This is a genomic window from Thioalkalivibrio sp. ALJ1 (genome assembly GCF_000745395.1).
In the GTDB taxonomy this organism is placed as follows: Bacteria; Pseudomonadota; Gammaproteobacteria; order Ectothiorhodospirales; family Ectothiorhodospiraceae; genus Thioalkalivibrio.
In genome coordinates this window covers 1,074,803-1,131,892 of sequence record NZ_KN050684.1, presented here as the reverse complement: position 1 = coordinate 1,131,892, position 57,090 = coordinate 1,074,803, and the positions used below count along the sequence as shown (strand labels likewise).

Here is a 57,090-nt window from a genome sequence, read left to right as displayed (position 1 = left end):
TCGATCAGACGCTGGATATGACTGGTCACGATCGCCTCGGGCGAGATCAGCATATCCACCGGCATCGCGTCCTGGGCGAACAGCTCCGGGGTCTCGTGGTAATCGCGAGCCCGCACGCGGGCGATCTTGGTCTCGATATTGAACAGCGTGGAGGCCACCTGGCAGGCCACCATGTTGGTCTCGTCGGAGTTGGTCACCGCGATCAGCATCGAAGCATCCTGCGCACCCGCCGCCCGCAGCACCCCCGGATGGGCCGCGAAGCCATGGACCGTCTTGATATCGAAACGGTCCTCCAGCTCGGCCAGCATCTCGGCCCGGTAATCGACCATGGTGATATCGATCCCATCGGCACTCAACGCCTCGGCCAGCGACTGACCGACCTGCCCGGCCCCGAGAATGATGATGTGCTTCATGCGTCTCCCGTCCCGGAGCGGATTCAGCTATCGGATTTCACGCGCTTGGGATCGATCCCCAGCGCCTTGAACTTGCGGTACAGGTGGGTGCGCTCCAGCCCCACCCGTTCCGCCAGGCGCGTCATGTTGCCTTCGGAACGCTCCAGCTGCTGCTGCAGGTACTCGCGTTCGAACTGCTCGCGGGCCTCGCGCAGCGGCAGATCGGGGATTGCAACCACCCCCTCTCCGGCCTCCTCCGCGCGCTGTGGCTGGCCGGACAGGGTGCGTTCCACCTCGTCACGGGTAATCTCGTCACCCGAGCCCAGGATCATCAGGCGCTGAACCAGGTTGCGCAGTTCGCGCACGTTGCCCGGCCAGTGATACTGCTGCAACCGCTCCAGCGCCGGGCGCTGGAAGGCGCGCACCGGCAGCCCCTCCTGCTGGTGCAGGTGACGCATGTGGCACTCCAGCAGCTCCGGGATGTCCTCGGGATGTTCGCGCAACGGCGGGACCGCCAGCGGGAGGACGTTCAGGCGATAGTACAAGTCCTCGCGGAAATGCCCTTGTTCCACCGCCTCGGCCAGGTCGTACTGGCTGGCCGCGATCACGCGCACATTCACACTGATCGGCTGATTCCCGCCGATACGGGTAATACGCTGGGTGTCCAGGGCATGCAGCAGACGACCCTGGGTTTGCAGATCCATCTCGGCGACTTCGTCCAGGAATAGCACGCCCCCGGCCGCCTGTTCCAGCAGGCCGTAGCGCACATGCTCGCCCTGCTCGCTGCCAAACAGCTCGGCGATCGCCTCGTCGCCTGACATGGACCCGACCGAGACCACGATGAACGGACTGTCGCGGCGCGCACTGCGCGCGTGCAGCAAGCGCGCGAAGGTCTGCTTGCCCACCCCCGGCTCCCCAGTGATCAGCACCCAGGTGTCGTGCTGCGCCATGCGCTGGACCTGGTCGCGCAGATTCACCATGGCCGCACTGTCCCCGACCGGATCGTGGACCGTTCCTGCATGGCGCTTGAGACCCACGTTCTCGCGCTGCAGGCGCGCGGCCTCCAGGGCGTTGTTCAGGGTAATCAGCAGCTTGTCGATGGACAGCGGCTTCTCGATGAAATCGTAGGCCCCCAGGCGCGTGGCATCGACCGCAGTCTCAACGTTGCCATGACCGGAGATCATCACCACTGGGCAGGGCAGGCCTTCGTCGTCGCTCCACTCCTTCAAGAGCGAGATGCCATCACCATCCGGCATCCAGACATCCAGCAGGATCAGGTCTGGACGTCGACTGCGGCGCTGTGCCTTTGCCTCGGCCACGGAACCAGCGAGCGCCACCTGATAGCCCTCGTCCTCCAGCACATCCTGCAGCAGCATGCGGATGTCCGGCTCGTCGTCGACCACGAGTATGTAGGCTTCGCTCATTCGGGCTCCTCATGAACCACCGGACCATGCTCGACCGGGATACGGATGCGGAACACCGCACCTCCTTGCCCGGATTCGGCATTATGGCACTCAATCATGCCGCCATGTTCTTCCACAATCTTCTGCGCCACGGCCAAACCGAGACCGGTTCCACGCGGCTTGTCGGTGGTGTAAGGCTCGAAGATGCGCCCCAGGAACTCCGGCTTGATGCCGGGGCCGGTGTCGGTCACCCGCATCTCGATATGCGGCCCGGCGGGATCGTCGAGGAACACCGTGGCGACATGCACCTCCATGTCCTCGTGACCCTTGCCCGCCTCCAGGGCGTTCTTGATCAGATTGTGCAGCAACTGTCGCAAACGCCCGGCATCGCCGTGGATGCGCGGAAGCGAGGCATCCAGCGCGACATCCACACGCGAGTGACCATCCTGATCCAGGTAGAGCTCGCAGACATCGCGGATCAACTGATTCATATCCACAGAGGCACGCTCCAGCTGCGGCGCCTGGGCATAGTCGCGGAAGGCGTTGACCAGGGTCTTCATCGCCTCCACCTGCTGCACGATGGTGCCGGTGGCCCGGTCCAGCACTTCACGGTCCGCGCCCTCCAGCACCTTGCCCAGACGGCGCGAAAGGCGCTCGGCGGATAACTGGATCGGGGTCAGCGGGTTTTTGATCTCGTGCGCCAGACGTCGCGCGACCTCACCCCAGGCGGCATCACGCTGGGCCTTTAGGAATTCCGTCATGTCGTCGAACACGATCGCGTGCAGGCCGCGGCTGGAACCCGAGGTTGGCAGCCACACCGCACGCGTCATCAACACCTTGCGCCCACTACGAGTGAACACCACCACCTGGCGCGACCACTCCGCTTCCTGGCGCACCAGGGCATCGCTGATCGCCTCGAAGAACTGTGCCACCAGTGGACACTCCTTGCCCAGCTCGGACATCACTCGGGTACGCGCCCCCTGGAGGTCGCACTCCAGGATCTCGCTGGCCGCGGCGTTCGCGGTACGCAGACGCAGGCTGCCATCCAATGCCAGCACGCCGGAGCGCAGGTGCTGCAGCACACTCTCCAGGTAGGCGCGTTCGGCATCCAGCAGGCGACGGTTGCGCTCGGCCTCGTCGCGGGCCTCGTTCAGCGTGCGGGTCATGGTGTTGAAGGACTGCACCAGAAAGCCCAGCTCGTCTGCGCGCTGCACCGCCAATCGGGTGCTGTAATCCCCTTGCGCGACCATGCGCGTGCCCTGCACCAGATCCGAGATCGGACGCACCATACGCCGCGCCACCAGCAGCCCGGCCCACAGGGCAGCCATCAAGGAAATCGCCAGCGCCAACGACAGGGTAAAGACGAAGCCCTGGATCATCGGACCGCGCAGATAGGCGAACTCGCGATAGTCGGCAAAGGCGTCTTGCACCCGCAGCGACAGCGCACTCATGCGCGGATCCACCGGGTAGATCCCCTGCAGGATGCGATTCTCGGAACCCGGACGGCGGCTACTGGTGGTCGCCACCACGCGAATAATCAGCGAGCCATCGGACTGCGGCTCCAACCGCGAATATGGTTGTTCCGGGCGCACCCGCATCAGGATGTCCGAGCCGGGCGGGCTCGGCAGCCGACGGATGGGGCTGTCGGTACTGGAGGCGATGATGCGATTGTTGGATCCGACCAGCGTCAGTTCCTGCGCCCCGACCTGGCGGCGATAGTCGTTCAACGCCAGTGGCACCAGGCCCTCGGAAAGCCCCTCGAGATCGCTCATCAATTCCTGGGTCTCGTTGGCCAGTTGGCGCACCCGCAGGTCCAGCGATGAGCGCGACAGTTCGAGGGCATCCTCCAGGGCCGACTCCACCCGGACGTCGAACCAGGAATCCACACCCTCGTTCAGAAATTTGAAGGAGAAGTAGTAGACGACCGAGACCGGCAGCACCGCCACCAGCATGAACACCGCCACCAGGCGCAGCGTCAGTCGGCTACCTGGGACCCCGCGCCGATACTGGATCGCCATGCGCACGAGCTGGTAGACGATCAGCCCACTCAGCACCAGAAGCACAGCCACGTGGAAGACCAGAAGCCACAGGAACAACTGCTCGAAACGCGCCTGGTTCTGGGCCGCATCCCCCATCACCACCAGCGAGGTCAGCAGCAGCGCGAACAGGAGCCCGATGCCGAGGAGCCCCCATGGGAAGCCTCTCAGTCCAGCGGCCATCGCCACCACTCCTGTCGGGTTGTGAGGTCACCGCGCAGGCCGGCATCCAGTTGCAAAGGAAGCGGCAAGGCCGAATACACGAGCGTCAGATGGGCTGCTAGACCCAACTCCCCGGGGTTGTCCCGAGCGGATTCCGGGACGCCATCGAGGCGCAACCGCCCTAATCTGCGGGCCACCTGGTCCAGCGCATCGCCCAGCGTCGGTTGCAGATCCATGCGTTCGTCGGTCACCGCGGTTACCAGGTAATGCCGATTGAGGGCAAAGTATTGCAGCTTCACCCGTCGGGCCTCGGTTTTCAGGGTATCGCGACCCATACGACCACTACGCTCCAGCCGCGCCTGAGTCTCGAATTCCAGCGTAACCCCATTGGCCAGGGCATCCTCCAGAACGGCCGGCAGGCGCATATCGATACCCAGACGCACCAGCACCGTGGTGTCGTCCAGCCACATGTGATTCGCGGTGCGGATCTCCACCGCCTGCGCCAGACTGGGCATGGCCAGTACCCCGAGCAGGCCAAACAGCACCGCGGCGGGCCACCGTCGAAAGTAAGCGCGTCCCGACATCAGAGGGCCTGCTTCTCCAGCAAGGCATAGTAAAAACCATCCCCACCCTCGAGCCCGAGCGGCAGCGACAGGCCGACCTCGCGAGGCCGCGCACCGGGGATGCCCGCGCCACGGTTCAGCGGCTGCGCGCATGCGTCCGGGGTCGCAGCGACGAACGGGGCTACCACCGCCTCGTTCTCCGCCGACAGCAAGGAACAGGTGGCATAGAGCAGCCGACCACCTGGCCGCAGCAGGCGCCAGGCACCCGCCAGCAGTCGGGCCTGTTCGGCGGCCAGGCGCGGAATATCGTCCGCGCGGCGCAGGGTCTTGATGTCGGGATGGCGCCGAATGACACCAGTCGCCGAACAGGGCACGTCCAGCAGGATGGCGTCGAAGCCCTGACCATCCCACCAGGCGTCGGTCGCCTCCAGATCCGCCGCCACCAGATCGGCATTCAATCCCAGCCGATCGAGGTTCTCACGCACCTGCTCCAGACGGGCAGGGTCGTTATCCAGTGCAGTCAGGTCCAGGTCACCACCTGCATGCTCCAGCAAATGCCCGGTCTTGCCGCCGGGGGCCGCACAGGCATCCAGCACGCGTTCGCCGGGCTGCGGATCCAGCAAGACCCCCGCCCACTGCGCCGAGGCATCCTGCACTGACATTCGCCCTTCGAAGAATCCGGGCAAGCCCCCGACATCGACCGGGTTCTCCAGGGTCAGCGCACTGGCAAGCGCCGGGTGCGGTCGAGCCGGGGCCCCTGCGGCGGCCAGGGCCTCCAGGGCCACTTCGCGGCTGCCACGATGCAGGTTCACACGCAGGGTCATCGGGGCCGGCTGAGTCGAGGCCTCCAGTAGCGCCTCCCACTCCTCGGGCCAGGCCTCGCGGATGGCCTCCAGCAGCCATTCGGGAACGGCATAGCGCAGCCCCGGTTCCGCGGCAATGCGGGTGGCCAATGCATCCTGCTCGCGCAGCGCGCGGCGCAAAACGGCGTTGATCAGCCCCACTGCGCCCGGGCGGTGGATCTCCCGCGCCAGTTCGGCCGTCTCGCGCACCGCGGCATGATCCCGGGTGCCAAAATGCAACACCTCGGCCAGGCCCTGTGCCAGCAGCACCCCGATCACCGCATCCTTACGCCGCAGGGGCCGATCAAGAAAACTCCCAACCAGGCCTTCCAGCTGCGGGTACCAGCGCAGGATCGTGTAGGCCAGGGCCTGCACCCAGGCGGCATCGCGTGCCTCCAGGCCGTCGGTCGCCAATTCGACGGCCTGGGTCAGCGACTGTCCCTGCAAGACCACGCGCTCGACCGCTTCCAGCGCTCGCTGGCGCGGAGAACGCGAATCCACCCGCGAGGGCACCACACGCTTTGGCTTGCCCGCCATCACTGCACCCCCGTCAGGATCTGCCCCGAGAGTTCCGCATTGCGGGCCCAGTCCCCCGCGGATACCGGGCGGCGCCCTGGCAGTTGGACAGTCTGCAGCCGCAATACACCCTCTCCGGTGGCCACATCCACCCCGTCGGGTCCGGCCGAGAGCACCGTTCCCGGGGCGGCATCGGCCGCACCGGCCAGCGGGGTCGCGGCATGCACACGCACGACCTGCCCGTCCCACTCGGTCTGAGCGATGGGCCAGGGATTGAACGCGCGCACCTGACGATCCAGGGCCGTGGCCGGCTGCGACCAGTCGAGCCAGGCCTCCCGCTTTTCCAGTTTGTGCGCGTAGGTGGCCTGCGTACCCTCCTGCGGCCAGGGAGCGGACTCGCCCGTGGCGATCATCGGGAGCTGCTCAACCAGCAGCTCCGCCCCTTCGCGGGCGAGGACGTCGTGCAGGCTTCCGGTGGTAGTCTCGGGCGAAATCGGGACCGAGCGACAGGCGTGTACGGGACCGGTGTCCAACCCTGGGGCCATCTGCATCAGGCACACCCCGGTATCGGAATCGCCCGCGAGAATGGCGCGATGGATTGGCGCCGCACCACGCCAGCGCGGCAGCATTGAGGCATGGATATTCAGGCCTCCCAAGGGCGGGATCGCGAGCACGGCGCGCGGCAGGATTAGCCCATAAGCGGCCACGATCAGGATGTCCGGCCGCCAGGCGGCGAGCTCGGCCTGCGCCTCGGCGGACTTGAGGCCCTCCGGCTGCACGACCGGCAACCCTGCGGCCTCGGCGACCTGCTTGACCGGACTCGGGCGCAACTTGCGCCCACGCCCGGCCGGTCGGTCCGGCTGGGTATACACCGCAACCGGGGCCTGGCCCTTCGCAATCAGGGCCTCCAGCGCCGGGACCGCAAATTCGGGCGTCCCGGCATAAACGATGCGCAGGGACTCGACGTCCGTGTCCGCCACCCCCATCAGACCGCGGGGGCCGCGGCCTTGTCACCGGACCCCGTGCGGGCGCCCTGCTTCTCCAGCTTCTTACGGATACGGTTGCGCTTCAGACTGGACAAGTAATCGACGAACAGCTTGCCGTCCAGGTGATCAATCTCATGCTGGATACACACCGCCAGCAGACCGTCGATCTCCATCTCGAAGGGCTTTCCATCTCGCCCCAACGCACGCACGCGGATCCGGTCGGCGCGCTGCACCTTCTCGTAGAACCCGGGTACCGACAGGCAGCCCTCATCCATCTCCTCCTCGCCGGAGGTGTCCAGGATTTCCGGGTTGATCAAGGCATGCGGCTCGCTCTGATCCTCGGAGACATCTGCCACCAAAACACGCTTCTGCACGTTGATCTGGGTGGCCGCCAGGCCAATGCCTGGCGCCGCGTACATGGTCTCCAACATGTCGTCTACCAGAGTGCGGATTTCGTCATCCACCTCGGCAACGTGCTCCGCCTTCAGGCGCAGCCGGGGATCGGGGAAGTGCAGGATTTCACGCTTGGCCATGAAAAAACCTCAAACTTTGTACTGTACAGACGCCGCGATTCTGCTAACGTTGGACCGCAATATCCGCGGAATTGCGTCATCCGATTGGGGGCCGGGCCACAGGAAGGCTCGGGGAGCGCGCGGACCTGACAGGGGACACCACAATGTACAAGACCAGGGCCACCACGACCTTCGTACTGCCGGGCATTTTGTTCAGTGTAACGCTGTTGCTGAGCGCCTGCGCGGCCACGCCGGATAACGGCGGCGCCGAATCGGACGCTACCGACGCGGGCGAAACCCGCTCTGAGCCGCGCGAATCGCGCAACGCGATGGACGCGCCCGATACCTCGGAAGCGGAACCCGAAATCCGTGAGTCCGCACCCGAACGCTACGTGGTCAAGGAAGGCGACACGCTGTGGGACATCTCCGCGATGTTCCTGCAGGATCCCTGGTACTGGCCGGAAATCTGGATGGTGAATCCAGAGATCGAGAACCCCCACCTGATCTATCCGGGCGACGTCCTCAGCATCTATTACGTGGACGGCCAGCCTCGCATCACAGTCGACGGCGGGCCGCGCGTGCGCCCGACCCAGCGCCTGTCACCAGAGGCGCGCGTCGTGGAACGCGACGAAGACGTCTCACCCATCTCCACCCTGCAGTCGTTTATGTTCCGCCCGCAGGTGCTGGACGAGGAGACCCTCGAGAACGCCCCGTACATCCTCGCCTCGCAGGACGAACGCGTGATCTTTGGCCCGGGTGACCGCGTCTACGTGCGCAATGCCGAGGACACCGAGCGCTACGATCTCTACCACATCGTTCGCCACGACGGCGCCCTGACGGACCCGGATACCGGCGAAGACTTGGGGGTTGCCACCCTGCCGGTAGGCGAGGCCGAGATTGTCGAACCCGGCAACGTGGCCCGCGCCGACATCCGCAAGGGCGAGCGCGAGGCGATCCGTGGCGACCGTCTGGTGCCCTTCGCCGAAGAGCAGGACATGCTGTTCGATATTGGCCGCCCGCCCGCTGGGACCGAGGGCACGATCATCTCGCTGTTCGATGCCATCAGCCAGATCGGACAGCTGCAGGCCGCCATCATCAACCGCGGCGAACGCGACGGCATCGAGAACGGTCAGGTCTTCACGGCCTTCACCGCGGGCCGCGAGGTGCGCGACCCAATCAGCAGCCGCGCCAACGAGGTGGTCACCCTTCCGGAAGAGGAAGTTGGCACGGTGGTGGTGTTCCAGACCTTCGAGAAGGTCTCCTACGTCCTGGTCACCGAGGCCGAACGCACCCTGCGCGAAGGCGACAAGGTTCGCACTCCCTGATCGGACGCCTGGCCCGACTGCATGCGTGACGCTGGCAGGGAAGCCGCGCCACACCAGGATTGGCTACGCCTGATCAACACCCCCGGCCTCGGCCCACGCCGCCTGCTGCGACTGATCGAGGCCTTTGGTTCCCCCGGCCTGGCCCTGGACACCCCCACCGCCGAGTGGCAGCGAGCGGGTGTCGAACTCAAGCTGGATGACGCCGCGCGCCAGACCCGCGATGCGGGGGCCGCGGCCGACCAGGCCTGGCTGGATGCCGACCCCCGACACCACCTCCTGTGTCTGGACGATCCCACCTACCCGCCCCTGCTGGCAGAACTCCCCGACCCACCACCGGTGCTGTACCTCAACGGTGACCCTGGGCTGTTGCGAACACCACAGGTCGGGATTGTCGGTAGCCGCGACGCGACGCCCCAGGGGGAACGCCTGGCCACCGAATTCGCGCGCGAACTCGCCGGCGCCGGGCTGACCATCACCAGTGGCCTCGCGCTCGGCATCGACGGCGCCGCCCATGAAGGCGCCCTGGCCGCCGCGGGCGGACGTACGATCGCCGTCGTCGCCACCGGGCCAGACCGCATCTACCCCGCCCAGCACCGGCGTCTGGCACATCGCATCGCGGATCACGGTCTGGTGGTATCGCTGTGGCCCTGCGGCACCCGCCCCCTGGCGCGGAACTTCCCACAGCGCAACCGAGTGATCAGCGGCCTGTCACTCGCCACGCTCGTAGTGGAGGCCGCGCTCAAGAGCGGATCGCTGATCACCGCGCGCCTGGCCGCCGAACAGGGGCGGCAGGTCTATGCGATCCCCGGCTCGGTACTCAGCCCAACCAGCCGCGGCTGCCACCGACTGATTCGTGACGGCGCCCAGCTGGTGGAGTCGGCCGACGAGATCCTCGACGACCTTGCGGACTGGCTGGGCGTGGCCCCCAATGCACCCGCGACCCAGATCGAACCCGCCCGCGAACCACTGGACCCGGAGCAGGAACGCCTGCTGAACGCGATGGGTTTCGACCCAGTGCCGCTGGAAACCCTGCGCGAACGAACCAAATTGACCATCGAACAGCTTTCATCCATGCTGGTTTTGCTTGAACTCCATGGCCGCGTGGCCGCCCTCGACCACGGACGCTACCAGCGCCTCGACGCAGGATCCCCCGAATCATGAACGAGAACGTGCTGGATGTGCTCATGTATCTCTTTGAGCACACCATCGACGAGGAATCCGACGAGGAGCCAGACCGCTCGGAACTGGAACGCCATCTGGTGGAGGCCGGATTTGCCCGGCGCGAAATCGATCGTGCCCTGGGCTGGCTGGACCGCCTGATGAGCGAGGCCCCGCTGGCCGCGCGCGGGGGCGATGGTGCCGCCCAGCGGATTTACGCCCCCGAAGAGCGCAAGCGTCTGGACACCGAGGCCCACGGCTTCCTGCTGCACCTGGAACAGAACGGACTGCTGACCGCCGGCACCCGCGAACTGGTGTTGGACCGGGTGATGGAACTGGATGCCGAGGAGATCGACCTCGACCAGCTGCGCTGGGTGGTTCTGATGGTACTGTTCAACCAGCCCGACGACGCGATCGCCTATTCCCGCCTGGAAGAGGTCATGCGCGACGACTCGGGCCCCACGGCCGTGGATTATCTGCACTGATTTCTCCGTCTTGCGAAAGGCGCGCGGTAGCCAACGGGCATTTCCTCCTCTAGTCTTTAGCGCCCGTGAACCCGGTTGCACCCGTGCAACCGCCACTGCCCTGACACGGAACCCGCTGCCACGGAGACGGTCCCGAGCGACATGAGCAAGCACCTCGTTATTGTAGAGTCCCCCGCCAAGGGCAAGACCATCGAGAAGTACCTGGGTCCCGATTACCAGGTCCTTGCCTCGTACGGCCATGTACGCGACCTCGTCCCCAAGGAGGGCGCGGTGGACCCGGAAGACGGGTTCCGCATGAAGTACGACATCATCGAGCGCAGCGAGAAGCAAATCGACGCGATCGCCAAGGCGCTGAAGAAGGCCGACGACCTGATCCTCGCGACTGACCCCGACCGCGAAGGGGAGGCGATCTCCTGGCACCTCTACGAGGTCCTGCGCGAGCGCGGCCTGCTGGACGATCGCGGTGTGCACCGTGTCGTGTTCCACGAGATCACCAAGAAGGCGATCCAGCAAGCGATCGAGGAACCGCGCGAGCTCGCCACCCCTCTGATCGACGCCCAGCAAGCGCGCCGCGCCCTGGACTACCTGGTCGGCTTCAACCTCTCGCCACTGCTGTGGCGCAAGATCAAGCGCGGGCTGTCGGCCGGACGTGTGCAAAGCCCGGCGCTGCGCATGATCTGCGAGCGCGAGAACGAGATCGAGGCCTTCGTCCCGCGCGAATACTGGACCCTGGATGCCCTGACCGAACGCCAGGGCCAGGCATTCACCGCGCGCCTGAGTCATCTGGACGGCAACAAGCTGGATCAGTTCGACCTGAACAGCGCCGAACTGGCGCACGACGCGCAGAAGCGCCTGACCGAAGCCGCCAGTGGCGAGTTGAAGGTCGCCAAGGTCGAGAAGAAACAGCGCCGCCGCAACCCGGCCGCACCGTTCACCACCTCGACGCTGCAGCAGGAGGCCTCGCGCAAACTGGGCTTCACCGCCAGCCGCACCATGCGCACCGCGCAGCAGCTCTATGAAGGGATTGATCTCGGCTCCGGCGCGGTCGGCCTGATCACCTACATGCGTACCGACTCGGTCGCCCTGGCCGACGAGGCGATCGGCGAGATCCGCGGCCTGATCGAGGAACGCTATGGCGCGAACAACGTCCCCGACAGCCCGCGCCAGTACAAGACCAAGTCGAAGAACGCCCAGGAGGCCCACGAGGCGATCCGCCCAACCTCCGTGCGCCACGTACCGAACGAGGTCCGCGACCGCATGACGAGCGACCAGGCGCGGCTGTACGACCTGATCTGGAAGCGCACGGTCGCCTGCCAGATGATCCACGCGACCTTCGACACCGTCGCCGCCGACCTGGTCCCGGGCGAGACCCAGCACCGCTTCCGCGCCACCGGCTCCACCCTGGTTGACCCCGGCTTCATCGCCGTCTACCAGGAGGGCCGCGACGACGCGGCCGAGGACGACGAAGACAAGCGTCTGCCCGAGATGGCCGAAGGCGACACCGTGAAGCTGAACGAGGTCACCGCCGACCAGCACTTCACCGAGCCACCGCCGCGCTACACCGAGGCCAGCCTGGTGAAGACGCTGGAGGAATACGGTATCGGCCGCCCCTCCACCTACGCCAGCATCATCTCCACACTGCAGTCACGCGAGTACGTGGAGATGGACGGCAAGCGGTTCATCCCGACCGACACCGGCCGGATCGTGAACAGCTTCCTGACCCAGCACTTCGACCGCTATGTGGATTACGACTTCACCGCGAAGCTGGAAGACGAGTTGGACGCGATCTCGCGCGGCGAAAAGGACTGGGTGCCGGTACTGGAAGACTTCTGGGGCGATTTCCGCGACCGGGTGAAGGAGAAGGAAGAGAACGTCACCCGTGCCGAAGCGGTACAGTCGCGCGAACTGGGCACCGACCCCAAAAGCGGACGCCCGGTCTCGGTGCGTCTCGGCCGCTTCGGCCCGATCGTGCAGATCGGGACCAAGGACGACGAGGAGAAGCCACTGTTCGCCGGGCTTCTGCCCGGACAGAAGATGGATAAGGTCACCCTCGGCGAGGCGCTGGAACTGTTCAAGCTACCGCGCGACCTGGGCGAGACCCCCGAGGGTGAACCGGTGATGGTGAACATCGGGCGCTTCGGCCCGTACGTGAAGTACGGCTCGAAGTATGCCTCCCTGACCCCGGACGATGACGTCTGGACCATCGAGCTGCCGCGTGCCCTGGAGATCGTCGCCGAGAAGAAGCAAAAGGACGCCGAACGCTTCATCATGGGCTTCGAGGCGGAAGGCATTCAGGTCCTGAACGGGCGCTACGGTCCCTACGTGACCGACGGCAACAAGAACGCCAAGATTCCAAAGGAGACCGATCCCAAGTCTCTGACACTGGAACAGTGCCAGGAGCTGATCGCCGCCGCCCCGGAACGCAAGGGCCGCGGACGCAAGGGCGCGGCCAAGTCAACCGCAAAGACCTCGGGCAAGGCAGCGACCAAGACCGCCAGCAAGACAACGGCCAAGTCCAAGTCGACGACGACCAAGAAGGCAGCTCCGAAGAAGAAGGCCTCCAGCACCAAGAAAACGGGCACGAGCACGAAGAAGCCAGCGACCAAGAAGTCCACGGCAAAGAAGTCGAGCGCCGCGAAATCCGGTGACGGAACCGGCAACAGCCGCCTGAGCGCCCAGTCCTCCAGCCACCGTGGATCCGAATAAGGCCCCACTACTGACGCCCGAGATCGAAACCGTCGCGCGCTGCGTGCGTGACGACGGTGTTGTCGCCTATCCCACCGAGGCGGTCTTCGGCCTCGGTTGCCGCCCGGACGCCGCAGCGGCGGTCGACCGCATCCTGAGCCTGAAAGGCCGACCGGTCACCAAGGGGCTGATCGTGGTCAGTGACCGGCTGGACCGCCTCGCATCCTGGCTGGCCCCTTTGCCCGCCGAACGCCAGGCCGAGATCGACGCCAGCTGGCCTGGACCCACCACCTGGCTGCTGCCGGTCACCCCGGATTGCCCGTCCCGGCTGCGCGGCGAGCACGACACGCTCGCTGTGCGCATAACCGCCCATCCGGCCACCCGCGCGCTGTGCGCGGCAGCCGACAGCGCGCTGGTTTCCACCAGCGCGAACCGCGCCGGCGAAGAGCCGTGCCGGACCTGGGATTGCGTTGCCTCACAACTTGGCGCGGGCATCGATGTCATCCTGCAGGCAGAATGTGGCGGGCGCGACACGCCGAGCGCGATCCGCGACGCCCGTTCCGGGGCCTGGCTCCGGGGCGGACCGGACACCGAAACCCACGATTGACTCACCAGGACGCAGCATGAGCCAGGACCCCGTCTCCATCGAGCGCGTAATCGATTACCTGCAGGGCCTGCAGGACCGCATCTGCGAAGGGCTCGAGGGCCTGGATGGCCGCGCGCAGTTCGAGGAAGACGCCTGGGACCGGCCGGCCGGGGGTGGCGGGCGCACTCGGGTACTGCGCGAGGGGCGGGTCTTCGAACAGGCAGGGGTCAACTTCTCCCACGTGATGGGCGACAACCTCCCGGCCTCGGCCACCGCCCACCGTCCGGAGATGGCCGGCCGTTCGTTCCAGGCGACCGGGGTGTCACTGGTGATCCACCCGCACAATCCTTACGTGCCCACCTCACACGCGAACGTGCGCTTCTTCATCGCGGAGAAGCCCGGCGAGGACCCGATCTGGTGGTTCGGCGGCGGCTTCGACCTGACGCCCTACTACGGCTCCGATGAGGACTGCATCCACTGGCATCGCGCGGCCGAGGCTGCCTGCCGCCCGTTCGGCGAACACCTCTACCCGGCCCACAAGAAGTGGTGCGACGAGTACTTCCACCTGAAGCACCGCGACGAGCCGCGCGGGGTCGGCGGACTGTTCTTCGACGATTTCAGCGAGGGCGGCTTCGAGCACGCCTTTGGCTACATGCAAAGCGTGGGCAATGCCTACCTGAAGGCCTACGCCCCCATCGTCGAACGTCGTCGCGATACCGAGTACGGCGAGCGCGAGCGGCAGTTCCAGCTCTACCGGCGCGGCCGCTATGTCGAGTTCAACCTGGTCTACGACCGCGGTACCCTGTTTGGCCTGCAGTCGGGCGGGCGCACCGAGTCGATCCTGATGTCGCTGCCACCGCTGGTGCGCTGGGAGTACAACTACCAGCCAGAACCCGGTACGCCCGAGGGCGCGCTGTACGAGCGCTATTTAAAACCCCGCGACTGGCTGGCCGAGGCCGCCCGCTGAACCCAAAGGACCTGGCATGACCGCACCGATCGCCCCGTATCCCGCCGGCCGGCCGCGCCGGATGCGCCGCGACGCCTTTTCCCGTCGCCTGATGCGCGAACACCACCTGCGCGCCGACGACCTGATCCTGCCGGTGTTCGTCACCGAGGGCGAAGGTGTCCGCGAGGCCGTTCCGTCCATGCCCGGCGTGGAACGCGTATCCATTGACCATCTGCTGGAAGAGGCCGCGGCGGCCGTGCGCCTCGGCATCCCGGCGCTGGCTCTGTTCCCGGTGGTCCCGGCCGAGAAGAAGAGCCTGGATGCGCAGGAGGCCTGGAACCCCGAGGGCCTGGCGCAGCGCGCAGTGCGCGCCCTGAAGGCCACCCACCCGGAACTGGGCGTGATCACCGACGTCGCCCTGGACCCGTTCACCACCCACGGCCAGGACGGCATCATCGACGACGACGGCTACGTGGTGAACGACATGACCGTCGAGGCCCTGGTGAAGCAGGCGCTGTCGCATGCGGCCGCCGGTGCCGACGTGGTCGCCCCCTCCGACATGATGGACGGACGCATCGGCGCGATCCGCAGCGCGCTGGAGGACGGCGGGCACCTGCACACGCGCATCCTCGCCTACTCCGCCAAGTACGCCTCGGCCTTCTACGGGCCGTTCCGTGACGCGGTGGGCTCGGCCAGCAATCTGGGCAAGGGCGGCAAAGTGACCTACCAGATGGACCCGGCCAACGGCGACGAGGCCCTGCACGAGGTCGCGCTCGACCTGGCCGAGGGCGCCGACATGGTGATGGTCAAGCCGGGGATGCCGTATCTGGACGTGGTCCGCCGTATCCGCGACGCGTTCCAGCGCCCGACCTTCGTCTATCACGTCTCCGGCGAGTACGCGATGCTCAAGGCCGCCGCCGAACGCGGCTGGCTGGACGAGCGCGCCTGCGTGCTGGAGGCCCTGACCGGGATGAAGCGCGCCGGGGCCGACGGCATCCTCACCTACTATGCCCGCGTGGTCGCCGAATGGCTGGCGGAGGACGCGGCCCGATGAGCGAACCGCGCCCGGATCGCTACGCGGTGGTGGGCAACCCGATCCACCATTCGCTCTCCCCACGCATTCACACCCTGTTCGCCGAACAAACCGGTCAGTTTCTCGTTTATGACGCCCGCCAAGGCACACCCGGGCAGTTCGCCGAGGAGGTCAATGCCTGGTTCGCGGAAGGCCTGCGCGGCCTGAACGTGACGGTCCCCTTCAAGGAAGAGGCCTTCGCCCTGGCGCGCCAGCTCAGCGACCGTGCGCGCCACGCAGGCGCCGTGAACACGCTGTGGCGCGACAGCGAACTCCAGATCCATGGCGACAACACCGACGGTATCGGCTTCTGCCGCGACCTGGATCGTCTGGGCTTTCAGGTACGCGACCGGCGTGTCCTGATCCTGGGCGCGGGCGGTGCCACCCGCGGTCTGCTGCAACCGCTGCTGGAGGGCACGCCGGAGACCCTGGTGATCGCCAACCGAACGCCGGAACGCGCGGAGGCGCTCGCCGAGGCCTTTCGCGATATTGCCCCGGCGACTCGCCTCTCCGCGTGCGGCCTGAACCGCCTGCCCTCCCACTCGTTCGACCTCGCGATCAACGCGACCGCGACCGGCCTCGGGCAGGACGGGTTGGACCTGCCCGACCACCTGGTTCACCCGGACAGCCTGGCCTACGACCTGGTCTACGGCGCCGGTGCCCAGCGCTTCCTCACCTGGGCCCGCAACGCCGGCTGCACGCACGGCAGCGATGGCCTCGGCATGTTGGTGGAACAAGCCGCCGAAGCCTTCTCCATCTGGCGCGGGGTCCATCCCGAAACCGCCCCGGTGCTGCACGAACTGCGTCACGAAATCGACGGCCAATAGGCCACCACTTCTCCGGGTTCATGGACGGTTCACCCCGCGGACCGCAAGCTGGGATTCATCACGTCCGCTGCCTTGCGGATCACACGAACACGGGAGAACCGCCATGCAACGCATTCTCGCTCTAGCCGCCACCGGCGCCCTGGTGCTGGTAATGGGCTGCACCACCACCGACCCATACACAGGGGAAGAACGCGTCTCGCGCGCCACCATCGGGGCCGGCATCGGCGCGGCCACCGGCGCCGTGCTCGGCAGTGTCACCAGCAGCCGCAACCGCACTCAGCGAGCCATGATCGGGGCTGGCATCGGGGCCCTGGCCGGCGGCGCCATCGGCAATTACATGGACCGCCAGGAAGATGCCCTGCGCGAACAGCTGCGCGGCACCGGCGTCAGCGTCACGCGCGACGGCGACAACATCATCCTCAACATGCCGAGCAACATCACCTTCGATTTCGACCGTGCCGAGGTCAAACCGCAGTTCCAGGACGTGCTGGATTCCGTCGCTCTGGTCCTTGAGGAGTTCGACCAAACCGGCATCGAGGTGGCCGGCCACACCGACAGCACCGGCCGGGTCGAGTACAACATGGACCTCTCCGAACGCCGCGCCGAAAGCGTGGGCCAGGCGCTCATCCGCCGCGGCGTGCAGTCCGTACGCGTGCACACCATCGGCTTTGGACCGCACCAGCCGGTGGCCACCAATGACACCGATGCCGGGCGCGAGCAGAACCGCCGCGTGGAGCTCACACTGTTCCCGCTCACTGCCGACTCATAAGCCGTCGACCGCCCCGGAATCACCCCCGGGGCGGACGCTTGTGCTGGACACCCCCACCCTTCCTGCGGCAAAATCCTAAACATTCGCCGCACCGTCATTTTTCGGTGTAATCGCGTCCATTGTCTACAGGATCGCTACCGATTCCCCCTGCTATGGCCTCCATTCTGCTGCTCAACGGCCCCAACCTGAACCTGCTGGGACAGCGGGAGCCGGAGCGCTACGGCGCCCAGACCCTGGCCGACATTGAGACCGACCTGCGCGACCGTGCCGAACAGGCGGATACCACACTCGACTGCTTTCAGAGCAATCATGAGGGCGATCTCATCGACCGCATTCATGCCGCCCCCGGCGAGGGCGTACAACGCATCCTGATCAATCCCGGTGGCCTGACCCATACCAGCGTCAGTCTGCGCGATGCCCTGCTGGGGGTCGCCATCCCGTTTTACGAGATCCATATCAGCAATATCCACGCCCGCGAGCCGTTCCGCCAGACCTCGCGTCTGAGCGATGTCGCCGCCGGTCTGGTCAGTGGCTTTGGGGTCATTGGCTACCGGCTGGCGCTGGATGCGGCGCTTGCAGCTATCAAGGAATAAGAGGCTTCCATGGACATTCGCAAGGTCAAGAAACTGATCGACCTGCTCGACGAGAGCGGCATCCACGAGATCGAGATTCACGAGGGCGAGGAGTCGGTCCGCATCACCCGCTCGGCCAGCGGCACCGCCGTCGCAGCACCGGCCCCGGCACCCCTGCCCGTCGCGGCACCGGCCAACGCACCGCTCGCGGCCGCCCCGGCCGACGCGGCCAGCGCGCCCCCGGAGATGGATGGTCACCGCGTCACCGCCCCCATGGTCGGCACCTTCTATCGCGCGCCCAGCCCGGGTTCGAAGCCGTTCGTCGAGGTCGGCCAGACCGTCGAGGTCGGCGAGACCCTGTGCATCATCGAGGCCATGAAGATGCTCAATCCGATCGAGGCCGATCAGGCCGGCACCATCCGCGACATCCTGATCGAAAACGGCAACCCGGTGGAATACGGGCAACCGCTGTTCATCATCGGATGAGCCCATTCGCCGGGCCCGGTCCCGGCTCCGCTGGAAACAGGTTCGAGCATGTTTGAGAAAATTCTGATCGCCAACCGCGGCGAGATCGCTCTGCGGGTCCTGCGCACCTGCCGCGAAATGGGCATTGCGACCGTCGCCGCGCACTCCAGTGCCGACCGCGACCTGAAGCACGTCCGACTTGCGGACGAGTCCGTTTGCATCGGTCCCGCGGCGTCCGGCGAGAGCTACCTGAATATTCCCGCGCTGATCGCCGCCGCCGAGGTCACCGATGCCGGCGCGATCCATCCGGGCTACGGTTTTCTGTCGGAGAACGCGGACTTCGCCGAACGGGTCGAGTCCTCGGGCTTTGCCTTCATCGGCCCGCGGGCCGACACCATCCGCCTGATGGGCGACAAGGTCTCCGCCAAGCAGTCGATGCTGGAGGCCAACGTGCCCTGCGTCCCCGGCTCCGGCGGCGCCCTGGGCGAAGACGCAGACACCAACCTTGCGTTGGCGCGCGAGATCGGCTACCCGGTCATCATCAAGGCCGCCGCCGGCGGTGGTGGCCGCGGCATGCGCGTGGTGCATACCGAAGGGGCCTTGCTGAGTGCGATCTCGCTGACCCGCAACGAGGCCCAGCAGGGCTTCGGCAACGACACCCTGTACATGGAAAAATACCTGGAGCAACCACGCCACGTGGAGTTCCAGATTCTCGCCGACAGCCACGGCAACGCGGTTTGCCTGGGTGAGCGCGACTGTTCCATGCAGCGCCGCCATCAGAAGGTGATCGAGGAGGCCCCTGCCCCCGGCATTACCGATGAGCAACGCCAGGCCATGGCGCAGCGCCTGATCCGCGCCTGTCAGGAGATCGGTTACCGCGGCGCGGGCACCTTCGAGTTCCTGTACGAGAACGGGGCCTTCTACTTCATCGAGATGAACACCCGCCTGCAAGTCGAGCACACGGTCACCGAGCAGGTCACCGGGATCGACCTGGTGCGCGAGCAGATCCGCATTGCCGCCGGGGAGCCACTGGGCTACACCCAGGACGATGTGTGCATCACCGGCCATGCGATCGAGTGCCGCATCAATGCCGAAGACCCAACCACCTTCATGCCCAGCCCCGGCACCATCCAGCAGTACCACGCGCCGGGCGGTCCGGGTATCCGCATGGATACTCACATCTACAACGGTTACGTCGTGCCGCCGTATTATGACTCGATGATCGGCAAGCTCATCGCCCACGGCAATAGCCGAGCGGTCGCCCTCGCGCGCATGCGAGGGGCCCTGGGCGAGATCGTCGTGGACGGCATCCAGACCAACGTCGCGCTGCACCATGACCTGATGATTGACGCGAATTTCCAGCGTGGCGAGACCGACATCCACTATCTCGAGAAGAAACTGAAGGCACAGGCCTGACGGCCCGCGTCATCCGGAGCCCCCATGAGCCTTGCCGAACTCGAATGCCAGATCACCCCGGAACAGGCCGAGCCACTTGAAGACACCCTGTTCGAACTGGGCGCGGTCAGCGTTGAGCTATTCGATGGGGCCGATGAGCCGCTGTTCGAGCCCCCGATAGGCACCCATCCGCTGTGGTCCACCGTGCGCCTGAAGGCGGTATTCCCGGACACGACCCAGGCCGATCTTGCGGCCGCGGCACTGGAACGCCAGGCACAGGCACCAGAGGGGATCCTGGTCCAGGCGATCGAGGATCAAGACTGGGTGCGAGCAGGCCTTGACGGCCTGGGCGCGATCCATTGCGGCCACTCGCTGTGGATTGTGCCTTCCTGGGAAGACGAGCCCGCCATTGAGGAAGGCACGTTCGTCCGCCTGGACCCTGGGCTGGCCTTCGGCACAGGCAACCACCCGACCACCGCGATGTGCCTCGCCGCTCTGGCCCAACAGCCACCGCGCGATCTGGACATCCTGGATTACGGCTGCGGCTCCGGCATCCTTGCCATCGCGGCCCTCAAACTCGGCGCACGCCAGGCCGTGGGTATCGACATCGACGCACAGGCCGTGCAGGCGACCCGCAGCAACGCCGATGCGAATGCCGTACCCCCGGCCCAGCTGGAAATTGGATTGCTCGACCATCCGGTACCGACGGCGGGCTTTGACCTAGTACTGGCCAACATCCTCGCCAAACCCCTGATCGACCTCGCGCCGGAGCTGGCCCGTGCGGCCAAACCGGGCGCACGTATCCTGCTCGCCGGCCTGCTGGAGCGCCAGGCAGATGAGGTGATGGCCGCCTACTCCGATGCCTTCGACATCGGCGTCGAAGACTGCCGCGAAGGCTGGGCACTGCTGGGCGGCCGGCGGCGCTAGCTATGTACATGAGGCGCAGGCAAGAGCATGGGGCATTACGCGTACGCTTGACCCACCTCGCCTGACAGCCGAATCGGACGATGCTGGCCCGCTGCCCTGAATGCCGCGTCACCCACGCCCTGGCCAGCGGCGACAAGGTCCGCCTGCACAAGGTCCGCTGCTCTAACTGTGGTGCCGAGTTCGCCCTGTTCCCGGCGCTCGAAATCGGCGGCGCAGGAGAACGTGTGCTCGGTGAAGGGGTCGTCTCTGCCGATCGACCCCCACCACCCCAAATCGAGTCCATCCCGAAGGTGGCATGGAAGCTCGACATTGAGGCCCCACCGGGGCTTCTCAACCTGCACGCCGCCAGAGGTAGACGGGCGTGGCCGGGTCTCGCCCTGGCCTTGGGGCTGCTCGCTTTATTCGGGCTACAGGTATTAATCATCCCCCCGATCGCGCCCGGTCAACAGGCCGAACTGGACCAGGCGCGCACCATGCTGTGCGGCGTGATCCAATGTCCCGACTGGCACCCACCACGAGTGCCAGGGCAGGTCCGCGTCTCGACGCCTGATTTCTTGATCACCACCGACGGAACTCTGCACCTACGATTCGAGCTCGAAAGCCCAATACGCCAAGCCTGGCCGGTCCTGGATATCCGGCTGACAGACCGGCTGGGCACTTCGCAGGGCAGGCTGCGCCTGAACCCGGCCGACTACACCGACCCACAGCGCCCCATGACCGCCCACCAATCCTATACCGTACGGGCGATCCTGTTGCCTCTGAGCGACCGCGTCGCAGGTATCGAGATCCGCCCTCGCTAAGCCCACCCAGGGGTCTCGACCCTCAATGACCGGTATCTCTGGCCCTTGCCATTGAGCGAGAAGTCGCGCCCCTGAGCTGCTAGACTTGCATGCCCCTTCCGTTGTCTGCGACCCACATGAAGATCGGAAGCCACCACTTTGCGGACCCCGTCGTGTTCCTGGCTCCGATGGCCGGGATTACGGATCGTCCGTTCCGATTACTCGCACGGCGTCTGGGCGCCAGTGCCGCGGTGTCCGAGATGGTCACGTCCGACACCCGGCTGTGGAACAGCGACAAGAGCCGGCACCGCCTCGACCATCGCCAGGAGCCCCGGCCGCGCATCGTGCAGCTGCTGGGGAACGAGCCCGGCCCGCTGGCCGCTGCGGCCCGCGAGAACGTGTGCCGCGGGGCCGACGTGATCGACCTCAACCTCGGCTGCCCGGCCAAGAAGGTCTGCAGCAAGGCGGCCGGATCGGCATTGCTGGGCGAACCGGAACGGGTGCGCGAGTTGTTGCAGGCACTCACTGAGGCCGTCACGGTGCCGGTCACCTTGAAGATGCGCCTGGGCCTGGACCGCGAACGGATGAACGGCGAAGCCATCGCCGCCATCGCCGAGGACAGCGGCATCTCGATGCTGACCGTACATGGCCGTACCCGAGCCGATGCCTACCGCGGACAGGCCGACTACTTCGCGATCGAGCGGATTGTGCGGACGGTCTCCATCCCGGTTCTCGCCAACGGCGATATCACCTCACTCCAGCGGGCACGGCAGGTAATCGAGATGACCGGTGCGGCCGGCGTAATGATCGGTCGTGCGGCCCAGGGACAGCCTTGGCTGCCCGGCCAGATCCGTGCAGCACTGGCCGGCGAACCAATCCCACCGGCACCGGATGTGGCAACGCGTCTGGGCCTGATTCAGGACCACATTACCGAATTGCATACCCAATACGGCGAACCGCAAGGCGTACGTATCGCGCGCAAGCATCTAGGCTGGTATCTTCAGGGTCTTGGTCTCGACGAGGCCTGGACACGGGCGGCCCGGGCTGACCTTCTTGCCGCCCGCACCGCCAGCGAACAGTTACGGCGCCTGCGCGCCCACCTGACGGGAATCGCAAGCGAGGCTGCATGAGCACGAACATGCCACTCGAACAAGAAACGGATGTCCGGGATGCCGCACTGGCGGGCACTCTGTCCTACGACTGCGTGCTGGCGGAATCCGTGCGCCACGCGCTGGACCAATACTTCGAGACCCTGGACGGCCAAAGCAGCCACGACCTCTACGCGCTTGTAATGAACGAAGTGGAACGCCCCCTGCTCGCCAGCGTGCTGGAACGCTGCGGGGGCAACCAGAGCCGCGCGGCCGCCCTGCTGGGGCTGAACCGCGCCACCCTGCGCAAAAAACTCCGCACCCACGGCCTCGTAAACCTCAACGGCAACGGTGCTGCGACCTGACGTTCAGTTCTGGCGACAGGAAGATCGGAAAGTCAGAAGGATTACGCAAGGTCCTGAGCCGGATGCCATATCCGGCGATTTGGATAACCAGCAGGTTTCTGCTGCAGGACCTGTACGGCGACCGCTCCGAGATGCATGGCATTACTCGCCATCCTGCGACCGCCCACGCGCCCACGCCATCCCCCTTTCAGTCTTCCCGCCTTCCTGTAAACCGCCCTTCCTTTTCCGTGTCCTCCGTGCACTCGGTGGTGCAAGAATGAACGGTTAGCCCTGCCAGGCGAGACGGTTCAGGACGGTCTGGTGCAGTTCCGGGGTGGCGGCCGCGAGGACGTTGCCCGTGTTGAGGTCCAGCTCACCGCCGGAGAGGTTGGTGAACACGCCGCCAGCCTCGCGCACGATCACTGCCAGTGCGGCGATATCCAGGATGTTCACATCGGACTCGACGATCAGGTCGATGCTACCGCGCGCCAGCAGGTGGTAATGGTAGAAGTCGCCGTACCCGCGGGTGCGGTTCACCTCGGCCGTGATTCCGCCAAGCGCCTTCCAGCCCTCGGCATTCTGCGCCAGGGACTTGAGGTTGCCGGTGGACAGCGAGGCACGGCCCAGGTCGGTGGTCTTCTCGACCGCGATCGGATCGCCATTGAGGAAGGCGCCCTGGCCCTTCTCGGCCCAGGCGCGCTCGCCAAACTGGATGCCATTGGACAGCCCCAGGATCAGTTCGCCCTTGTACATCAGCGCGATCTGCGTGGAGAAGAACGGATAGCGCCGCACGAAGCTCTTGGTGCCGTCGATCGGGTCAATCAGCCAGACGTAGTCGGAATCCATATCCGACTGCCCGGTCTCCTCGCCGTAAAATCCGTGGTCCGGAAAGTGCTCACGGATCACCTGGCGGATCGCCTGTTCGCTCTCCACGTCGGCCCGAGTCACCGGGGTGTCGTCGGGTTTGGTTTCGACGTCGACACCCGCCTCGTAGTAGTGGCGGATCACCTTCTCGGCGGCATCGGCGGCGGCCTGGGCGGCCTCCATGAACGCGCTTCGCGACATGCTCGTGTCCCCTCGGCAAAAGCCGCTATCGTACCATGAGGCAAAATCGGGGCTGATCCTACGGCGACCCTGCCACCTTCGCGGGTTGGTTGTCGCAGCCCGGGCATGCCCCGATAATGCCGCGATTATTTCGAGGAGCATGACATGTCCAAGAAGCTGCCCGACGTCAGCAACATCGAACGCCTGGAACTGTTTGGCGAGGACTACAACCCCACCGCCAGCATCGAGAACGTGGATGGCCAGAGTCTGTCGCTGCAGATTTACTACCAGCTCGCGCTGGACTATGGCGGCATCGGTCCGAAGGCGGCGAACTCCGGCCTTCTGATGTATGGAAGCCATGCCGACGATGCCCGCGCCAACCCTGGCAAACACCCGAACATCGATCGCCTGATCGACGTACTGAACAACGACTACTACCTGTCGGTGAAGGCTGTCCCCAAGCGCGACAGCAAGGCCGGCTAAGCGCGTGCTACACCCGGTTGGCGTGAATCAGGCGCCAGCCGCGCGCGGGATGTCGATGTAAACGGGTACGGCTCGCGTAGTCGCATTCGAACTGGAACAGCCGATCGTCCGGCACGCCCATCACCCATCCCACCAGGGCGCGGATCACCCCGGCGTGCGCCACCACCAGCACCCGTTCGGCGGCCAGGCTCGCCACCGCGCCCTCGAAGCCTGCTTCTACCCGGCGCCGGAAGGCCTCCAATGGCTCGGCCCCGGAAGGGCGAGCATGGACGGGATCGGCGTAGAAGGCGCGATACTCCTCGGGCCGATCACGCTGCAACTCCACCCGTGTGCGTCCCTCCCAATCGCCGAAGCCCACCTCGCGCAGGTCTGACTCCAAGGTGATGGGCAACGCCTGGCTGCCCGCAAGATGCTCGGCAAACGCGCGGCAGCGCTGCATCGGAGAACTGACCACGTACTGCCACTCCTCCTCGCCCCAAACCGCCCGCTCCATCTGGCTCCAGCCGCGCGCACTGAGCGGGTCGTCACAGCCATGTCCTCGATAGCGCTGGCCACCCTCGGGCTCGCCATGGCGCAGCAAATCCACAATCATGCCGTCACCTCTCCAATCTCGCGCTGCAGCCGGGCCCAGTCGAAGCGGGGCCCCGGGTCGGTCTTGCGCCCGGGCGCGATGTCGCTGTGTCCAGTCAGGGCGTCGGGTCCGATGTCCTTGTAGTGCACCCGGAGCCAGCGCACCAGGCGCGCCAGCTCGGTGTACTGCACTGGAGCAAACGGCTCCTCGTCGGTTCCCTCCAGCTCGATCCCAATGGAAAAGTCATTGCAGCGCTGGCGCCCCTCCCATTGCGATACGCCCGCGTGCCAGGCCCGCTGGGAGAACGGAACGAACTGAGTGAGGCGACCCTCGCGATCAATCAGAACATGCGCCGACACCTGCAATCCCGCGATCTCGGCGAAGTAGGGATGAGCCGCCGGGTCCAGGCGATTCTGGAACAGCTCCGCGATATGCGGTCCACCAAACTCGCCCGGCGGCAGGCTGATGGCGTGCACCACGATCAACTCCGGCCCCTGCGCCGGTGGCCGCGCGTCCTGATTCGGACTCTCCACCCGGCGCGCCGGCGGGTACCAGTCGCGGGACAAATCCAACATGGGCTCTGATCGGCTCAAGGCGCGTCCTCCGGCGGGCGGGACAGCACATCCGCCAGCGTTTCCCGCAACAACAGCAGGCGCGGCGGGGCCTCCAAGCGCCCGTGGTAGGCACCCGAGTGGAACACGAACAGCGCCGGGAGATGGAAAACCTCGAACTCCCGCACCAGAGCGGTATCGGTTTCGGCATCCACCACGAACAACGCAGGCGAGTCCGATTCTGTCCGCCACTGCGCCAGGACACGCCCCATCACCTTGCACGAGCCACAACCCTGACGCGTAAACAGGATGACCGCCGGACCGGACACATCCATCAAGCACTGATGAAAATCGAACTGGGTCAGGCGCGGAAGGGGTTCGGGACCCTCGGCGGATGTTCCAGTGCGCGGTACGTTGGTCAATGGATTACCCTCACCGCTGCTGTCTTTATGAATGCGGGATCGTGGGTTAGTTTACGCGCCCTGCCTCGAAGGAATCGACCGCCCCGGTGTCCGAACTCAACCCCCAACAACAGGCCGCCGTGACCACCACGGATCACCCCCTGCTGGTCCTGGCCGGCGCGGGTTCCGGCAAGACGCGCGTGATTACGGAAAAGATCGCGCACCTGATCGAAAAGCGTGGCCTGGCCGCGCGCCAGATCGTGGCCATCACCTTCACCAACAAGGCTGCGCGCGAGATGCGCGAGCGGGTGCAGGGGCGACTGTCGCGCGAGCAGTCGCGCGGCCTCAATGTCTCCACCTTTCACACCTTTGGCCTCCAGTTTCTGCGTCGCGAGCTACAGGCCGCCGGGTTGCGCGCGGGCTTCTCCATCCTGGACCCCGGCGATTGCCGGCAGCTGCTGCGCGAGATCACCTATCGTGACGACACCGGTTCCGAGGTCGACGCGCTGATCGGCCACATCAGCCGCTGGAAAAATGACCTGATGCCCCCCGCGGAGGCGCTGCACGAGGCCAGCCAGATGTCCGACGCGGCCGAGGCCATCGCCGCGGCCAACCTGTATCCGCGCTATGAGGACGCCCTGCGCGCCTACAACGCGGTGGACTTCGACGACCTGATCAAGCGCCCGGTGGACTGCCTGCGCGACGACCCGGAACTGCGCAATCGCTGGCAGGACCGCATCCGCCACCTGCTGGTAGACGAATACCAGGACACCAACTCCGCCCAATACCAGCTGGTGAGGCTGCTGATCGGCGTCAGCGATGGCCTCACGGTGGTCGGCGACGACGACCAGTCGATCTACGCCTGGCGCGGTGCGCGCCCGGAAAACCTCGTTCGGCTGCAGGAAGACTTCCCCCGTCTGGAAGTCATCAAGCTGGAGCAGAACTACCGGTCCACCAACCGCATCCTGCACACCGCCAACGCCCTGATCGGCAACAACCCGCACGTGTTCGAGAAGCGCCTGTGGAGTGCACTGGGCGAGGGCGAGAAGATCGAGGTCATCGGCTGCTCCGACGCCGACACCGAGGCGGCGCGGGTAGTCTCCGAACTGATGCGACGGCGCTTCCGCCTGAATGCCGGGTGGGGCGACTTCGCCATCCTCTACCGCAGCAACCACCAGTCCCGGCTGTTCGAGAAGCTCCTGCGCGAGCAGGGCATCCCCTATCGCCTGAGCGGCGGGCAGTCGTTCTTCGAGAAGGCCGAGATCAAGGACCTGGTCGCCTACCTGCGCCTGCTCGCCAACCCGGACGACAACACCGCCTTCCTGCGCGTGGTCAACGTGCCGCGCCGCGAGATCGGCCCGGCGACCCTGGAAAAGCTCGGCCACTACGCCAACCAGCGCGCGGCCTCGCTGCTGCAGGCCGCGCGCGGCGCCGGTCTGTCCGAATACATGGACGCCCGCGCCCAGGCTCGCCTGGAGCGCTTCACCGATTGGATCGACGGGTTTCAGCGCCGCGGACAGGAGGAAAGCGCGGATGCCCTACTGCGTACCCTGATCGAAGACATCGACTACGAATCCTGGCTGCTGGAAAACAGCCCCAACCCGCGCGCTGCCACACGGCGCATGGAAAATGTGCGCGAGTTCATCGACTGGGTGGGGCGCATGGGTGGCCGCAACACCAGCGCCGAATACGGCGACGACGAGGCGGAGGATGATCAGGGCATGGATCTGGCCGACATCGTCAACCGCATCAGCCTGATGGATATCCTGGACCGCAACCGCGAGTCCCAGGACAGCAACGAGGCGGTCCAGCTCCTGACCCTGCATACCGCCAAGGGCCTGGAGTTTCCGCATGTCTGCCTGGTCGGCTTCGAGGAGGAACTGCTACCCCACCGGGTCAGCGTCGAGGACGACTCCATCGAGGAAGAACGCCGCCTGGCCTACGTCGGCCTGACCCGCGCCCAGCGGACCCTGCTGATCACCTACGCCCAGCAGCGCAGCCGCTACGGCGAGAGCATCGACTGCGAGCCCTCGCGCTTCCTCGACGAACTCCCCGAGGAACACCTCGAATGGCCCGACGCCAAGCCGCCGGACCCCGAGACCCAGCAACTCACCGCGCGCGCCCACCTCGCTGGCCTCAAGGCCATGCTGGAAAAATAACTTCCGGGAACAGCACCCGGTCAGCTTGGCTTGAGCAGTTTCAGGCCGACGCGCGTGATGCGGGGGCCATCCATTTCGCGGATGACCAGGCGCATGGGGCCAAGGTCGACCGCGTCGCCCACGACCGGTTCGGCCTGGAGTTCCTGGCGCAGGTAGGCCTCCAGGGTATCGCCCTGGCGCTCCGGCGGAACGGGGGCACCGTAGGCCATACCCACCGCGCCCAACTGGGCGTCGCCGTTGAGCGCGAATTCCCCGAACACACTGCGCTCGGTGAGGCGCTCGGGCACCTCGTCCTTCGGCACGAACAACCGGTCGAGGTCATGAAGATCGGTAGGCGCCACCATGATGTAGAGGTGGTCGCCGGCGTGCAGATCCAGCAGCTCAAGCGTCTCCAGCAGCTTACCGCCGCGCAGGTGGGCAACGACCCGAGCCGTACCCGGCAGCCGGAAGTTCGACCAGGCCTCGCGCACCACCGGCGTGGTCTCGGCAAGGCGATAGCCCACCAGTTCCATCTCCTGCTGCCCGGGGATATCCAGCTCGGTGCGCTGTACCCGCGCCGTGGTCGGCGGCAGCTCCAGACCCAGCCAGCGCGCCAGCGGGGCGACGGTCCAGCCCTGCACCAGCAGTGACAGCAGGACCACGAAGAACACCACATGGAAGAAGTAGCCGGCCAATTCCAGCCCGGCCAGCAACGGGAACAGGGCCAGGATAATGGGCACCGCTCCGCGCAAGCCCACCCAGCCGATGAACAATTGTTCGCGCCAGGGGAAATGGAACGGATAGAGGCACAGCCAAACCGCCAGTGGGCGGGCCACCAGGATCAGCACGGCCGCCAGCAGACCTGCGTCCAGCGCCACTGGCGGCAATTCGGAAGGCGCAACCAGCATTCCGAGCATCAGGAACATGCCGATTTGCGCTAGCGATGCGATGCCGTCATGGAAGCGCTTGATGTTCTGCGAGGCCTCCAGCGGACGGTTCCCCAACAGCAGCCCGGCCAGATACACCGCCAGGAATCCGGAACCCCCGACCAGTCCGGTCAAACCGAAGATCGCGAGCGCTCCCGCCATCGCAAACAGAGGGTAAAGCCCGGCGGCCATGGGCACCCGGTTGATCAGCGCCAGCAGGGCGAAACCACCGCCGACGCCGACCGCGGCGCCCAGGCCCATCTGCTGGACGAACTCGATCAGCACCACCCAGCCGAAGCCCTGATCCGGCATCAGGATCAGCTCGATCAGCACGATGGTGAGGAAGATCGCCATCGGATCGTTGGCGCCGGATTCGATCTCCAGCGTGGCGCCGACACGGCTCTTCAATTCCAGCCCGCGCGAACGCAACAGCGAGAACACGGCGGCGGCATCCGTGGAGCCGACAATCGCCCCCAACAACAGGCCTTCCAGCCACGACAACTGCAGCCACCAGACCGCAAACAGCCCGGTCAGTCCCGAGGTCACGACCACGCCGACGGTAGCCAGGCCCGCCGCCGGCTTCAGTCCGATGCGGAAGTTGCGTGACGGTGTCCGCATCCCACCGTCGAACAGGATGACCGCAAGGGCCGCGGAGCCGATCAGGTGGGCAAGAGTGATATTCTCGAAAACCAGACCGCCCGGGCCTTCCGGGCCGAGCAGCATCCCAATGACGAGGAACACCAGCAGCAGGGGCACCCCCAGCCGCGAGGTGATCACGCTCGACAGGATGCTTCCCAGCAACACGATGGCGGCCAGGAAGATAATCTGGTTGGAGAGGTCCATGCATCGATCATACCGGAACGCCCATGGGTCCCGCCGCACGCGCCAGGGCCTGGCCACGGCCGTGCTAGCCGGAGGGGCGCTGTGTCTGACCGCCGTCCCGGCCGAGGCCCAGCGCGGCGTGGATGCGGTGCATTTCGAGTTCGAGAACGACCTGTTCGCGGGCGAAGATCGCTACTACACGAACGGCTTCCGGATCGGCTGGACCCGCAGCGAGGAGCGCGTCCCTTCCTGGCTGCAATCGGTGGCCGACAGCTTGCCGTTTTTCGTCCAGCGGGACGAACCAGGGCGCCTGAAGGCGGCTATCCACCTGGGACAGAACATGTACACGCCGGAGGACATCGAGCGTACGACGCCGGACCCGGATGACCGGCCCTACGCTGGCTGGCTGTACCTGAATTTCAGCATGGCCGAGGAACACGGCGACCGCCTGGACCGACTGCAGGTCACTATGGGTACAGTCGGGCCCGCATCCTTGGCAGACCGCACCCAAAGGGAGGTACACCGCTGGTCCAGCGCGCCGGAGCCAAAGGGTTGGGACCACCAGATCGGCAACGAGGCAACGCTAATGGTCGCCTACGAACGCCAGCTGCGCAGCCGGTCCCATCGCGGGGAGAACGGATGGGGCGCGGACCTGACGCCCCACTGGGGCGCCACGGCCGGAACGCCGTTCACCTTTGCGAACGCCGGCGCCATTGTGCGCGCCGGGCGCAATCTTCCACGCGACTACGGCCCACCCCGGATCGGGCCGGCGCTTTCGGGTTCCCATACCTTTGAATCCACCGCGCGTGCGGGCGGCTACGCCTTTGCCGGCGTGGATACCCGGCTGATGCTCTACGACCTGTTCCTGGATGGCCCCGTGTTTCGCGACGGGCCGTCCGTGGACAAACATCCAGTCGTAGGCGAATTGACCGCGGGGGTGGTATTCCACCTCTCCAACGTTCGCGTGGGCTATACCCATGTCTGGCGTTCGCGCGAGTTCAGTGGCCAGGCCAAGCGCGCATCGGAATTCGGCTCGCTACACGCCACCTGGCAGTTCTGACCTCAGAAGGTTGCCGCTTCCACGTCGGGGTAGGTCGTCGCCACCGACCGCTCGATCTTCTCCTCGAATCCCGGATAGGCTTCGATCAAATCGCCCATGTGCTCGCGCACGAGCGGTACGGTCTCGAAATCCGCCAGACCGCGCTCGACACCCTCGGCGATGCCGTCCCACAGGATCGTCAAATAGCGCTGCAGGCGCGTCAGGGTCTCTGCGCCTTCCAGGCGTCCGTGACCGGGCACCACCACCTTGGGCTCCAGCGCGATCAGCTCGTCCAGCAGGTCGATCCACTGCGCCACATCGCCATCCCAGACGGACGGCGCCCGGTCGCTGTACACCACGTCGCCCGCCAAAAGGACCCGCTGCTCGGGGAGCCAGGCCATCAGATCGCCCGGCGAATGGGCACCGCCCGAGGGCATGACCACGACCTCCGTTCCGGCCAGGTCGAGCACCTCGCGTTCATCCACCATACGATCCGGGAAGGCCGGGGTGGTCTTGCCTGTCGCGCCTTCAGTCATTTCATTGAAGTTCTCGATCCAGCCATCGGCCTCGGCCTGCATACGCTCCGCGGCCGCGGAACCCGCCATGATCTCCGGTTCGTCGTCGATAAAAGCGTGATTGCCCAGCCAGTGGTCACCGTGGCTATGACTGTTCACGATCCAGCGCACCGGCTGATCGGTGACCTCGCGGATCGCCTCGCGCAGCGCCACACCCATGGTCTCGGAGGAACCGGTGTCAAATACCAGCACACCGTCATCGGTCACCACGAAGGCCATGTTCGCGTTCCACCCCAGGTTCTCGCGGCTGGGCAGATCTCGTGCGGGCGTCATTACGGCATAGACGCCGGGGGCCACCTCCTCCGCCGCCATCGCATAGTCTTCGGGTGCCGCAGGCCCCTTAGCCTGCCCGCCGGAGGCGTCATCCGCCTGTAACGGGGCCATGCCAACGATCATCAAAGCCAACAGCCAGGTCGGTATCCATGCCTTCATCGTCTGTTCCCTGCCTTGCAGTAAAGTCTGTCGCGATAACGAATGGACCTTTCGTGCGCCCCAAAGTGCCGGCACATCCGTACCATTCCCACGAATGGGTTAGCATCGGCAGCTACGTTTTCCCGCGCGGAGCCAGCTGTGCACCGAATCTCTCGCACCTTCCTGACCGGCCTGGCCGCCATCCTGCCTATCGCGATCACGGCGGCCGTGCTGTGGTGGCTGGGCAGCACTGCCGAAAAGGTCCTAGGAGGCCTGCTGCAGGCCGTCCTGCCCGACCTGCTGTATTTCCCGGGGATGGGCATCCTCGTCGGCATTGGGCTGGTATTCGGGCTGGGTGTGCTCCTGCAAGCCTATGTAGTGCGCTGGCTGCTCGGATGGCTGGAAGGGCTGATGCAACGCATCCCGGTGGTCAAGACCATCCACGGCACGGTGCGCGACGTCACCAAGCTGCTATCGGGCGACATCCACAAGCAGTTCGGCAAGGCGGTACTCGTGCAGTTTCCCGGCAGCGACTTCAAGCTGGTCGGATTCGTCACCCGCGAGGACTTCGCCGGCCTGCCCGACAACCTCGGGGGCGAGGAGACCGTGGCCGTCTACATGCCGATGAGCTACCAGATCGGTGGCTACACACTGATGTTGCCACGCGAACGCATCGAGCCGCTGGACCTGTCGCTGGAAGACGCCATGCGCTACGCCCTGACCGCCGGTGTCTCGGCGCGCAAGGATCCGTCCTGAAACGGCTGACAGGTTAGAATCCGCGCATGGACGAAGACACGTCAAAGCCGCGCATCCTGGTCGGCGTCAGCGGCGGCATCGCGGCCTACAAGGCTTGCGAACTGGTGCGCGAACTCAAGCGCGCCGGCTGCGCCGTGCGCGTAGTGATGACCGAGGGCGCTCAGGCCTTCGTCACCCCGCTGACCTTCCAGGCCCTGTCCGGCGAACCGGTACGCACCGGCCTACTCGATGCGGAGGCGGAATCCGGAATGGATCATATCGCCCTGGCGCGCTGGGCCGACCAGGTCGTCGTGGCCCCGGCCACCGCCGACCTGATGGCCCGCATGGCTCATGGCCAAGCGGATGATCTGCTTACCACCCTGCTGCTGGCGACTGAAGCCCCGGTTGCCCTGGCCCCGGCAATGAACCATCGCATGTGGGCGCACCCGGCAACCCAGGCCAACCACGCACTGCTGCATGAACGTGGGGTGCGCTTTCTCGGCCCGGATGCGGGCGACCAGGCCTGCGGCGAACAGGGGCCCGGACGCATGTGGGAACCTGCCACCATTGCCCACGCACTGCTGCACCCGGCGCCCGGGCCCCTGGCCGGACGCCGGGTGTTGATCACCGCAGGCCCGACCCACGAACCGATCGACCCGGTGCGCTTTTTGGGCAACCGCAGTTCCGGCCGCATGGGCCTGGCATTGGCGGCCGCGGCCCGGGACGCAGGTGCCGAGGTCACGCTGGTCCATGGGCCGATCGCGCTGGCACCCCCCGCGGGCGTGGACCGCATCGCGGTGGATACCGCCGCCGCTATGCACACGGCCGTGCTCGAACAACTGCCCGAGGTCGACGTGTTCATCGCCGCCGCGGCCGTGGCCGACTACCGCCCAGGCGAGTCCCATACGGAGAAGTTGAAGAAGTCCTACGATACGCTAACGCTCCCGCTGGAGCGCACCACCGACATCCTGGCCGACGTGGCCGCCCGCACCGACCAACAGACACCTCGACCGTTCCTGGTGGGCTTCGCTGCCGAAACCGGGAACCTGCGCGAGTACGCCCGCGGAAAGCTGGAAGCCAAGGGGCTGGACCTGATCGCCGCCAACGATGTCAGCGCCGGCCAGGCCATCGGCACGCCGGACAACGCCCTGCTGTGCCTGTGGAACGACGGCGAACGCGAACTCGCGCGCCAGCCCAAGGACACGCTGGCGCGGGCTTTGATCGAACTCATTGCCGAACGCCTCCCCGCGCGCGAACCCAACCCATCCCGCAAAGAATGACTGGCCGCAAGGAATGACTGGATGCCTGCCCCCGAAATCGACCTGAAGATCCTCGACCCGCGCATGGGCGCGGACTTTCCGCTGCCCGCCCCTGCCACCGATGGCTCGGCCGGCGTGGACCTGCGCGCGATGATCGAGCAGCCCCTGACCCTGGAACCCGGCGCCGCCGAGCTGATCCCCACCGGCCTGTCGATCCATATCGAGGACCCGGGCTACGCCGGGATGATCCTCCCACGCTCGGGCCTGGGACATAAGCACGGGCTAGTGCTGGGAAACCTGGTCGGCCTGATCGATGCCGACTACCAGGGCCCACTGATGGTCTCCTGCTGGAACCGGGGCACGAACGCCTACACCCTGGAAGTCGGCGAACGCCTGGCCCAACTGGTGATCGTGCCGGTCGTCCAGCCCCGCTTCCGCGTGGTCGAGGACTTCGAGGAAAGCCACCGCGGCACAGGCGGCTTCGGCTCGTCGGGCCGCGGCTGACCCCGACCGAGGCGTCGACCCGCGTCAGGTCTCCAGCGCCGACGCCGGCCCGAAGAACTCGTAGCTCACCTGATCATCCGGCACACCCAGCCCGCGCAGATGGGCGCGCACCTGTTGCATGAACGGTTTTGGCCCCAGGAAATAGACATCCACATCGCGCGTGTCGGGCAACCACTCGGCGAGCTGGTCGCGACTCAGGAAACCCTCGGCATGCGGCTGGTCCCCGGCACGCGGCTCGCTGTAGCAATAGCGCCGGGTCAGGCCAGCCGTTCGCCCTGCCTGCCGCTCCAGCCAGTCGCGAAAGGCGTGCACGCTGCCGTGTCGTGCGCAGTGAATAAAGTGCACCTCTCGGCCCTCCGCCAGCGCCGCCTCGGTCATCGCCATCGCTGGCGTAATTCCAACGCCCGCGGTCACCAGAGCCACCGGGCGGTTGGTCAGCTGCAGCACAAAATTCCCGGCCGGCGGGAAGACGTCCAGCGCATCACCCTCCTGTACCCGATCATGCAGGAAGGTTGAGGCGACACCGCCCGGTTCGCGCTTGACGCTGATGCGCAGGCTTTCGCCATTCGCGGCCGCCGAAAGGGAATAGTTCCGACGGACTTCCTCGCCGTCGATCATCAGGCGCAACCCGAGATACTGTCCCGGCTGATGCAGCGGCACCGGTTCTCCGTCGACGGGCTTCAGGTAGAACGAGGTGATCTCGTCGCTCTCGGGCACCTTGCGCTCGACCCGAAAGGCACGAGCACCGCGCCAACCACCGAGCTGCTGCTCATGCGCGGCATATACGCCTTCCTCGGCCTCGATCAGGATATCGGCAAGCTGCTGATAGGCCGCACCCTAAGCTTCCAGAACCGGAGCCGTCGCTACATCCGCGCCCAGCACTTCACGCATCGCCTGAAGCAGGCAGGCGCCGACGATTGGGTAGTGCTCCGGCTGCACCTGTAACGAGACGTGCTTGTTGACGATCTGGCCCACCAAAGGCCCCAAGGCCTCCAGTTCGTCGATGTGCCGCGCATAGTTCAGTACCGCATTGGCCAGCGCCCGAGCCTGTTCGCCGCTGGCCTGATGGGCCTGGTTGAAAAGGGGTCGAACCTCGGGATAATCCTGCAGCATGATCTGGTAGAAGTGCCGGGTCAGGGCCTCGCCACCCGCTTCCAGGAGTGGAACGGTCTGCTGAAGGATCGCCTTCTGTTCGTTCGAGAGCATGTGCCAACCTTTTTTGTTGTATTTTCATAGAAGCTTTATACCGGCCCCACCACCGACGTCAAACGATGCAACTTATGCACATGTTTTAAGCGCGACTCACCGCGCCAAGCAGACCGGGTGCTAAACTACGCGGCTGCAAAAACCGACAACCGGACCCGCCATGGATACCCAGACGGCCCATTCCGTTGCCCACGTACTGATCGAGGCGCTGCCCTACATCCAGCGCTTCGCGGGCAAGACGATCGTGATCAAGTACGGCGGCAACGCCATGACCGAGGACCGCCTGAAGGCCTCGTTCGCGCGCGACATCGTGCTGCTGAAACAGGTGGGGGTGAATCCGGTGGTGGTGCACGGCGGTGGGCCGCAGATCGGGGACCTGCTGAAGCGCCTGGGCAAGGAGACCGAGTTCGTCAACGGTCTGCGCGTCACCGATCGCGAGACCATGGACGTGGTGCAGATGGTGCTCGGCGGCATCGTGAACCAGGAGATCGTTTCGCTGATCAACCGCTTCGGCGGGCGCGCCGTCGGGCTGACCGGGAAGGACGGGCAAATGATCCGCGCCACCCCACTACGCGACTTCGGCGCCGCGGAAGGCCAACCCACCGTAGACCTGGGCCATGTCGGTCAAGTCGAGGGCGTGGACCCAGCGATCGTGCATACCCTGGACGAAAGCGATTTCATCCCGGTGATCGCACCCATCGGCTTCGACCACGACGGCAAGGCCTACAACATCAACGCCGACACCGCTGCTGAAAAACTCGCGGTCGTGCTGGACGCGGAAAAGCTGTTCCTGCTGACCAACACCCCCGGCGTACTGGACGGCAGTGGCAAGCTCCTGACTAAGCTCTCAGCCCCCCACGTCGACGAGATGATCCGCGACGGCACCATTCACGGCGGCATGATCCCGAAGATCCGCTGTGCCCTGGATGCCGTCCGCAGCGGGGTAAACGCCACCCACATCGTGGATGGTCGAGTGGAACACGCCGTATTGCTGGAGTTGCTGACCGACCAGGGCGTCGGCACGCTGATCAGCCGGTAACGAACCGGCCCCGGCGGGCAGGATGTGATTAGCGCCGCGACTCGCTTCGTGCTTGTCTGAATCAGGGTGAGCGCTACGAATCACGCCCGTTGAGCACCAGCTGCTGGAAGTCGCGGCGATCCAGGTCCAGGCGTTCGTGGATCGCGGATAAACGATCACGCTGACCGCGACGATACTGGCGTTCGCGCGCGATACGCGCGTCCAGTTCCTCCATCTCCGAGCGGTAACGCTCCAGCAGAGGCGATCCATCGGGGGCGTTGTCCTTCTGCCGCCGAATACGTTCGCGTTCGCGCAACAGCGTCGTCTCCTGCGCTTCGCTGCGCTGGATGGTCCCACCGATGGCACGCTCACGACGCTCGCGCAGCTCCTCGATCTCGTCCAACGACTCGTAAGCTCGACGCAACTGGCGCTCGCGCGCGGCACGGTCCTGGCGCGCTCGCAACGCCGCCTCCAGCTCGCGTTCGGCCTGCTCGCGCTCGGCAGCGGCCTGTGCCCGCTCCTTCGCACTCATCGGCGCCGGTAGCACCTCGCGCACACGGCCCTCGGAATCAAAGATGTGGCGTTCACGCTGACTCGTTTCCGGCTGCGGAGTACTGGAATAGTGTACGGTCCCGTCATCATCCACCCAGCGATAAATGTCCGCCTGAACGGGTGCCGCAAGGCCCAGCAACAATGCACCGGCCAACCCCGCCCGCCACAGGCTTGATCGCTTCCGGTTCCATGCACCCCAAATGACCATTTTCGAACACCTCGGACTCGTCTTCATCGCCATCATCGCCAACGGGTTCTCCGCGCTGGCCGGTGGCGGGGCCGGTCTGTTGCAGCTTCCCGCCCTCATTTTTCTGGGGCTTCCCTACCCCGTCGCGCTGGCCACCCACAAGATCGCGTCGGTCGCGCTAGGCGCCGGCGCCGGATGGCGCCACCTCAAGAAAAGCACATTCGAGCCCGTACGCCTAGGCATTATCCTGCTGGCCGGTCTTCCTGGGGTGCTAATCGGTGCATGGCTGGTGCTTGGGATCCCGCCACGAGCCGGCGAAATCGCCCTGGGACTGCTGACCATTGGCCTTGGATGGTACTCCTGGCGCCGCCCGCAATTGGGGCAGGTGGTGCGCGAGGTCGGTTTTTCCTGGCGCCATGCGCTAATCGGGGCGGCGGGTCTGTTCCTGATCGGCGTCCTCAATGGCTCGCTCGCCTCCGGTACCGGGCTGATGGTCACCCTGTGGCTGGTGCGTTGGTACGGCATGAGCTACACCCAGGCCGTTGCCTACACCATGGTCCTGGTCGGTCTGGTCTGGAACGGCGCGGGCGCACTCGTACTCGGGACCTTAGGCACAGTGCAATGGGACTGGCTGCCGGCCCTGCTCGTCGGCAGCTTTGTCGGCGGCTATCTGGGCGCCTGGGCCGCCCAGCACTACGGCAACCGCCTGGTGAAACGCGCCTTCGAGGTCGTCACCGTCGTCACCGGCATCGCCCTGCTCCTCCCCGTCCCCTGATCAATATCACCACGAAGCACACGAAGGCACGAAGAAGGTCAAGGACAAACAACCTTTATCACCACGGAGTACACAGAGGACACAGAGAAAGGATGGTTCGGGCGAAACATTCGAGGGGACACGTGCACACGCTGGAACGGGGTTGAATGCCGCGGGCGTCGTCTATAACTTCTAGCGGCCTGTCGATTTTCTCCGTGAACTCCGTGCCCTCTGTGGTAACTAGCCTTTGACCTTGCTCTTCTTCGTGCCTTCGTATGCTTCGTGGTGAAAGAGCCGGGCTATTCGGCGGCTTCGTTGTCCGGGGCGTTGTAACCGTTGATGAGATCGAAGTGCTCGATGCCTTCGAGGATGCCGCGCGCATGGGTCGCACCGGCGAAGAAGATCCGCTGGAAGCCGCGCAGGCTTTCCAGCTCCGGCTGGTGATTGCCAACCACCACACCCAGTAGCCGCCCACGCAGCATATCCTCGTCGTTGCCGGAATCGCCGGCCACCAGTACGTGTTCCAGTGGGATTCCCCACTTATCCGACAGATAGCGCACTGCCAGCCCCTTGGAGGCGCGCACCGGAAGCAGGTCGAGATAGCGGTCGTGCGAGTAGATCACCCGGGCGTGCAGGTCCTCGCGATAAAGCCGCGTCTCAATTGTCGAGACATCCAGGCTGCCGGACGGCTCGACGAAGAAGCTCACCTTGTGCGTGCGCTGATCGACATCGGGCTGCAGGACCAGGTTCTTTTCCTTTAGCAGGCATTCGCGCAGCCCGTCCGGCTCCCAGCGATGGCTGATATGCCGTGCCCAACCGCGATCCTCGGTCTGCTTGGTGCCGTAATGGATCTCGCTGCCCACCGAGGTGATCCAGACATCCGGCGTGGGCACGCCGTGCTCCTCCAGGATCGCGGCGGCGGAATCGATCCGCCGTCCCGTGGCCACGCCGAAGGCCACTCGTTTGCGGTTGCGCTTGAGCCAGGTCACGAAGGCACGGGTGGCCTTGTCGTCACCCAGCAAGGTGTTGTCGATGTCCGTGATGACGGCCCGGTCCATCTGTGCCAAGTGTCCCGAGACTCGACGCTCGTGGTGCTTCTCCTGACGCACTTCGCGGGTCAATGTCTTCGTAAGCTTCACGTACTTCTCGGCGTGCCCGTCCCAGGAGTAGTGCTGGCGCACACCCTTCAGCCCGGCACGCGAGTAGCGCTGCCAGCGCGGCCGATCGGCCAGGATGCCCTGGATCGCGTCGGCGATGCCCTCCGGGTCCAGCGGGTCGATCAACTGGCCGTTGTGGCAACGGGAGATGATCTCCTCCGGCCCCCCATCGTTGGTCGCCACAATGGGCGCCCCACTGGCGGCGGCCTCGATCAGGGTCAGGCCAAAGGGTTCCGTCAGCGCGGGGTTCACGAACACACCCTTGCTGGAGGCCACCAGCCGATAGAGATCCGGCACGTCCTCGGAATCGTGGTGTTTTGGATACGCGACCTTCCCGTGTAGATCATGGCGATCGATCCGCAGGAGCAGATCGGTCAGGACATCGCGCGCGCCCTTGTCGAGATCCGCGATGTCGTCACGATTGCCGGCGACGATCACCAGATTGGCGTTCTCGCGCAGCCAGTCGTTGCCGGCGTAGGCCTCGACCAGGGCGCGGATATTCTTGCGTTCATCGGCACGCGACAGGGCCATGATCAGAGGCCGATCGGGCTTTTCCAGAAAGCGCCGGATCTCCGCCCAGATCGGCGGCTTGCGCTGCCCCCGCTTGGGTGGGTAGAAGCGCGCCAGGTCGGTGCCCGGCGGGATCACCTCCATTCGCTCCGGCTGATAGTTGTCGTAGGTCGCGTACTGTTCACCGATCTCCTGGCGGGTACTGGCGATGACCCGGTGGGCATGGGCCAGCGCCTCTTCCTCTGCGTGGATGCGAGTCGAGATGTTGTAGCGGGCCTCGATATCGGCATCGGACATGCCGCTCTCGCGCAAGCGCTCGCGCTTAACCCGCCCCAGCGAATGCCCGGTCTGCAGCATTGGCGCGCCCAGCAGGTTGGAGAGCTGCACCGCCACGTGTCCGGCATCGGCATAGTGCCCGTGGATCACGTCCGGGCGCAGACCGACGCGACGGATATGCCCCAGGGCGTTGTCGGCGAAGCAGTCCAGATAAGGCCAGAGCTTCTCCTTGCGCAGGTAGCGCCGGGGCCCGCAGTCGAGGCGTACGAGATGGGCCCCATCCCCGAGATCTTCTTCCGACTCGGCGTAATCCTTGGCGACCTTGCTGTCGACGACCCGTCGCGTCAGCAGGTCGACCCGACCGACCTGCGGGTGGCGGGCCAGAGCGCGCGCCAGTTCGACCGCATAGAGCGTCTGCCCGCCAGTATCGGCATCACGTCCAAGCTCCAGGTCCTGCCCACGGATCAGGCCGTGGACGCTGATCAGGACAAGGTAGAGGCCTTCGCCGTCGCGGGTCTTGCTCTGGGTCTTTTTCATGGCACCTCGGGTTCGGGGCTGTCGAACAGGTTCATGGTCTCGGGATTGTCGATCAGGGCCTGCGAGACCAGTACGGCGGTCGCCGACCAGGTCTGACGGTGGTTGGCACGACGTCCTACCAGGCGGCCGTGGCGACCGTCGTAGTATTCCGGCCACTGGTCACGATGCAGGCGCTCGGCCGCCACCGCGTGCACACTGCGCGCCAGATCCGGCCGCCCGACGCGCAGCGCCGCGCCGGTAAAGGCCCACAGCAGCGCCGGCCAGTTACCCCCATTGTGATAGGACCAAGGGGTGTTCTTCGGATCCGAGCCGGTCAGCAGGCGCCATTCCTCGCCAATCATCGCCGGGTAGCAGATCTTCACCGGCATGGTGCCAATCAGGTCCTCGAAACGCTGCTCGAAGGTCTGCATGATCGAGCGCGACTGATGCTCGTCCGCCAGTCCGAACAGTACGGCCAGCAGGTTACCGAAACTGAAAAAGCGGAAATCCATCCGCCCCGGCCCCAGGTTACCCACCAGATAACCGCTCTCGGAGGGCAGCCAGTCGACCAGCCAGTCCGGGATGCTCTCGGGGTAGATATTCAGGGAGTTCTCCGACTCGTGCCCGAAGTGCTCCGTGCGATAGCGATGGATATCGTTCAATCGCTCCAGATCCAGCCAATAGTAGTGGCGGATATAGTCCGACAGCTGGTGCGTACGGATCGCGGACTGTTCACACAGGAGTTCGGAATCCCGGTCACAGGGCTCCAGCATTGCCAGCGAGGCCTTGAGCATCCCGTAGAACAAGGCCTGGATCTCCAGCGGGTGACCGAACACCCCCATGCGCCGATCGATCATGAAGCTTCCATCCGGCACCAACAGCGTCGGGAAGACCTCGAAGCGGTCCTGCAGGCAGATGCTCAGAATCAGACGGATACCACGCTGGACGTCGGCACTCTTGATGAAGTCATGGTCGCCCGTGCGGTTCTGGTAGGCACGCAACAGCAACACCCACCACATCATCGAATCCACCGGCGCCACACGCCCGATTGCGCGATCGCCAAAGTCTGCCGCCAGCGATTCACGACCATCGGCATCGGTAAACACACGGAAGCTCGCCGGCATCACCCGTGGCAAACGGCGGTGCCCCTCGATCTCTTCCTGGGTGTCGCGAATCTGCAGGATCAGCGAGAGAAAATCGCGCACCACCTCGGGCTCGTCGTTCAGCAAATAGACAAGCCCCGAAGGCACGAAATCGCGAATAAAACAGTCGGCGTAGTTCTCCGCGGGCGCGCGCTCGTCCAGGCTCGCTACGGAACCCACCGTGCGACCGCGATAGCGCACCTCGGCATCGCGCAGTAGCTGATAGGCGGATTCGAGCGTCGGGTTACGGGCATCAGGGGGAAGCTGGTTCATAACACCCGAGTCTATGGAAAGCGCGGCCGATGTGCACGCGCCGCGAAACCTGTCGACAGCCCGGAATCAGGCCGGCTCGGGGTGTTTCGGCAACGGCGGCTCGGCAGCGGGGCGAGCGAACAGGTAACCCTGGCAGTAGTCGACGCGGTCCTTCAGCCAGCGCCATTCGTCGACGGTCTCGACACCCTCGGCCACCACCTGGATATCCAGGTCGCGCGCCAGCTCGACAATCTTGCCGAGAATCTTCTGCTGATAGATATCTCCGCTGATGCCGCTGACCAGCTCACGGTCGATCTTCACGTAGTCGGGACGCAACTGCGACAGCATGTTCAGCGAGGCATAACCGGCGCCAAGATCGTCCAGGGCAACCTGGAACCCTGCCCGCCGATAGCGCTCCACGATCCGCGACAGGTGTTCGATATCAGTGACCTGGTCGCTCTCGATGACCTCGAACACGAATCCGCTGGGACCCATGCGGTCCGCGGGGCGCGAATTGATCTCGCGTACCGTGGTCTCCAGGCAAAAGGCCGGGTCATAGATCGCGGTCGGGTTGAAGTTGATGAACAGCCGACTACCAATACCCCGTTCACTGGCACGCCGGATCGCATTGATACGAGCCGACCGGTCCAGATGAAACAGTAGTTCGGCCGCACGCGCGGTCTTGAACAATTCGTTCGGCGGGATAACGTCGCCATCGGGGGTGCTCGCCCGGATCAATGCCTCGTAGGCAAACACTTCGCTCGGATCGGCGGCGTGTACGATCGGCTGGAAATGAAAATCCAGCGCATCGTTGGCCAGAATCGCGGCGAGATCACGGGCGTTGTGGCGCGCAATCAACGTGGACAGCAAGTGGGTATCCTGCAGATGCCCCAGCCCGAAGGTCTCGCCTTCCGGGACAAAGGTCGCCCGACATCCGGCCTGTTCGGAGCTACTCAGCGCCTGCTCCAGTCGGACCAGCATCTCGCCCAGCCCACCGGTTCCCGCGACCGGCAATGCCAAAATTCCCGACGTCGGTTCGGCACAGGGCAACTGCTCGTCTACCATGCGCTGCCGTAGCGCCGCACGGGTGTGCGCCAGGACCGGCGCGAGATACAGGGTGCCGGAGGCCGCCGGCAGAAGATCAATACGTTCACAATCGGGACAACCCACGACCACCTCTAGGGAAACGCTGGTTAATGTACACACTCGCGCTCGAGTCGCTTTTGCGTGCGAACAAGGCGCGGTGAGTGAAGTGTAGCCGAGTTACATAAGCGAGCCGCAACGCCGGTCCCACGCAAAAGCGGCCGAGCCCCTGCTAGCAATCGTTTGTGGGGTTGGCACCCCAGGTCCCCCGATCCTGCGTTGCGCCCCGAGTCCATCAGAAACGGGCGGGTAGAACCCCTACCCCCCCTGCACGACGCGCCTTGCCTCGTAACACCTGGGGTGCCAACGCTAGCATGTACGTTAATCAGCGTTTCCCTAACGGTCTAGCCTTTCGCCAGGCCAACATGAACCGGAGATAACCGTCCCGGTCCACTGGTAAGCCCATTCATCGTTCACAGACAATCCCACCGCCCCGGAGGTTGCATGAGCCCATCCGATCGCCCCACGGACGCCGAGCTGCGCGACCGCCTCACGCAAGAGCAATACCGCATCGCCCGCGAAGGCGGAACCGAGCGGCCCTTCACGGGTGCGTACAACGACCACAAGGCCGATGGCATCTACCACTGCGTCGCCTGCGGTGCGCCGCTGTTCGACTCCCGCACCAAGTTCGATTCAGGCAGCGGCTGGCCCAGTTACACCGCCCCCGCCAGCGAGGCCGCCGTGGACGAACACCGTGACCGCTCTCTCGGGATGGAACGCACCGAGGTGCGCTGCGCACGCTGCGAATCCCATCTGGGCCACGTCTTCCCCGACGGTCCGGCGCCCACCGGCCTGCGCTATTGCATCAACTCCGCGGTCCTTGATTTTCATCCGCGTGCTTAAGGCCACTCTGATTCAGATGCACCGCCTGGGCCATGACGGCCCAGGCCTTCTACGAAGGGAATCCGATGTCTGGCCAGACCACCCCGCGTGAACACACCAATGTCCTGATCCTCGCGCTCGGCCAGGCCCTGTTCCTGATCGTCGCGGTGACCGTTATGACCCTCAGCGGCGTCGTTGGCGAAGGCCTAGCCACCGATCCAACCCTGGCAACCTTGCCGGTGGCCGCGATGATGGTCGGCACCCTCGTGACCACCCTGCCCGCTTCCCTGTTCATGAAGCGGTTTGGCCGTCGTACCGGATTTCTTCTGGGAGCCGGAATCGGGGGCTTCGGCGGTGCGGCCTTTGCTGCCGCCGGGGTGTTGGCAGAGTCCTTCTGGCTCTTTGTGTTCGGCAACCTGCTGCTGGGCGGATACCAGGCCTCCGCCATGTACTACCGCTTCGCAGCGGCGGATGTCGCCAGTGATGCCTTTCGGCCTCGCGCGATCTCGCTGGTCATGGCCGGCGGTGTGGCAGCGGCCTTCCTTGGTCCCTGGAATGCCCACCACACCCAGAGCCTTCTGCCCAGCGCGCCGGAGGCCGGGCCTTACCTCATGCTGGGTGCCCTGGCCCTGCTGGCGATGGCGCTGCTGGCCTGGCTGCGGGTGCCGGCGCCGCCAGAGGAACGCGGGCCTGCCCGGCCAATGCGCGACATCCTGCCTCAGGGTCGCTTCCTCGTCGCACTGACTGCCGCCGCGCTGGGCTATGCGGTCATGGTGCTGCTGATGACGGCGACGCCGCTGGCCATGCGCCAGACGGGCTTCGACATGGGTCAGGTCGCACTGGTGATGCAGTGGCACGTGCTGGGCATGTTCGCGCCCTCGTTCGTGACCGGCCACCTGATTACTCGCTTCGGGGTCACGCGCATCCTGGCGGTCGGAAACGCGCTGGTGCTGTTCAGCGTGGCGCTTGCCGCGCACGGGGAGACGCTAGCGCACTTCTGGCTGGCGTTGTTCCTGCTGGGTGTCGGCTGGAATTTCCTCTTCATTGGCGGCAGTACGCTGTTGACCACTACCCATACCGCCACCGAGAAGGGCAAGGTTCAGGGTGTGAACGACCTGACCATCTTCACGCTGGTCACGGCCGGGTCGCTGCTGGCCGGGGCGCTGCTGCGACCGCTCGGCTGGGACGGCCTGAACCTGGCCATGCTACCGGTGATCGCGGTACTGACCGTCGCCATCCTCTGGCTCTGGCGCGATGACTCTCGCGCCCCGGCGCGCGCCTGATCACGCCACACGCCAGCCTCGAACGCTGGGTGCTTATCTATCGCTGACTGGCTGGTCCTGGTTCGCGACCCAGTGTTTACGGTGCCTTCGGTCCACGTACTGCCGTGCGCTGATTCGCCAGCGCGCCCCGAGTGACTTCTTTGCTCGTGCAAAGAAGTCACCAAGAAACACGCCCGACTGCCGCGACCCCGGCCCGCTGCGCGGGCCGGGGTTTCCCTCGCTCCGAGGGTTTTCGCGGGCGGCGCTGAACTCGCTGCGCCTACGGCTCCGCTCAGACATCCAGCGCCCCCGTTTCTATTTAGAATCGTCCCGCGAAAACTCTCTCCACTTGGCGCGACGAAAACGGGGAGGCAGGTCAAGACAACGGCCGTCCCGACGATCGTGCCAGTGGATGAAGGCTGGGTCTTCGGACATCTTCGGCACGCTCGGCCTTTGGCTGTTGCGTGCCGCGCCCGCACGCGGGCGCCGGGGGCTTTCAGGCGGCAGGGCCCACTGTTGTTTCGTGGAGCCGGAATACCTTCTGTCTTGACCTGCCCCTCCCGTATGGAGCTCCTCGTGGAGGGCGTGATGGGCCGGCCCGTTTTCCATAAATTCGGGGCGCTGGATGTCTGAGCGGAGCGCAGCGCAGCGCAGCGAGTTCAGCGCCGCCGGCCCAGCACGTCCGGAGCGAGGTTCCCGGGCGAAATCCGGGTGCCCTTCTTTGGGTCCTTTCTTGGGCAAGCAAGAAAGCCAGTTGTTGATCAAAAACGGGCGCGGCGCGCTGGCGAGTCAGCGCCGGGCAGTATGCGGACCGAAGGCACGTAAACACCGGATGCAGAACCAGGGCCAGCCACCAACAGGCATGCGGTGGACCGAAGGCACCACCACCGAGACACCAGAGCGATCAGGGCTCAGCGCGCGGGGCGGTGGCGGCGCGGGCACCGCGGCGCTCGCCGTCGACGTCGTCGATCTCGTCGTCCAGGTCGTGCAGGCGCCGGGTGTTTGCCAGCGGCGAGGTCGTGCCGCGCGCGACCAGGCGATACGCCGACGGGATCACGAATAGGGTGAACAGCGTGGCAAACAGCACCCCGGAAAACACCGCCACCCCGATTACGAAGCGGGTCTCCTGACCCGGTCCGGAGGCCAGGATCAGCGGAATGGACCCGGCCACGGTGGTCAGCGCCGTCATCAACACCGGCCGCAGACGCATACGTGCCGCCTCGACCACTGCCGTATCAAAGTCACGCCCACGGTCGCGCAACTGATTGGCAAACTCGACGATCAAGATGCCGTTTTTCGCGGCCAACCCGATCAGCATGACCATCCCAATCTGACTGTAGATATTCAGCGTCTGGCCCGTCAGATGAAGTCCAAGCAACGCTCCGACCACCGCCAGCGGAACCGTCAGCATGATCACGAAGGGGTGCACGAAACTCTCGAACTGTGCTGCCAGCACCAGGAAGACCACCAGCAAGGCCAGCGCGAAGACGAACAGGATCGCCTCGGAGCCCGCGCGAAGATCCAGCGATTCCCCCTTGTAGTCGATGCCGGCCTCGGCCGGAAGTAACTCGGCGGCCAGTTCGTCCAGGGCATCCAGCGCCTCGCCCAGCGTCATGCCATCCGCCAGCCCGGCGGTCAGGGTGACCGCCCGCGAGCGGTTGTAGCGCTCCAGAGAGGACGGCCCGGCCTGCTCCTCGTAGGTCACCAGACTCGACAAGGGCACCATGTCCCCGGCGGACGAGCGTACATAGAGATTGTCGATATCCCCCGGCGTACGCCGCTGGTCGGTCAGCCCCTCCAGAATGACATCGTACTCCTCACCCCGGTCCACGAATGTGGTGACATCGCGCCCACCGAGGACGATGTCCAGCGTGCGGCCCACGTCCAGCATGGACACGCCCAGATCTCCGGCCCGATCACGGTCCAGGCGCACATTGAGCTGTGGCTGGGTCGGCTCATAATCGAGATCGACCCGGGTCAGCCCCGGTATCTCGGAGGCGGCCTCGCGCATGGTCTCGCCCCATTCCTCGAGCTGCTCATAGTCCGGCCCGGAGATCACAAACTGTACCGGTGGACCGACACGACCTCGCGACAGCCCTTGGCGCATGACCACCCGGGCCTCAACACCGGGCATCTCGTCAACAATGTCGCGAATCTGCTCGATGACCTCCTGCCCCGAGACATCGCGGTCATCCCAGTGTTCAAGGATCGCGATCACGAACCCGTTGTTCATGAGTTCCGAACCCCCAAAACCGCGTGGGGTGCGCACCAGGGCACGACGGATCGGTCCGTCCTCAACCAGTGGCATGATCCGGGCTTCGACCTCGGCCATCTGCTGGCTCATGTATTCGAAATTGGCCCCCTCGGGCCCGTCCACCATCACGAAAAACGCACCACGGTCCTCCTGCGGCGCGAACTCTTCGGGAAGGGTGTCGAACAAATACCAGGCCGCCGCCAGCACGGCCGCCAGGATTGGGACAATCAGCCAGGACGCCTTCAAACCGGTATGCAGGGCGCGCCCGTAGCCGCGCTCCAGGGCCGCAAACCCGCGTCCGATATACCGCGCGGCGCCGGTTTCATCGTCCCCCTTTTGCATGAGCCGCCCGGACAACACGGGCGCAAGGGTTAACGCTACAAGGCTCGAGAAGAACACGGCGATCGCCATAGCGATCGCGAACTCGGTGAACAGGCGCCCAACCGTTCCCTCAAGGAAGGCCAGCGGTACAAACACCGCGATCAGTACCGAGGTGGTCGCCACAATCGCGAACCCGACCTGCCCGGCCCCGCGATAGGCCGCCAGGAGCCCGGGTTCACCCCGCTCGATTCGACGATGGATGTTTTCCAGCATGACGATGGAGTCGTCCACCACCAACCCAACCGCCAGCACCAGGGCCAGCAGGGTGAGCAGGTTGACCGAGAAACCGAACAGGGTGATCCCGATAAACGCGGCGGTGATTGCCACAGGCACGGTGACTGCGGGTATCAGCGTGGCACGCCAACTGCCCAGAAACAGCCAGATCACGAACACAACCGCGGCCGTCGCAACTGCCAGGGTGATGTAGACCTCGCGGATCGCACCCTCGATGAACACCGACTCGTCGTAGGTGGTCACCAGCGAGGTGCCTTCCGGGAGGCTGTCCTGCAGATCTGCGGCCATGGCCTTCACGCCATTGGCCACATCCAGGACATTGGCGTTCGACTGGCGGATAATCCCCAGCCCGATCATGTCCTCGCCATTGCCGCGGAACTCACTGCGCTCGGTATCCGCCCCGATGTTCACATCGGCCACGTCACCCAGACGAACCAGCTGCCCCTGCTCGCCGCGCTTGAGCACCAGATTGGAGAAATCCTCCGGCGTTCGATACTGACGGTCCACCCGCACGGTGAACTCGCGCTCGACCGATTCCAGACGCCCAGCCGGGAGCTCGACGTTCTCTTCCTCCAGGGCGTTGGAGATATCCAGCACTGTCAGCTCGCGCGCCGCCAGTGCCTCGCGGTCCACCCAGATGCGCATGGCATAGCTGCGGGCCCCGCCACGTCGCACCAGGGCCACACCGTCCACCACCGAGATACGATCGATCAGGTTGCGCTCGGCGTAATCCGCCAGCTCCAGCGCGTCCATGGTGGTACTGGACAGGTTGAGCCAAAGGATCGGGTTGGCATCGGCATCCGCCTTGGTCACCTCGGGCGGATCGATATCCTCAGGCAGGTCGCGCATGGCGCGACTGACGGCCTCGCGCACGTCATTCGCCGCTGCATCCAGATCGCGGTTCAGATTGAACTCGATCGTAATTTGGGACTGGCCATCCTCGCTGGAGGACTCCACAAAACGGATGCCCTCGATGCCGGCAATCCGATCTTCCAGCCGCTGGGTTACCTCACGCTCGATGATCTCGCCACTTGCACCGGGATAAACGGTGTTCACCGTGACCACGGGCGGATCCACATCGGGGTATTCACGCAACGGAAGACTGTTGTAGGCGATCAACCCGAAGGTGATCAGCAACAGATTGAAGACAATCGCCAGTACCGGCCGACGATTGGCGACATCCGAGATGATCATTGGCCGGAGCCGCCCCCTTCGGCCCCACGCGGTACGCTCGGTGGCAACACTCGAACCTCGCGCCCATCACGCACACGCGAAACGCCCTCGGAAACCACGACATCACCCGGATCGAGCCCCGACAGAACCTCGGCGTAGCCGGGGTCTCGGCGGCCGATGCGGATGCGCACGCGCTCAACGGTTTCGTCTTCGGTCAAACGAAATACGAAGTGCTGATCCGCCACCTGGCGGATCGCGCCCTCCGGCACGGCCAGGCGGTCCACCGGATCCAGCGACAGCCGAACATTCACCAACATGCCCGGCCGCAGAACGAGGTCCGGATTATCCACTCTTGCCCGCACGATCAGGGTACGAGTGGACACATCCATACGGTTACTAACGGCCGAAACCTGCCCCTCGAATTCGCCTTGAGCACTGCGACCATGGACCACGCGCCCGAGGTCGATCACCCCGGCATGGCGCTCGGAGACCGCAAAATCCACCTTCACTGTGGCGACGTCATCCAGTTCGACTACTGGAGTCCCGGGGCTCACCAGAGCCCCGGGACTCACCTGACGCAGACCCAGGCGACCGGAGAATGGGGCGCGGATCTCGCGGTTCGCAACACGCGCCTCAGCGGCGGCCAGTCGGGCCTCCGCTTCGCTCAATCGGGAACGCTGCTGATCCACTTGCTGCTGAGTCACCACACCATCGGCCACGCGGTCGCGCACGCGCTCCAGCTCCCGCCGGGCCTCGTCGACCTGAACACTGATCTCGCGCACGGCCGCACGCTCTTCCTCCGCATCCAGCCGCACCAGCAACTGCCCCGCCTCGACCTCGTCGCCGTCGTCAAACAGCACCTCGACGACGCGCTCGGTCACGCTGGCCGTGACGGTAACGGATTCACGGGCCTCCACCGTGCCCAGAGATTCCACGCGGGTCTCGAAGGTCCGAGGTTCGACAACGGAAGTTCGAACGGGGGTGCGGGTGTCACGTTCGGATGGTGCCTCATCGAGTTCGGCCGAGTCGTCGCCTTCACTCAGCAGCGGGTCGATCGCGTGCCAGGCGGCCCAACCGGCCGCCACCACGATCAACAAGCCCAGCAACCACCCAATCGCCTTCACTCGGCACTCCCCTCAGCATAAGTGTGGCCCGGGGATCGCCCGGGCCACGGAACACGGCTTCGTTTTCGGTGCCGCCACAAGTGTAACGACCGTCACATTTCGTCGGCGTTCCGCAATGCTGCGGGCAACGACCCGAGCGGTCGGCCATGCGGCGCACTGTAATCGATCACCGGCCCCTTCGGCACGATGCCGCTGGGGTTCAGCATCGGGTGACTACCGTAGTAATGCGCCTTGATGTGATCCATGCGCACCGTCTCCGCCACGCCAGGGCGCTGGTAGAGCATGCGCAGGTAGGCCGACAGGTTCGGGAAGTCCAGCAGGCGCTGACGGTTGCACTTGAAGTGGCTGTAATACACCGGATCGAAACGCACCAGCGTGGTGAACAGCCGCCAGTCCGCCTCGGTCAGCCGGTCCCCGACCAGGAAAGGCTGCCGCGCCAGACGTTCTTCCAACCAGTCCAACGCCTCGAACAGACGGTCGAAGGCCGCCTCGTAGGCATGCTGGGTGGTCGCAAACCCGGAACGGTAGACACCATTGTTCACATTCTCGTAGACCCGATCGTTGACCGCATGGATCTCCTCGCGCAGATCTTCCGGATAGAAATCCAGGGTGTTGCCGGTGAGGTGATCGAAGGCGCCGTTGAACATGCGCACCAGATCTTCGGACTCGTTATTTACGATCCGGTCGGCCTGCGTGTCGAACAGTACTGGCACGGTAATGATGCCGGTGTAATTCGGGTCGGTCCGGGTGTAGAGCTCGTGCATGAATTTCGAACCGTGCACCCGGTCCCCGGTGCAACCATCGCAGTCGTCGAATGACCAGCCAGGATCACCCATGTAGTGGTGAACGACCGACAAGCCGATATGCGACTCCAGCCCCTTCAGCTTGCGCAGGATCAGCGTGCGGTGGGCCCAGGGACAGGCGTAGGAGACATACAGGTGGTAGCGCCCGGATTCGGCGGGATAACCCCCCTCGCCCAGCGGACCGGGCGAGCCATCGGCGGTCACGTAGTTGCGGTACTGCTGGTCCTGACGCACGAACTCGCCGTTCTCGTCGGACTCCTCGTCCAGCCAGCCCTCGCGCAGCTCGCCATTAATCAAGAGGCTCATGTGGGCTTCTCCAGGGTTCCGGCCCGCCGGGACACAGCACGGACCCTTCCGATGATTGTGGCTCCCATCATCGCATCGATTTTATCGAATATAAATTGCGTTAAATGGGCCTGATGATTCGAATAAATCGAATGCTCAGGCCCGGCATCAGGAAGCCCGCAGACTGCCCTCGAAGTAGCGCGCCAAGAAGGCATCGAAATCGAGTTCATCGGCCTGCTCGATCGCTGTCTGCTCGGCGAGGCTCTGGCGCGCCAGCGCCTCCAGCGTATCGGCGCGCGGCAACGGCCCATTGAAGCGGAAGGCCTCGCGATGCTGAGCCGACAGGCGGCTGGCGTAGCGATAAAACCCCTCTTCGCGCGCCATCATGTCTTCCAGCATCCGCGCCGAAGGGGTCAGGTCGGCCTGTTCAACCTTGCCCCATTGTTCGCTGAGTGCTCGACGGTACGGATCACCCGGCAATTCCTGATCGAGGATCGCGGCCACCGGCCGCATCAGGGCCAGCAGTTCGCGCGCCCAGTCCTGCAGCAGCACGTGCTCGTCCTGCCGGCGCAGCTCGAGCCCGGGGCGGCGGCCGTAATGCGCCACGGCCAGCAGGTTGCGGTCGATCGCGTCGAGTTCGCCATCAGCCAGCAGGGGGCTCGGCTGCAACAGGCAGGTCAGGGCAAACACCTCGAGGAACCGCAGCTGAGTCTCGTCCACCCCCAGCGGGTGCTGGGCGTTGATATCCACCGAACGCAGCTCGACGTATTCGATCCCTCGCGCCTCCAGGGCATCGGTCGGCTTCTCGAAGCGCTCCAGCGGCTGCTTCGGGCGCACGGTCGAGTAGTACTCGTTCTCGATCTGCAGGATGTTGGCGTTCAGCTGGCGATATTCGCCGTCGACCTTCACGCCAATGTGCTCCCACTCCGGGCTCGGCGTATTGATCGCGCAGCGCAGCGAGTCGACGTAACCGCCCAGGGAGTTGTAGTCCGCCTTGATGCCGGTGTCCGCCTCCTTGCGATTGGTGTAGCCGATATCCCCCATGCGCAGGCTGGTCGCATGCGGCAAATAGGAGGTATCGTCGTCGAAGTCCTCCAGCACCGCGCCATGGCCTTCGAGAAACGAATTGCACACCGCCGGCGAGGCACCGAACAGATAGGGCACCAGCCAGCCAAAGCGCAGCAGGTTGCGGATCATCCCCATCATCCGCTCGTCGCGGAAGTCGCGGCCGTCTGTCTCGCCCAGCACATCGGCCAGGGCCGGCCAGAACTCCGGGCGTGGGGAGTAATTGAAGTGCACGCCCGCGATCACCTGCATCTTCCTCCCGTAGCGATGGCCGAGCCCGATGCGGTACACGGTCTTCATGCGTCCGGCGTTGGAGCGACCGTACTGCGCCACCGGGATCGCATTGTCGTTCGCCGTTACGCAGGGCATGGAGGTCGACCACAAGGTCTCGTCACCGACGTTTGCGGCGGCGAAGGCCTGCAGGTCGTGCAGAAACCCCAGCGTCTCACGCACATCATCGAACGGCGGGGTCACCAGCTCCAGCAAGGCCTCCGAGTAGTCCGTGGTAATGTGCGGGTGCGTCAGCGCCGAACCCAGCGCGGCGGGATGCGGGGTCAGTGCCGGCGAGCCTTCCGGACCCACGCGCAGCGTCTCCTTCTCCAACCCGATCCGTCCGTGCAAACCGACGCCGGCCAGCGCCTCCGCCAGGCGTGCCACCAGGCCCTGCAGATTACGTTCGTCGGTTCCCACGGAAGCCATACCCTGCACAAATGAAAACTCGGGGAACATACCCGAATGCGGCGATGGGGTCACATGAACGGGCCCACACCGTTGGTTGCCCCGTGCACGCGGTTGCGTCCAATCGCGGCACGCCGCAACCTTGGCCCCACCTCGGAGCATCATAGAAACCCTCCATGCCCACTAACCCAATCCCCACCGAACTCCTCGAACGCCTGGCTGATCGCGCACAGACCGAGGGCATCAGCGAATCGGTCCTTCTGCAGCGTTGGCTGGACGCCGCCGCGCCCACCGCCAGCCTGTACGTATCGGCGCCGGTGAATGCGCTCGTGGAGGGGCTGTACCGCGAGGACACGACCATCGCTGACATCCTGTCGCAAGGTGACTTCGGTCTGGGCACCTTCAACGACCTGGACGGCGAGATGGTGGTGCTGGATGGCGAAGTCTACCAACTGCGCTCGGATGGACGCGCCTATGCCGTCACCTCGGACACGCGCACCCCGTTTGCCTGTGTCACCCACTTTCGCCCCTGGAGCGAGGAGATCATCGACACCCCTCTCGACTACCCAGGACTGCAAGGCCTGTTCGACCGCCTGATCCCGTCGCACAACATGGTGTACGCGATCCGACTGGATGGGCTCTTCGACTACGTCCGGACCCGATCGGTCCCGCGCCAGGACGCCTACCGACCGCTGGTCGAGGTCGCGCGCGAACAGCCAGAGTACGAATTCGAAAACGTCGAGGGCTCAATGGCCGGCTTCTGGACGCCCGAGTTCATGCAGTCAGTTGCCGTGCCCGGCTACCACCTCCACTTCGTCGATGCCGCCCGCCAGCACGGCGGCCACCTGCTGGAGGCCCGCCCGCGGCAGATCCACATTCGCCTGCAGCACTTGCCTCGGGTCGATCTCGGCCTGCCGATGACCCTGGACTATCTGACCGCCAATCTGACTCGAGATACCCGCGACGACCTGAACGAAGCGGAACACTGAGTCCCGACCGTTGCCCCACCAGCAGTCTTGCTAACATTAGATACTGCTCATCCATTTCGGGCACCGCCAGCATGGAACCCACACCGCCTCGCCGCAGCTGGGACGAACTCGTTGTGGACGCCCTGCGCGCCCCCGCCACGGGGTTATTCGTACTCGGCCTGATACTGGGTGCAGGCCTGATGCACTGGCTGGTGGAATCGCCTCCGCCCGAGGGCGCGCTGATGGTCACCCTGCACAACGACAGCGATGTCGCCATTCGATCCGTACACTTCGACTTCGGTCACGAGCTATCGGAGTCCAGCCTTCGCGAGGGAGAAATCGGCGCGGGTGAACGCCGGCGCGTCGCCCTGAACCATGTCCCGGCGGCCGGCTTCAATGTCGAAATCCGCTACGCGGACGGGCACGTTCAGGAGTTCTGCGCCAATCGCGGCGTCGAGGGCTGGGCACAAGAAGTCCGCGTCTACCGCTGAACGGGCCGCATTTTCAGGCATCGTTACGCAGTCGTCCGCCCCCGCACACGCGTTTTACTGGCACCTCACAAGAACCTCGACAAGCCCGGCGGGAGCGCTTCCTGCGGCGCGCGGTTTCGGCGTGACAGTCGAGCCCTGACCTGCCGCATTGCAGCGCAACGTCGTTGCAGCGAATTCGTCATCACACGGTCACGTGGACGATCCAGACTCCGGGTTTCGAGTCTTGTGACAGGCGCCGCCGTGCACATACTGATGCTGAGTGACGTGTATTTTCCCCGGATCAACGGGGTCTCCACTTCACTGGCCAGCTTCCGCTCGCAGCTCCAGCAACTGGGCCATCGTGTCACCCTGGTCGCCCCGGCCTACCCCGGACTGGGGGCGCACCCAGGTCCGGCCCCGGATGACAAGGACCTGATCCGCATCCCGTCGCGCTACCTGATCGTGGACCCGGAGGATCGCATCCTGAAGGGCCGCCTGATCCGCCGAACCCTGCACGAGGCCGGTATCGAACGGACCGACCTGATCCACATCCACACCCCCTTCGTGGCGCACTACGCCGGATTGCGTCTCGCGCGACACTGGCAGGTACCGGTGGTCGAGACCTATCACACGTTCTTCGAAGGGTACCTGCAGCACTATCTGCCGTGGCTGCCCGCCGCGTGGCTGCGGGCCTTCGCGCGGCGCGTGTCGCGGGCTCAATGCAATGCGGTGGACCGGGTCATTGCCCCCTCGGTGGCGATGCGTCAGACGCTACTGGAATACGGCATCGAAACGCCGATTGTCCGCCTGCCGACCGGTATCGATCCGGCGGCCTGGTCCGGGGGCGACGGCCATCTATTCCGGGCCGAACGCGACATCCCCTACGGCCGCGAGATGCTGGTTCACGTCTCCCGCATCGCCTTTGAAAAGAACATCGGCTTCCTGCTCCAGATGCTGCAGCACCTGCGCAGTAAACGCCCCGACATCCTGCTATTGATCGCGGGCGAAGGGCCAGCGCGAGACGATCTGGAACGCCAGGCTGAGCGCCTGGGCCTGCAGGACAACATCCACTGGTGCGGCTACCTGGACCGGGACACCACTCTGATCGACTGCTACCGCGCCGGGCATGCCTTCGTGTTCGCCTCGGCGACCGAAACCCAGGGGTTAGTCCTGCTGGAGGCCATGGCCAGCGGCCTGCCGGTCATCTCCACCGCTTGCCTGGGTACCACCGACATCCTGACCGAAGCATCCGGCGCCGAGGTCGTGCCCGAGAACCCCACGCTCTTTGCCGAACGGGTGGCCGCGGTACTGGATGACCCCGACCGCCAACGCGCCATCCGTGAGGCACACGGGCGCTGGGTACAACAATGGAGCGAACGCGAGATGACCCAAAAACTGCTCGCCCTGTACCAGGAACTGGCCGGCAGCGGCGAGGCGATCGCTAGCACACAGGCCGCGGCTACCCGAACCCACTGACCCTCTGCAAACCGTATTCCTGGAACCAACATGGCCAATGGTGGAGCAACCGGCATCACCCGCATCCTGCGGGCCTTCGTGTACTCGTGGCGCGGCCTTCGGGCGACCTTTCGTCACGAAGAGGCGTTTCGCCAGGAACTCGTGCTTGTCGTACTGCTGGCGCCCCTGACACTGGTCATTGGCAACACGCCGACCGAGCGCGCCCTGCTGCTCGGGAGCCTGTTCCTGATCCTCATCATCGAGGTCCTGAACTCCGGCATCGAAGCCACCGTGGATCGCTTCGGGCCGGAACAGCACAAGCTCGCGGCGCGCGCGAAGGACATGGGCTCCGCCGCCGTCCTGCTCGGCTTTCTGCACGCCATCGTGATCTGGCTGCTGATCCTCTGGCCCTGAGCACGTACGGCGTCATCACCCAATCGTCATCATCCCGCCACCCGATGGTCACGCCACCGCGCGATGCTGTCGGCACGCCCCCGCGGGAGTCATCGATGGCCACTCTGGATTGCCGCACCCTGTTTCTGTCCGACCTCCACCTGGGTACGCGCGAGTGCCGAGCCGACTACCTTCTGGACCTCCTGAGAAAGGTCAACTGCGACCGCCTAGTGCTGGTCGGCGACGTGTTCGACCTCTGGGCCATGCGCCGCCGCATCTTCTGGAACGCGACCCAGGCCGCCGTCGTCGAACAGGTCGTGTCCCTCGCGCTGCACGGCGTCGAGGTGATTTACATCCCGGGCAATCACGATGAACTAGTGCGGGGCTTCGTCGGCTCCGAAATCCGCGGCGTGCGCATCGAGCACGAGCTGGTGCACTGGACCGCCGACGGCCGCCGCTTCCGCGTGACCCACGGCGACGAATTCGACGGCGTCGTGCGCCACAGCCGCCTGGTCCACGCCCTGGGCGACTTCGGCTACAACCTGCTGCTACGCGGCAGTCGCTATCTGAACGGCATCCGCCGGCGCCTCGGCCATCCGTACTGGTCCCTGTCCGCCTGGCTCAAGACCCGTGTCAGCGGGGCCGCCCGCGAATACATCCGCCGCTTCGAAAACGCAGCCGTCACCGCCGCGCGCAAGGGCGGTTTCGACGGCTGC

General features: G+C 65.3%; 52 protein-coding genes and 2 pseudogenes (2 of these 54 only partly in view). 32 read left to right on the top strand and 22 right to left on the bottom strand.

Features of this window, described 5'->3' with window-relative positions; genetic code table 11:
* The 7 genes in view from trkA to def are tightly spaced (at most 23 nt apart) and all read right to left on the bottom strand, a layout consistent with a single transcriptional unit that may run on beyond the window.
* Positions 1 to 413, bottom strand: partial view of a Trk system potassium transporter TrkA gene (trkA, locus tag F462_RS07575; protein ID WP_018141442.1) — the 5' end (the start) only. 967 nt of this gene lie to the left of the window's left edge; only the first 413 of its 1,380 coding nucleotides appear in the window; the start codon lies at positions 411 to 413; the stop codon falls past the left edge of the window.
* A 23-nt stretch (positions 414 to 436) separates the two neighbouring features.
* Positions 437 to 1,816 carry a sigma-54-dependent transcriptional regulator gene (locus tag F462_RS07570; RefSeq protein ID WP_038052962.1) on the bottom strand — a complete coding sequence of 460 codons (1,380 nt, stop codon included), beginning with the start codon at positions 1,814 to 1,816 and terminating at the stop codon, positions 437 to 439.
* Positions 1,813 to 4,014 carry an ATP-binding protein gene (locus F462_RS07565; protein WP_038052960.1) on the bottom strand — a complete coding sequence of 734 codons (2,202 nt, stop codon included), beginning with the start codon at positions 4,012 to 4,014 and terminating at the stop codon, positions 1,813 to 1,815. Before F462_RS07565 ends, F462_RS07570 begins: the two co-directional genes overlap by 4 nt.
* Positions 3,999 to 4,577, bottom strand: a complete 579-nt coding sequence (locus tag F462_RS07560; protein WP_018874038.1) for a DUF4390 domain-containing protein — start codon at positions 4,575 to 4,577, stop codon at positions 3,999 to 4,001. The genes F462_RS07565 and F462_RS07560 overlap by 16 nt, the downstream gene beginning before the upstream one ends.
* Positions 4,577 to 5,935 (bottom strand): 16S rRNA (cytosine(967)-C(5))-methyltransferase RsmB, encoded by a 1,359-nt coding sequence (gene rsmB, locus F462_RS07555; protein WP_038052957.1) that lies wholly within the window; start codon positions 5,933 to 5,935, stop codon positions 4,577 to 4,579. The genes F462_RS07560 and rsmB overlap by 1 nt, the downstream gene beginning before the upstream one ends.
* Positions 5,935 to 6,900: a methionyl-tRNA formyltransferase gene (gene fmt, locus F462_RS07550; protein WP_038052954.1), complete on the bottom strand. Its 966-nt coding sequence runs from the start codon at positions 6,898 to 6,900 to the stop codon at positions 5,935 to 5,937. The genes rsmB and fmt overlap by 1 nt, the downstream gene beginning before the upstream one ends.
* A complete protein-coding gene (gene def, locus F462_RS07545; RefSeq protein ID WP_038052952.1) occupies positions 6,900 to 7,433 on the bottom strand; it encodes a peptide deformylase in 534 nt (177 codons plus the stop codon). The genes fmt and def overlap by 1 nt, the downstream gene beginning before the upstream one ends.
* A gap of 143 nt (positions 7,434 to 7,576) precedes the next feature.
* Here def and F462_RS07540 point away from each other — a divergent pair, with 143 nt between their 5' ends.
* From F462_RS07540 to F462_RS07465, 16 genes are all read left to right on the top strand, one after another.
* Entirely contained in the window at positions 7,577 to 8,737 is a 1,161-nt protein-coding gene (locus F462_RS07540) for a LysM peptidoglycan-binding domain-containing protein (protein WP_038052949.1), read from the top strand.
* A 21-nt stretch (positions 8,738 to 8,758) separates the two neighbouring features.
* Positions 8,759 to 9,898, top strand: coding sequence for a DNA-processing protein DprA (dprA, locus tag F462_RS07535; RefSeq protein ID WP_038052945.1), 1,140 nt, complete (start codon positions 8,759 to 8,761; stop codon positions 9,896 to 9,898).
* Positions 9,895 to 10,380 carry a Smg family protein gene (locus tag F462_RS07530; RefSeq protein WP_038052942.1) on the top strand — a complete coding sequence of 162 codons (486 nt, stop codon included), beginning with the start codon at positions 9,895 to 9,897 and terminating at the stop codon, positions 10,378 to 10,380. The genes dprA and F462_RS07530 overlap by 4 nt, the downstream gene beginning before the upstream one ends.
* Before the next feature lie 141 nt (positions 10,381 to 10,521).
* Complete coding sequence (locus F462_RS07525) at positions 10,522 to 13,086, top strand: DNA topoisomerase I (RefSeq protein WP_038052939.1); 2,565 nt, start codon at positions 10,522 to 10,524, stop codon at positions 13,084 to 13,086.
* Positions 13,073 to 13,672, top strand: a complete 600-nt coding sequence (locus F462_RS07520) for an L-threonylcarbamoyladenylate synthase type 1 TsaC (protein ID WP_038052936.1) — start codon at positions 13,073 to 13,075, stop codon at positions 13,670 to 13,672. Before F462_RS07525 ends, F462_RS07520 begins: the two co-directional genes overlap by 14 nt.
* 16 nt (positions 13,673 to 13,688) lie before the next feature.
* Positions 13,689 to 14,618: an oxygen-dependent coproporphyrinogen oxidase gene (gene hemF, locus F462_RS07515; RefSeq protein ID WP_038052933.1), complete on the top strand. Its 930-nt coding sequence runs from the start codon at positions 13,689 to 13,691 to the stop codon at positions 14,616 to 14,618.
* A 16-nt stretch (positions 14,619 to 14,634) separates the two neighbouring features.
* On the top strand, positions 14,635 to 15,651 hold the full coding sequence (gene hemB, locus F462_RS07510) for a porphobilinogen synthase (RefSeq protein WP_038052930.1): 1,017 nt from the start codon (positions 14,635 to 14,637) through the stop codon (positions 15,649 to 15,651).
* Positions 15,648 to 16,496: a shikimate dehydrogenase gene (gene aroE / locus F462_RS07505; protein ID WP_038052928.1), complete on the top strand. Its 849-nt coding sequence runs from the start codon at positions 15,648 to 15,650 to the stop codon at positions 16,494 to 16,496. Before hemB ends, aroE begins: the two co-directional genes overlap by 4 nt.
* A gap of 103 nt (positions 16,497 to 16,599) precedes the next feature.
* Complete coding sequence (locus F462_RS07500) at positions 16,600 to 17,265, top strand: YiaD family glycine zipper/OmpA-like lipoprotein (protein ID WP_038052926.1); 666 nt, start codon at positions 16,600 to 16,602, stop codon at positions 17,263 to 17,265.
* 152 nt (positions 17,266 to 17,417) lie between these two features.
* Positions 17,418 to 17,858 (top strand): type II 3-dehydroquinate dehydratase, encoded by a 441-nt coding sequence (gene aroQ / locus F462_RS07495; protein ID WP_018141426.1) that lies wholly within the window; start codon positions 17,418 to 17,420, stop codon positions 17,856 to 17,858.
* A gap of 9 nt (positions 17,859 to 17,867) precedes the next feature.
* A complete protein-coding gene (gene accB, locus F462_RS07490) occupies positions 17,868 to 18,323 on the top strand; it encodes an acetyl-CoA carboxylase biotin carboxyl carrier protein (RefSeq protein ID WP_038052924.1) in 456 nt (151 codons plus the stop codon).
* Between the two features lie 48 nt (positions 18,324 to 18,371).
* On the top strand, positions 18,372 to 19,718 hold the full coding sequence (gene accC, locus F462_RS07485) for an acetyl-CoA carboxylase biotin carboxylase subunit (protein WP_038052922.1): 1,347 nt from the start codon (positions 18,372 to 18,374) through the stop codon (positions 19,716 to 19,718).
* Between the two features lie 24 nt (positions 19,719 to 19,742).
* A complete protein-coding gene (prmA, locus tag F462_RS07480) occupies positions 19,743 to 20,624 on the top strand; it encodes a 50S ribosomal protein L11 methyltransferase (RefSeq protein WP_038052919.1) in 882 nt (293 codons plus the stop codon).
* Between the two features lie 80 nt (positions 20,625 to 20,704).
* Complete coding sequence (locus F462_RS07475; RefSeq protein ID WP_038052916.1) at positions 20,705 to 21,424, top strand: DUF3426 domain-containing protein; 720 nt, start codon at positions 20,705 to 20,707, stop codon at positions 21,422 to 21,424.
* A 116-nt stretch (positions 21,425 to 21,540) separates the two neighbouring features.
* The gene (gene dusB / locus F462_RS07470) at positions 21,541 to 22,533 is read left to right on the top strand and encodes a tRNA dihydrouridine synthase DusB (protein WP_038052913.1); all 993 of its coding nucleotides are present in this window, start codon (positions 21,541 to 21,543) and stop codon (positions 22,531 to 22,533) included.
* On the top strand, positions 22,530 to 22,856 hold the full coding sequence (locus tag F462_RS07465; RefSeq protein WP_018141420.1) for a helix-turn-helix domain-containing protein: 327 nt from the start codon (positions 22,530 to 22,532) through the stop codon (positions 22,854 to 22,856). The genes dusB and F462_RS07465 overlap by 4 nt, the downstream gene beginning before the upstream one ends.
* Before the next feature lie 264 nt (positions 22,857 to 23,120).
* Here F462_RS07465 and F462_RS07460 read toward each other — a convergent pair whose 3' ends face one another.
* Positions 23,121 to 23,882: an inositol monophosphatase family protein gene (locus F462_RS07460; protein ID WP_038054892.1), complete on the bottom strand. Its 762-nt coding sequence runs from the start codon at positions 23,880 to 23,882 to the stop codon at positions 23,121 to 23,123.
* Between the two features lie 162 nt (positions 23,883 to 24,044).
* Here F462_RS07460 and F462_RS07455 point away from each other — a divergent pair, with 162 nt between their 5' ends.
* Complete coding sequence (locus tag F462_RS07455) at positions 24,045 to 24,362, top strand: DUF2322 family protein (protein ID WP_018141418.1); 318 nt, start codon at positions 24,045 to 24,047, stop codon at positions 24,360 to 24,362.
* Positions 24,363 to 24,369: 7 nt separating this feature from the next.
* On the opposite strand, the gene F462_RS07450 is transcribed toward F462_RS07455, so the two are convergent.
* From F462_RS07450 to F462_RS07440, 3 genes are read right to left on the bottom strand one after another with little or no spacing between them, the layout of a single operon-like run.
* Positions 24,370 to 24,954: a histidine phosphatase family protein gene (locus F462_RS07450; protein WP_038052909.1), complete on the bottom strand. Its 585-nt coding sequence runs from the start codon at positions 24,952 to 24,954 to the stop codon at positions 24,370 to 24,372.
* Complete coding sequence (ampD, locus tag F462_RS07445; protein WP_038052906.1) at positions 24,951 to 25,508, bottom strand: 1,6-anhydro-N-acetylmuramyl-L-alanine amidase AmpD; 558 nt, start codon at positions 25,506 to 25,508, stop codon at positions 24,951 to 24,953. Before ampD ends, F462_RS07450 begins: the two co-directional genes overlap by 4 nt.
* A gap of 14 nt (positions 25,509 to 25,522) precedes the next feature.
* Entirely contained in the window at positions 25,523 to 25,906 is a 384-nt protein-coding gene (locus F462_RS07440) for a thioredoxin family protein (RefSeq protein WP_038052904.1), read from the bottom strand.
* Positions 25,907 to 25,992: 86 nt separating this feature from the next.
* On the opposite strand from F462_RS07440, the gene F462_RS07435 reads away from it, so the two are divergent.
* Positions 25,993 to 28,044 carry a UvrD-helicase domain-containing protein gene (locus F462_RS07435; RefSeq protein WP_038052901.1) on the top strand — a complete coding sequence of 684 codons (2,052 nt, stop codon included), beginning with the start codon at positions 25,993 to 25,995 and terminating at the stop codon, positions 28,042 to 28,044.
* Positions 28,045 to 28,064: 20 nt separating this feature from the next.
* Here the strand turns inward: F462_RS07435 and F462_RS07430 are convergent, their stop codons facing one another.
* Positions 28,065 to 29,792: a potassium/proton antiporter gene (locus tag F462_RS07430; RefSeq protein WP_038052899.1), complete on the bottom strand. Its 1,728-nt coding sequence runs from the start codon at positions 29,790 to 29,792 to the stop codon at positions 28,065 to 28,067.
* Between F462_RS07430 and F462_RS07425 the strand changes: the two genes are divergently transcribed.
* On the top strand, positions 29,791 to 30,831 hold the full coding sequence (locus F462_RS07425; protein ID WP_038052896.1) for a lipid A deacylase LpxR family protein: 1,041 nt from the start codon (positions 29,791 to 29,793) through the stop codon (positions 30,829 to 30,831). The genes F462_RS07430 and F462_RS07425 overlap by 2 nt on opposite strands.
* Before the next feature lie 2 nt (positions 30,832 to 30,833).
* On the opposite strand, the gene F462_RS07420 is transcribed toward F462_RS07425, so the two are convergent.
* On the bottom strand, positions 30,834 to 31,781 hold the full coding sequence (locus tag F462_RS07420) for an MBL fold metallo-hydrolase (RefSeq protein WP_208854162.1): 948 nt from the start codon (positions 31,779 to 31,781) through the stop codon (positions 30,834 to 30,836).
* Positions 31,782 to 31,955: 174 nt separating this feature from the next.
* Here F462_RS07420 and F462_RS07415 point away from each other — a divergent pair, with 174 nt between their 5' ends.
* The 3 genes from F462_RS07415 to dut are packed head-to-tail and all read left to right on the top strand — an operon-like array spanning position 31,956 to position 34,294.
* The gene (locus F462_RS07415) at positions 31,956 to 32,552 is read left to right on the top strand and encodes a DUF502 domain-containing protein (protein ID WP_038052890.1); all 597 of its coding nucleotides are present in this window, start codon (positions 31,956 to 31,958) and stop codon (positions 32,550 to 32,552) included.
* Between the two features lie 26 nt (positions 32,553 to 32,578).
* Entirely contained in the window at positions 32,579 to 33,811 is a 1,233-nt protein-coding gene (gene coaBC, locus F462_RS07410) for a bifunctional phosphopantothenoylcysteine decarboxylase/phosphopantothenate--cysteine ligase CoaBC (protein WP_038052887.1), read from the top strand.
* A 21-nt stretch (positions 33,812 to 33,832) separates the two neighbouring features.
* Positions 33,833 to 34,294, top strand: a complete 462-nt coding sequence (gene dut / locus F462_RS07405; protein WP_038052884.1) for a dUTP diphosphatase — start codon at positions 33,833 to 33,835, stop codon at positions 34,292 to 34,294.
* Positions 34,295 to 34,318: 24 nt separating this feature from the next.
* Here dut and hmpA read toward each other — a convergent pair.
* Positions 34,319 to 35,500: pseudogene (hmpA, locus tag F462_RS07400) on the bottom strand (NO-inducible flavohemoprotein).
* A 160-nt stretch (positions 35,501 to 35,660) separates the two neighbouring features.
* On the opposite strand from hmpA, the gene argB reads away from it, so the two are divergent.
* Entirely contained in the window at positions 35,661 to 36,539 is an 879-nt protein-coding gene (gene argB / locus F462_RS07395) for an acetylglutamate kinase (protein ID WP_038052881.1), read from the top strand.
* 73 nt (positions 36,540 to 36,612) lie between these two features.
* Here argB and F462_RS07390 read toward each other — a convergent pair whose 3' ends face one another.
* The gene (locus F462_RS07390; protein ID WP_208854131.1) at positions 36,613 to 37,278 is read right to left on the bottom strand and encodes a DUF4124 domain-containing protein; all 666 of its coding nucleotides are present in this window, start codon (positions 37,276 to 37,278) and stop codon (positions 36,613 to 36,615) included.
* On the opposite strand from F462_RS07390, the gene F462_RS07385 reads away from it, so the two are divergent.
* Complete coding sequence (locus F462_RS07385; protein WP_038052876.1) at positions 37,271 to 38,032, top strand: sulfite exporter TauE/SafE family protein; 762 nt, start codon at positions 37,271 to 37,273, stop codon at positions 38,030 to 38,032. The genes F462_RS07390 and F462_RS07385 overlap by 8 nt on opposite strands.
* A 278-nt stretch (positions 38,033 to 38,310) precedes the next feature.
* On the opposite strand, the gene F462_RS07380 is transcribed toward F462_RS07385, so the two are convergent.
* The 3 genes from F462_RS07380 to F462_RS07370 all read right to left on the bottom strand — a co-directional run bounded on the left by F462_RS07380 (position 38,311) and on the right by F462_RS07370 (position 43,034).
* Entirely contained in the window at positions 38,311 to 40,491 is a 2,181-nt protein-coding gene (locus F462_RS07380; RefSeq protein ID WP_038052873.1) for an HAD-IIB family hydrolase, read from the bottom strand.
* The gene (locus F462_RS07375) at positions 40,488 to 41,885 is read right to left on the bottom strand and encodes a glycoside hydrolase 100 family protein (protein WP_018874049.1); all 1,398 of its coding nucleotides are present in this window, start codon (positions 41,883 to 41,885) and stop codon (positions 40,488 to 40,490) included. The genes F462_RS07380 and F462_RS07375 overlap by 4 nt, the downstream gene beginning before the upstream one ends.
* Before the next feature lie 66 nt (positions 41,886 to 41,951).
* On the bottom strand, positions 41,952 to 43,034 hold the full coding sequence (locus tag F462_RS07370) for an EAL domain-containing protein (protein WP_038054890.1): 1,083 nt from the start codon (positions 43,032 to 43,034) through the stop codon (positions 41,952 to 41,954).
* A 417-nt stretch (positions 43,035 to 43,451) separates the two neighbouring features.
* On the opposite strand from F462_RS07370, the gene msrB reads away from it, so the two are divergent.
* The 3 genes and pseudogenes from msrB (at position 43,452) to F462_RS14095 (ending at position 45,724) form a co-directional block, all read left to right on the top strand.
* Entirely contained in the window at positions 43,452 to 43,850 is a 399-nt protein-coding gene (msrB, locus tag F462_RS07365) for a peptide-methionine (R)-S-oxide reductase MsrB (RefSeq protein ID WP_038052872.1), read from the top strand.
* 65 nt (positions 43,851 to 43,915) lie between these two features.
* Complete coding sequence (locus F462_RS07360; RefSeq protein WP_038054888.1) at positions 43,916 to 45,112, top strand: MFS transporter; 1,197 nt, start codon at positions 43,916 to 43,918, stop codon at positions 45,110 to 45,112.
* 391 nt (positions 45,113 to 45,503) lie between these two features.
* Positions 45,504 to 45,724 (top strand): annotated as a pseudogene (locus tag F462_RS14095) (hypothetical protein).
* Positions 45,725 to 45,995: 271 nt separating this feature from the next.
* Here F462_RS14095 and F462_RS07355 read toward each other — a convergent pair.
* The 4 genes from F462_RS07355 to gshA form a co-directional block, all read right to left on the bottom strand.
* Positions 45,996 to 49,154, bottom strand: a complete 3,159-nt coding sequence (locus tag F462_RS07355; protein WP_038052868.1) for an efflux RND transporter permease subunit — start codon at positions 49,152 to 49,154, stop codon at positions 45,996 to 45,998.
* Positions 49,151 to 50,257: an efflux RND transporter periplasmic adaptor subunit gene (locus F462_RS07350; protein WP_038052866.1), complete on the bottom strand. Its 1,107-nt coding sequence runs from the start codon at positions 50,255 to 50,257 to the stop codon at positions 49,151 to 49,153. The genes F462_RS07355 and F462_RS07350 overlap by 4 nt, the downstream gene beginning before the upstream one ends.
* A gap of 92 nt (positions 50,258 to 50,349) precedes the next feature.
* On the bottom strand, positions 50,350 to 51,366 hold the full coding sequence (locus tag F462_RS07345) for a glutathione S-transferase family protein (RefSeq protein ID WP_038052864.1): 1,017 nt from the start codon (positions 51,364 to 51,366) through the stop codon (positions 50,350 to 50,352).
* 147 nt (positions 51,367 to 51,513) lie between these two features.
* Positions 51,514 to 53,100, bottom strand: a complete 1,587-nt coding sequence (gene gshA, locus F462_RS07340; protein ID WP_038054886.1) for a glutamate--cysteine ligase — start codon at positions 53,098 to 53,100, stop codon at positions 51,514 to 51,516.
* Positions 53,101 to 53,264: 164 nt separating this feature from the next.
* On the opposite strand from gshA, the gene budA reads away from it, so the two are divergent.
* The 5 genes from budA to F462_RS07315 all read left to right on the top strand — a co-directional run.
* Positions 53,265 to 54,077: an acetolactate decarboxylase gene (gene budA / locus F462_RS07335; protein WP_038052862.1), complete on the top strand. Its 813-nt coding sequence runs from the start codon at positions 53,265 to 53,267 to the stop codon at positions 54,075 to 54,077.
* A gap of 71 nt (positions 54,078 to 54,148) precedes the next feature.
* Positions 54,149 to 54,547 carry a hypothetical protein gene (locus F462_RS07330; RefSeq protein ID WP_038052860.1) on the top strand — a complete coding sequence of 133 codons (399 nt, stop codon included), beginning with the start codon at positions 54,149 to 54,151 and terminating at the stop codon, positions 54,545 to 54,547.
* Positions 54,548 to 54,799: 252 nt separating this feature from the next.
* The gene (locus F462_RS07325) at positions 54,800 to 56,002 is read left to right on the top strand and encodes a glycosyltransferase (protein ID WP_038052858.1); all 1,203 of its coding nucleotides are present in this window, start codon (positions 54,800 to 54,802) and stop codon (positions 56,000 to 56,002) included.
* Positions 56,003 to 56,032: 30 nt separating this feature from the next.
* A complete protein-coding gene (locus F462_RS07320) occupies positions 56,033 to 56,395 on the top strand; it encodes a diacylglycerol kinase (protein WP_018874052.1) in 363 nt (120 codons plus the stop codon).
* Positions 56,396 to 56,490: 95 nt separating this feature from the next.
* Positions 56,491 to 57,090 carry the 5' portion of a UDP-2,3-diacylglucosamine diphosphatase gene (locus tag F462_RS07315; RefSeq protein ID WP_038052857.1) on the top strand. The gene runs 219 nt beyond the window's last position, so only the first 600 of its 819 coding nucleotides appear in the window; its start codon is at positions 56,491 to 56,493; the stop codon falls past the right edge of the window.

What these genes read in the sequence shown, in the direction of transcription:
- aroE (WP_038052928.1), top strand. Translation starts at nt 15,648, where the DNA reads ATGAGCGAACCGCGCCCGGATCGCTACGCGGTGGTGGGCAACCCGATC.
- F462_RS07450 (WP_038052909.1), bottom strand. Translation starts at nt 24,954, where the DNA reads ATGATTGTGGATTTGCTGCGCCATGGCGAGCCCGAGGGTGGCCAGCGC.
- msrB (WP_038052872.1), top strand. Translation starts at nt 43,452, where the DNA reads ATGAGCCCATCCGATCGCCCCACGGACGCCGAGCTGCGCGACCGCCTC.
- accC (WP_038052922.1), top strand. Translation starts at nt 18,372, where the DNA reads ATGTTTGAGAAAATTCTGATCGCCAACCGCGGCGAGATCGCTCTGCGG.
- prmA (WP_038052919.1), top strand. Translation starts at nt 19,743, where the DNA reads ATGAGCCTTGCCGAACTCGAATGCCAGATCACCCCGGAACAGGCCGAG.
- F462_RS07465 (WP_018141420.1), top strand. Translation starts at nt 22,530, where the DNA reads ATGAGCACGAACATGCCACTCGAACAAGAAACGGATGTCCGGGATGCC.
- F462_RS07375 (WP_018874049.1), bottom strand. Translation starts at nt 41,885, where the DNA reads ATGAACCAGCTTCCCCCTGATGCCCGTAACCCGACGCTCGAATCCGCC.
- hemB (WP_038052930.1), top strand. Translation starts at nt 14,635, where the DNA reads ATGACCGCACCGATCGCCCCGTATCCCGCCGGCCGGCCGCGCCGGATG.
- coaBC (WP_038052887.1), top strand. Translation starts at nt 32,579, where the DNA reads ATGGACGAAGACACGTCAAAGCCGCGCATCCTGGTCGGCGTCAGCGGC.
- F462_RS07325 (WP_038052858.1), top strand. Translation starts at nt 54,800, where the DNA reads ATGCTGAGTGACGTGTATTTTCCCCGGATCAACGGGGTCTCCACTTCA.
- F462_RS07425 (WP_038052896.1), top strand. Translation starts at nt 29,791, where the DNA reads ATGCATCGATCATACCGGAACGCCCATGGGTCCCGCCGCACGCGCCAG.
- hemF (WP_038052933.1), top strand. Translation starts at nt 13,689, where the DNA reads ATGAGCCAGGACCCCGTCTCCATCGAGCGCGTAATCGATTACCTGCAG.
- F462_RS07530 (WP_038052942.1), top strand. Translation starts at nt 9,895, where the DNA reads ATGAACGAGAACGTGCTGGATGTGCTCATGTATCTCTTTGAGCACACC.
- F462_RS07360 (WP_038054888.1), top strand. Translation starts at nt 43,916, where the DNA reads ATGTCTGGCCAGACCACCCCGCGTGAACACACCAATGTCCTGATCCTC.
- rsmB (WP_038052957.1), bottom strand. Translation starts at nt 5,935, where the DNA reads ATGGCGGGCAAGCCAAAGCGTGTGGTGCCCTCGCGGGTGGATTCGCGT.
- argB (WP_038052881.1), top strand. Translation starts at nt 35,661, where the DNA reads ATGGATACCCAGACGGCCCATTCCGTTGCCCACGTACTGATCGAGGCG.
- dusB (WP_038052913.1), top strand. Translation starts at nt 21,541, where the DNA reads ATGAAGATCGGAAGCCACCACTTTGCGGACCCCGTCGTGTTCCTGGCT.
- fmt (WP_038052954.1), bottom strand. Translation starts at nt 6,900, where the DNA reads ATGGGGGTGGCGGACACGGACGTCGAGTCCCTGCGCATCGTTTATGCC.
- F462_RS07560 (WP_018874038.1), bottom strand. Translation starts at nt 4,577, where the DNA reads ATGTCGGGACGCGCTTACTTTCGACGGTGGCCCGCCGCGGTGCTGTTT.
- F462_RS07570 (WP_038052962.1), bottom strand. Translation starts at nt 1,816, where the DNA reads ATGAGCGAAGCCTACATACTCGTGGTCGACGACGAGCCGGACATCCGC.
- dprA (WP_038052945.1), top strand. Translation starts at nt 8,759, where the DNA reads ATGCGTGACGCTGGCAGGGAAGCCGCGCCACACCAGGATTGGCTACGC.
- F462_RS07540 (WP_038052949.1), top strand. Translation starts at nt 7,577, where the DNA reads ATGTACAAGACCAGGGCCACCACGACCTTCGTACTGCCGGGCATTTTG.
- accB (WP_038052924.1), top strand. Translation starts at nt 17,868, where the DNA reads ATGGACATTCGCAAGGTCAAGAAACTGATCGACCTGCTCGACGAGAGC.
- F462_RS07345 (WP_038052864.1), bottom strand. Translation starts at nt 51,366, where the DNA reads ATGAGCCTCTTGATTAATGGCGAGCTGCGCGAGGGCTGGCTGGACGAG.
- F462_RS07420 (WP_208854162.1), bottom strand. Translation starts at nt 31,781, where the DNA reads ATGATCGTTGGCATGGCCCCGTTACAGGCGGATGACGCCTCCGGCGGG.
- F462_RS07475 (WP_038052916.1), top strand. Translation starts at nt 20,705, where the DNA reads ATGCTGGCCCGCTGCCCTGAATGCCGCGTCACCCACGCCCTGGCCAGC.
- F462_RS07355 (WP_038052868.1), bottom strand. Translation starts at nt 49,154, where the DNA reads ATGATCATCTCGGATGTCGCCAATCGTCGGCCGGTACTGGCGATTGTC.
- F462_RS07565 (WP_038052960.1), bottom strand. Translation starts at nt 4,014, where the DNA reads ATGGCCGCTGGACTGAGAGGCTTCCCATGGGGGCTCCTCGGCATCGGG.
- dut (WP_038052884.1), top strand. Translation starts at nt 33,833, where the DNA reads ATGCCTGCCCCCGAAATCGACCTGAAGATCCTCGACCCGCGCATGGGC.
- F462_RS07380 (WP_038052873.1), bottom strand. Translation starts at nt 40,491, where the DNA reads ATGAAAAAGACCCAGAGCAAGACCCGCGACGGCGAAGGCCTCTACCTT.
- F462_RS07330 (WP_038052860.1), top strand. Translation starts at nt 54,149, where the DNA reads ATGGAACCCACACCGCCTCGCCGCAGCTGGGACGAACTCGTTGTGGAC.
- budA (WP_038052862.1), top strand. Translation starts at nt 53,265, where the DNA reads ATGCCCACTAACCCAATCCCCACCGAACTCCTCGAACGCCTGGCTGAT.
- F462_RS07460 (WP_038054892.1), bottom strand. Translation starts at nt 23,882, where the DNA reads ATGGAGGCCGCCCAGGCCGCCGCCGATGCCGCCGAGAAGGTGATCCGC.
- F462_RS07385 (WP_038052876.1), top strand. Translation starts at nt 37,271, where the DNA reads ATGACCATTTTCGAACACCTCGGACTCGTCTTCATCGCCATCATCGCC.
- F462_RS07320 (WP_018874052.1), top strand. Translation starts at nt 56,033, where the DNA reads ATGGCCAATGGTGGAGCAACCGGCATCACCCGCATCCTGCGGGCCTTC.
- F462_RS07390 (WP_208854131.1), bottom strand. Translation starts at nt 37,278, where the DNA reads ATGGTCATTTGGGGTGCATGGAACCGGAAGCGATCAAGCCTGTGGCGG.
- F462_RS07430 (WP_038052899.1), bottom strand. Translation starts at nt 29,792, where the DNA reads ATGGACCTCTCCAACCAGATTATCTTCCTGGCCGCCATCGTGTTGCTG.
- ampD (WP_038052906.1), bottom strand. Translation starts at nt 25,508, where the DNA reads ATGTTGGATTTGTCCCGCGACTGGTACCCGCCGGCGCGCCGGGTGGAG.
- def (WP_038052952.1), bottom strand. Translation starts at nt 7,433, where the DNA reads ATGGCCAAGCGTGAAATCCTGCACTTCCCCGATCCCCGGCTGCGCCTG.
- F462_RS07525 (WP_038052939.1), top strand. Translation starts at nt 10,522, where the DNA reads ATGAGCAAGCACCTCGTTATTGTAGAGTCCCCCGCCAAGGGCAAGACC.
- aroQ (WP_018141426.1), top strand. Translation starts at nt 17,418, where the DNA reads ATGGCCTCCATTCTGCTGCTCAACGGCCCCAACCTGAACCTGCTGGGA.
- F462_RS07455 (WP_018141418.1), top strand. Translation starts at nt 24,045, where the DNA reads ATGTCCAAGAAGCTGCCCGACGTCAGCAACATCGAACGCCTGGAACTG.
- F462_RS07500 (WP_038052926.1), top strand. Translation starts at nt 16,600, where the DNA reads ATGCAACGCATTCTCGCTCTAGCCGCCACCGGCGCCCTGGTGCTGGTA.